At 50.2% G+C, this 57,671-nt stretch carries 53 protein-coding genes (2 of these 53 cut by a window edge); 21 read left to right on the top strand and 32 right to left on the bottom strand.

Annotated elements, in window-relative coordinates; translation table 11 throughout:
• From AB1757_02610 to AB1757_02560, 11 genes are all read right to left on the bottom strand, one after another.
• A protein-coding gene (locus AB1757_02610; protein ID MEW6125931.1) for a DUF362 domain-containing protein crosses the window boundary here: on the bottom strand, window positions 1–85 show its 5' end (the start). The gene continues 1,436 nt to the left of window position 1, outside the view; only the first 85 of its 1,521 coding nucleotides appear in the window; its start codon is at window positions 83–85; its stop codon lies off the left edge, out of view.
• 8 nt (window positions 86–93) lie between these two features.
• The gene (locus AB1757_02605) at window positions 94–1,374 is read right to left on the bottom strand and encodes a glycosyltransferase family 4 protein (GenBank protein MEW6125930.1); all 1,281 of its coding nucleotides are present in this window, start codon (window positions 1,372–1,374) and stop codon (window positions 94–96) included.
• The gene (locus AB1757_02600) at window positions 1,371–2,510 is read right to left on the bottom strand and encodes a glycosyltransferase (GenBank protein MEW6125929.1); all 1,140 of its coding nucleotides are present in this window, start codon (window positions 2,508–2,510) and stop codon (window positions 1,371–1,373) included. Before AB1757_02600 ends, AB1757_02605 begins: the two co-directional genes overlap by 4 nt.
• Window positions 2,511–2,550: 40 nt before the next feature.
• Window positions 2,551–3,960, bottom strand: coding sequence for an O-antigen polysaccharide polymerase Wzy (gene wzy / locus AB1757_02595; protein MEW6125928.1), 1,410 nt, complete (start codon window positions 3,958–3,960; stop codon window positions 2,551–2,553).
• 57 nt (window positions 3,961–4,017) lie between these two features.
• A complete protein-coding gene (locus AB1757_02590; GenBank protein ID MEW6125927.1) occupies window positions 4,018–4,722 on the bottom strand; it encodes a class I SAM-dependent methyltransferase in 705 nt (234 codons plus the stop codon).
• 63 nt (window positions 4,723–4,785) lie between these two features.
• The gene (locus AB1757_02585; GenBank protein MEW6125926.1) at window positions 4,786–6,024 is read right to left on the bottom strand and encodes a glycosyltransferase family 4 protein; all 1,239 of its coding nucleotides are present in this window, start codon (window positions 6,022–6,024) and stop codon (window positions 4,786–4,788) included.
• Window positions 6,025–6,106: 82 nt separating this feature from the next.
• The gene (locus AB1757_02580; GenBank protein MEW6125925.1) at window positions 6,107–6,742 is read right to left on the bottom strand and encodes a methyltransferase domain-containing protein; all 636 of its coding nucleotides are present in this window, start codon (window positions 6,740–6,742) and stop codon (window positions 6,107–6,109) included.
• A 63-nt stretch (window positions 6,743–6,805) separates the two neighbouring features.
• Window positions 6,806–7,846, bottom strand: a complete 1,041-nt coding sequence (locus AB1757_02575) for a glycosyltransferase (protein MEW6125924.1) — start codon at window positions 7,844–7,846, stop codon at window positions 6,806–6,808.
• Between the two features lie 6 nt (window positions 7,847–7,852).
• Window positions 7,853–8,800, bottom strand: a complete 948-nt coding sequence (locus AB1757_02570) for a WxcM-like domain-containing protein (protein MEW6125923.1) — start codon at window positions 8,798–8,800, stop codon at window positions 7,853–7,855.
• A 72-nt stretch (window positions 8,801–8,872) separates the two neighbouring features.
• Window positions 8,873–10,171, bottom strand: a complete 1,299-nt coding sequence (locus AB1757_02565; protein MEW6125922.1) for a polysaccharide biosynthesis C-terminal domain-containing protein — start codon at window positions 10,169–10,171, stop codon at window positions 8,873–8,875.
• Between the two features lie 503 nt (window positions 10,172–10,674).
• Entirely contained in the window at window positions 10,675–11,856 is a 1,182-nt protein-coding gene (locus AB1757_02560) for a DUF5009 domain-containing protein (GenBank protein ID MEW6125921.1), read from the bottom strand.
• 427 nt (window positions 11,857–12,283) lie between these two features.
• Between AB1757_02560 and AB1757_02555 the strand changes: the two genes are divergently transcribed.
• Complete coding sequence (locus tag AB1757_02555) at window positions 12,284–12,601, top strand: hypothetical protein (GenBank protein ID MEW6125920.1); 318 nt, start codon at window positions 12,284–12,286, stop codon at window positions 12,599–12,601.
• 109 nt (window positions 12,602–12,710) lie between these two features.
• Here the strand turns inward: AB1757_02555 and AB1757_02550 are convergent, their stop codons facing one another.
• The 7 genes from AB1757_02550 to AB1757_02520 form a co-directional block, all read right to left on the bottom strand.
• Window positions 12,711–13,487, bottom strand: coding sequence for a thiazole synthase (locus AB1757_02550; GenBank protein ID MEW6125919.1), 777 nt, complete (start codon window positions 13,485–13,487; stop codon window positions 12,711–12,713).
• A gap of 148 nt (window positions 13,488–13,635) precedes the next feature.
• Window positions 13,636–13,845 carry a sulfur carrier protein ThiS gene (gene thiS / locus AB1757_02545; protein MEW6125918.1) on the bottom strand — a complete coding sequence of 70 codons (210 nt, stop codon included), beginning with the start codon at window positions 13,843–13,845 and terminating at the stop codon, window positions 13,636–13,638.
• An 82-nt stretch (window positions 13,846–13,927) separates the two neighbouring features.
• Window positions 13,928–14,833: a hypothetical protein gene (locus AB1757_02540; GenBank protein ID MEW6125917.1), complete on the bottom strand. Its 906-nt coding sequence runs from the start codon at window positions 14,831–14,833 to the stop codon at window positions 13,928–13,930.
• 121 nt (window positions 14,834–14,954) lie between these two features.
• Entirely contained in the window at window positions 14,955–15,404 is a 450-nt protein-coding gene (gene dut, locus AB1757_02535) for a dUTP diphosphatase (GenBank protein MEW6125916.1), read from the bottom strand.
• Between the two features lie 37 nt (window positions 15,405–15,441).
• A complete protein-coding gene (locus AB1757_02530; GenBank protein MEW6125915.1) occupies window positions 15,442–16,065 on the bottom strand; it encodes a protocatechuate 3,4-dioxygenase in 624 nt (207 codons plus the stop codon).
• Between the two features lie 67 nt (window positions 16,066–16,132).
• Window positions 16,133–16,867, bottom strand: a complete 735-nt coding sequence (locus tag AB1757_02525) for an alpha/beta hydrolase (protein MEW6125914.1) — start codon at window positions 16,865–16,867, stop codon at window positions 16,133–16,135.
• Window positions 16,868–16,953: 86 nt separating this feature from the next.
• Window positions 16,954–19,497, bottom strand: a complete 2,544-nt coding sequence (locus AB1757_02520) for an FAD-dependent thymidylate synthase (protein ID MEW6125913.1) — start codon at window positions 19,495–19,497, stop codon at window positions 16,954–16,956.
• Window positions 19,498–19,715: 218 nt separating this feature from the next.
• On the opposite strand from AB1757_02520, the gene AB1757_02515 reads away from it, so the two are divergent.
• The 5 genes from AB1757_02515 to AB1757_02495 all read left to right on the top strand — a co-directional run bounded on the left by AB1757_02515 (window position 19,716) and on the right by AB1757_02495 (window position 24,512).
• Entirely contained in the window at window positions 19,716–20,069 is a 354-nt protein-coding gene (locus tag AB1757_02515; GenBank protein ID MEW6125912.1) for a PadR family transcriptional regulator, read from the top strand.
• Entirely contained in the window at window positions 20,066–20,827 is a 762-nt protein-coding gene (locus AB1757_02510) for a hemerythrin domain-containing protein (GenBank protein ID MEW6125911.1), read from the top strand. The genes AB1757_02515 and AB1757_02510 overlap by 4 nt, the downstream gene beginning before the upstream one ends.
• Window positions 20,828–20,867: 40 nt before the next feature.
• Window positions 20,868–21,311, top strand: a complete 444-nt coding sequence (locus AB1757_02505) for a DoxX family protein (protein MEW6125910.1) — start codon at window positions 20,868–20,870, stop codon at window positions 21,309–21,311.
• Window positions 21,308–22,513, top strand: coding sequence for a chromate transporter (locus AB1757_02500; protein MEW6125909.1), 1,206 nt, complete (start codon window positions 21,308–21,310; stop codon window positions 22,511–22,513). Before AB1757_02505 ends, AB1757_02500 begins: the two co-directional genes overlap by 4 nt.
• Window positions 22,514–23,096: 583 nt before the next feature.
• Window positions 23,097–24,512, top strand: a complete 1,416-nt coding sequence (locus AB1757_02495) for a 4Fe-4S binding protein (protein ID MEW6125908.1) — start codon at window positions 23,097–23,099, stop codon at window positions 24,510–24,512.
• Between the two features lie 160 nt (window positions 24,513–24,672).
• Here AB1757_02495 and AB1757_02490 read toward each other — a convergent pair whose 3' ends face one another.
• The 4 genes from AB1757_02490 to AB1757_02475 all read right to left on the bottom strand — a co-directional run bounded on the left by AB1757_02490 (window position 24,673) and on the right by AB1757_02475 (window position 27,168).
• Complete coding sequence (locus AB1757_02490; protein MEW6125907.1) at window positions 24,673–25,164, bottom strand: GNAT family N-acetyltransferase; 492 nt, start codon at window positions 25,162–25,164, stop codon at window positions 24,673–24,675.
• Window positions 25,165–25,168: 4 nt separating this feature from the next.
• Window positions 25,169–25,525 (bottom strand): hypothetical protein, encoded by a 357-nt coding sequence (locus tag AB1757_02485; protein ID MEW6125906.1) that lies wholly within the window; start codon window positions 25,523–25,525, stop codon window positions 25,169–25,171.
• A gap of 9 nt (window positions 25,526–25,534) precedes the next feature.
• Window positions 25,535–25,738: a hypothetical protein gene (locus tag AB1757_02480; GenBank protein ID MEW6125905.1), complete on the bottom strand. Its 204-nt coding sequence runs from the start codon at window positions 25,736–25,738 to the stop codon at window positions 25,535–25,537.
• Window positions 25,739–25,815: 77 nt separating this feature from the next.
• On the bottom strand, window positions 25,816–27,168 hold the full coding sequence (locus AB1757_02475) for a Gfo/Idh/MocA family oxidoreductase (protein MEW6125904.1): 1,353 nt from the start codon (window positions 27,166–27,168) through the stop codon (window positions 25,816–25,818).
• 375 nt (window positions 27,169–27,543) lie between these two features.
• Here AB1757_02475 and AB1757_02470 point away from each other — a divergent pair, with 375 nt between their 5' ends.
• Window positions 27,544–28,698, top strand: coding sequence for an acetyl-CoA acetyltransferase (locus AB1757_02470; GenBank protein ID MEW6125903.1), 1,155 nt, complete (start codon window positions 27,544–27,546; stop codon window positions 28,696–28,698).
• 93 nt (window positions 28,699–28,791) lie between these two features.
• Window positions 28,792–29,661, top strand: a complete 870-nt coding sequence (locus AB1757_02465; GenBank protein MEW6125902.1) for a zinc ribbon domain-containing protein — start codon at window positions 28,792–28,794, stop codon at window positions 29,659–29,661.
• 112 nt (window positions 29,662–29,773) lie between these two features.
• On the opposite strand, the gene AB1757_02460 is transcribed toward AB1757_02465, so the two are convergent.
• From AB1757_02460 to AB1757_02450, 3 genes are all read right to left on the bottom strand, one after another.
• A complete protein-coding gene (locus tag AB1757_02460; GenBank protein ID MEW6125901.1) occupies window positions 29,774–31,255 on the bottom strand; it encodes an alpha/beta hydrolase in 1,482 nt (493 codons plus the stop codon).
• 87 nt (window positions 31,256–31,342) lie between these two features.
• Window positions 31,343–32,518, bottom strand: a complete 1,176-nt coding sequence (locus tag AB1757_02455) for a serine hydrolase domain-containing protein (protein MEW6125900.1) — start codon at window positions 32,516–32,518, stop codon at window positions 31,343–31,345.
• A 121-nt stretch (window positions 32,519–32,639) separates the two neighbouring features.
• Window positions 32,640–33,458 (bottom strand): AraC family transcriptional regulator, encoded by an 819-nt coding sequence (locus tag AB1757_02450; GenBank protein ID MEW6125899.1) that lies wholly within the window; start codon window positions 33,456–33,458, stop codon window positions 32,640–32,642.
• 163 nt (window positions 33,459–33,621) lie between these two features.
• Here AB1757_02450 and AB1757_02445 point away from each other — a divergent pair, with 163 nt between their 5' ends.
• From AB1757_02445 to AB1757_02400, 10 genes are all read left to right on the top strand, one after another.
• Window positions 33,622–34,785: an acyl-CoA dehydrogenase family protein gene (locus AB1757_02445; protein MEW6125898.1), complete on the top strand. Its 1,164-nt coding sequence runs from the start codon at window positions 33,622–33,624 to the stop codon at window positions 34,783–34,785.
• Window positions 34,786–34,892: 107 nt separating this feature from the next.
• Complete coding sequence (locus tag AB1757_02440) at window positions 34,893–37,862, top strand: two-component regulator propeller domain-containing protein (protein ID MEW6125897.1); 2,970 nt, start codon at window positions 34,893–34,895, stop codon at window positions 37,860–37,862.
• Entirely contained in the window at window positions 37,849–38,505 is a 657-nt protein-coding gene (locus AB1757_02435) for a response regulator transcription factor (GenBank protein MEW6125896.1), read from the top strand. The genes AB1757_02440 and AB1757_02435 overlap by 14 nt, the downstream gene beginning before the upstream one ends.
• A 255-nt stretch (window positions 38,506–38,760) precedes the next feature.
• Window positions 38,761–39,111, top strand: a complete 351-nt coding sequence (locus tag AB1757_02430; protein MEW6125895.1) for a response regulator transcription factor — start codon at window positions 38,761–38,763, stop codon at window positions 39,109–39,111.
• 61 nt (window positions 39,112–39,172) lie between these two features.
• Window positions 39,173–40,858: a hypothetical protein gene (locus AB1757_02425; GenBank protein MEW6125894.1), complete on the top strand. Its 1,686-nt coding sequence runs from the start codon at window positions 39,173–39,175 to the stop codon at window positions 40,856–40,858.
• A 156-nt stretch (window positions 40,859–41,014) separates the two neighbouring features.
• The gene (locus AB1757_02420) at window positions 41,015–41,629 is read left to right on the top strand and encodes a hypothetical protein (protein ID MEW6125893.1); all 615 of its coding nucleotides are present in this window, start codon (window positions 41,015–41,017) and stop codon (window positions 41,627–41,629) included.
• Between the two features lie 63 nt (window positions 41,630–41,692).
• Window positions 41,693–42,805 carry a hypothetical protein gene (locus AB1757_02415; GenBank protein MEW6125892.1) on the top strand — a complete coding sequence of 371 codons (1,113 nt, stop codon included), beginning with the start codon at window positions 41,693–41,695 and terminating at the stop codon, window positions 42,803–42,805.
• Between the two features lie 368 nt (window positions 42,806–43,173).
• Entirely contained in the window at window positions 43,174–45,579 is a 2,406-nt protein-coding gene (locus AB1757_02410) for an O-antigen ligase family protein (protein ID MEW6125891.1), read from the top strand.
• 69 nt (window positions 45,580–45,648) lie between these two features.
• Entirely contained in the window at window positions 45,649–47,250 is a 1,602-nt protein-coding gene (locus AB1757_02405; protein MEW6125890.1) for a DolP-mannose mannosyltransferase, read from the top strand.
• Between the two features lie 201 nt (window positions 47,251–47,451).
• Entirely contained in the window at window positions 47,452–49,590 is a 2,139-nt protein-coding gene (locus AB1757_02400) for an alpha/beta fold hydrolase (protein ID MEW6125889.1), read from the top strand.
• A gap of 29 nt (window positions 49,591–49,619) precedes the next feature.
• On the opposite strand, the gene AB1757_02395 is transcribed toward AB1757_02400, so the two are convergent.
• The 7 genes from AB1757_02395 to AB1757_02365 all read right to left on the bottom strand — a co-directional run bounded on the left by AB1757_02395 (window position 49,620) and on the right by AB1757_02365 (window position 55,416).
• Complete coding sequence (locus AB1757_02395) at window positions 49,620–51,365, bottom strand: hypothetical protein (protein MEW6125888.1); 1,746 nt, start codon at window positions 51,363–51,365, stop codon at window positions 49,620–49,622.
• 5 nt (window positions 51,366–51,370) lie between these two features.
• The gene (locus AB1757_02390; protein MEW6125887.1) at window positions 51,371–52,429 is read right to left on the bottom strand and encodes a hypothetical protein; all 1,059 of its coding nucleotides are present in this window, start codon (window positions 52,427–52,429) and stop codon (window positions 51,371–51,373) included.
• Window positions 52,430–52,439: 10 nt separating this feature from the next.
• Window positions 52,440–53,360 (bottom strand): Druantia anti-phage system protein DruA, encoded by a 921-nt coding sequence (locus AB1757_02385; GenBank protein ID MEW6125886.1) that lies wholly within the window; start codon window positions 53,358–53,360, stop codon window positions 52,440–52,442.
• Between the two features lie 385 nt (window positions 53,361–53,745).
• Complete coding sequence (locus AB1757_02380; GenBank protein MEW6125885.1) at window positions 53,746–54,087, bottom strand: XisI protein; 342 nt, start codon at window positions 54,085–54,087, stop codon at window positions 53,746–53,748.
• Complete coding sequence (locus AB1757_02375; GenBank protein ID MEW6125884.1) at window positions 54,075–54,491, bottom strand: XisH family protein; 417 nt, start codon at window positions 54,489–54,491, stop codon at window positions 54,075–54,077. The genes AB1757_02380 and AB1757_02375 overlap by 13 nt, the downstream gene beginning before the upstream one ends.
• Window positions 54,492–54,599: 108 nt before the next feature.
• Window positions 54,600–54,854 carry a hypothetical protein gene (locus AB1757_02370; GenBank protein MEW6125883.1) on the bottom strand — a complete coding sequence of 85 codons (255 nt, stop codon included), beginning with the start codon at window positions 54,852–54,854 and terminating at the stop codon, window positions 54,600–54,602.
• A gap of 280 nt (window positions 54,855–55,134) precedes the next feature.
• Window positions 55,135–55,416, bottom strand: coding sequence for a hypothetical protein (locus AB1757_02365; protein ID MEW6125882.1), 282 nt, complete (start codon window positions 55,414–55,416; stop codon window positions 55,135–55,137).
• Window positions 55,417–55,643: 227 nt separating this feature from the next.
• Here AB1757_02365 and AB1757_02360 point away from each other — a divergent pair, with 227 nt between their 5' ends.
• The 3 genes from AB1757_02360 to AB1757_02350 all read left to right on the top strand — a co-directional run.
• Window positions 55,644–56,216 (top strand): sigma-70 family RNA polymerase sigma factor, encoded by a 573-nt coding sequence (locus AB1757_02360; GenBank protein MEW6125881.1) that lies wholly within the window; start codon window positions 55,644–55,646, stop codon window positions 56,214–56,216.
• Between the two features lie 118 nt (window positions 56,217–56,334).
• Window positions 56,335–57,066, top strand: a complete 732-nt coding sequence (locus AB1757_02355; protein MEW6125880.1) for a zf-HC2 domain-containing protein — start codon at window positions 56,335–56,337, stop codon at window positions 57,064–57,066.
• A 144-nt stretch (window positions 57,067–57,210) separates the two neighbouring features.
• On the top strand, window positions 57,211–57,671 hold the 5' end (the start) of the coding sequence (locus tag AB1757_02350; GenBank protein MEW6125879.1) for a TonB-dependent receptor. Its footprint extends 2,287 nt past the window's final position; 461 of the gene's 2,748 nt are visible here — the first part of the coding sequence; its start codon is at window positions 57,211–57,213; its stop codon lies off the right edge, out of view.

The following is a 57,671-nucleotide window of genomic DNA, read 5'->3' as shown; positions in this document are numbered from 1 at the left end:
GATAGTGCTGGTGCGGATGAAAGGGCGCAATTTGCGGATACGCAGTTGCGGTTGATGAATAGGCAATTACCGTTTTTTCATCCATTGCTATTTTCATTTGGCTTTGTGCTGGCGAATGAGGCTTTTGTAAAAATCTTCGGCTTGTTGCATCACCTGGTTGTAGTCGGCGCGCTCGCCAATGAGTTGTAAATTTTTCGCGCGCGCGCTGTCGCGCAACTCGGCGTCTCGCAAAGCGCGAATCAGTGCATCAGCCACAGACCGTTTATCATTCGCATCGCAAAGCAAGCCGTTTGCGCCGCTCACAATCCATTCGCGAACCGATGCAATATCGCCTGCCACCGGAAAGCACCCGCAAGCCATTGCTTCGAGCAGGGTATTCGGCGTGCCGTCGTGCAGGCTCGGTGACAGGACAATTTGCGAGAGGCGAAAGAGTTCCGCCAGGCGTTTAGAGGTCACCGTGGGCAGTAAGCGGACATTATTTTCAAGCCTGAGTTTCCGAACATAATTTTCCGCAAACGCATTGCCCTGCATGGCGACGCCGAGAAAAATCGTTTGCGGAAATTGCTCGAGCGCCAGAGGTATCGCTTCAAAAAATACATCGTTGCGAACATAACCGCGTATGCCTCGCGGATTCATCACCACCGGCGCATCTGCGCAAATGTTCAATTGCGCTTGCAGACTTTCATCAACCTCGCCTGCATAAAATAAATCGCTGCGAATGCCGCCTGCGCCCGGCAGAATGATTGCGGGCTTATGAGAAGCGAATTGCCAGTCGCGAATTGCCATCTGCAAATCGCGCTGACAATCGGTGTGCAAAGCGTCGGCGCGTTTGAGCGCGTCTACGGTTTGCCCGGCAATCAAAGGGTTGCGCGAAGCCCAGAGGGTGAAATCATTGCCCCAGACGGAAATCAGCAGCGGCACCTGTGCGGGCGCGGCTTTGGCTGCGAGTATCCCTTCAAACGGAATCCGCATAGCGTGAATGAGGTCAGGCGAAAGCTGTTCAAATAAGCGCGCGATTTTGCTGACGTGGCGTTCAACATCAAAAGGCAAAAGACAATGTTGCACGGCAAGCGAAAGTTTTGCCGTGAGGTTTGCCTGCCAGTTCGCAAGCCCCGGTTTCCTGGATTCGCTGATCGGCGGATTCGCTGACAGAGATTCATCGTTTACGATGGTTGCGGATAATTTTTTATTTTTTGAAGCGCGTGAAAAGTTGGCAAAAGCGACCGGCGTCTGGTGCAACGTCGCCGGTAAAAAATCATCCGTCGAACACGGGTAAGAAGAGATGATGTGCACCTCGTGGTCGCGTTCGACAAAGTAACCAATCCAATTGCGGGCAATCGGACTGCGCGCATCAACCAGAAAACAGATTTTCAAAATTTGCGGTTCTCGGCAAAAGAGATTTGCGCCCACGGCGGCATCGGCTTCACTTGCGAATTTCGCATCACCTGCTGCAAACAATCAATCAGGTAGGCGGCAGCAACTGCTGCGGAAATCGCTTCACCGGTGGCGCGGGCGGCGCGGCGCATTGAGGTTTGCGCTTCGCTCGAATTTAAAAACCGGCGACAGGCGCGGCGCAGACTATCAACATTTTCACTGCGAAAAATAAATCCGTTGACCCCTTGTTGAATCAAATCTGCCGCGCCGCAGCGGTCGGAAACGATTACCGGAACGCCTGCGGTCAACGCTTCGTTGACCACCAGTCCCCAGCCATCCCAGCGCGATGGCAGAACGAGCGCCCGGGCTTTTGCGAGGCGTTGCGGAATTTCATCCGAAGGCATCGCGCCAATAAAACCGACCCGCCCAGTGATACCTGAGTTTTCAGCCTGCTGTCGCAAAGCGGTTTCCGATTCGCCAACTCCGATAAGCGTCAATTTCAATTTCGGGTATTCACGGCAAAGCGGCGCAATGGCATCAAGCAAAATATCTATGCCTTTGCGTCGCGCGAGTTGCCCGACAAAAATAATTTCGATTGCGGAATCAGCGGATAAGCAGTCGTTAATTTTGAGGCTTTCACTAATCGCATCATCAAGCGCGCGAAAATAGCCAAACGGATAGATGCGGGTTTCATCAAAGCCGAGTTCGGCGTAAAACTGAGCGGCAAAATGCGACACCGCGAGAAGCCCGCTTGAGCGATGCGCGACCCATTTGCCGAAACCATTGCGCAATAATTTTTTGAGTCCGCTTGCGGGATGCGTCGGGTCTGGCGCTTCCGAATAAATCAGAAATTGGCTCTGCGATTTTGCCAGTACGCCAAGCGCCGCGGCGAAAGCCGGTTCCGCCCAGATGCCATTGACGATATGCAACCGCTCGCGTCCAGCGCGCGCAAGCCGCATGGCATCACCTAGCGCATAACGACTGCTGAGTGTGCGATGCGGATAATTTCTTGCCTGTGGTTTCCAGCCAAGCTGTGCTCTATCGGATGTTAAAGGATGGGCAAAGATAACTTGTAAATCAACCTCGTCGGATGCCGAGAGCACATTGAGCAAATCATCCTGATAAAAGGATGGCATATTCATCCAGAAAGTGATGGGCAACATGCGAATATGTCGTTTAGCGCCGAACCGGTGTAATGACTTGAATCAACGGACGAGATGATTTTTTGTGTAGTGGCTTGATCCAATGCAAAAAAACTATAATGCTGAGCGGCATCATATTCACCAGGGTAAAAATAAATAGAGAGATCAAGCCATCGCGGTAAACTTGAATGAGGTTACAGGCAATCAACAAATACGAGAATCGTAAAACCGAATAGTAATGGCTGCGATAGGCGCGGAAATAGATGCGCGCCAAGATGTAGGCCAGCAGATAGGCCAAAACAATAACCCCGATGAATCCGAAGTTAATATAAAATTCGCCGATATAAGATAACGCCATTCCCATTTCGCCCATGGGTCGCGTTGTGGTTGAAACATCAAAGAGATGCGCCGATTGTGTCGGTTTATCAGCCCACCATTGTCTCGGAACCGGCGCTACAAATAGCACCAAGTAGGTGCTGCCGTAATAGCGCCTGTCGGCATCATCAATCAGGGTTAAGTAAGCCGCAAATACGTCAAGCAACATCTGGTCATCATGCTGTCCAGCAGCCGCTTCACGAATCGCCGTAGAGGAAATCTCGGTGATCTGAGTAATGGAAGCGCCTTCCTGAACCATTCGACCGATAGATTTCAGCGGATAAAATAACAACATTCCGGCAACAATCGGAGCCAGGACATATGCGGGAGGCCATTTCTTCCCACGGCGATCAAGAAATATCTGGAGTAACAAAATCAGTGGAATGACGATACGAAATCGATGATAGCCCTGCACGCTCATAATCAGCAGATAAACGCTCATTGCGCCAAGCAACCACCAGCGGAACCCATACCAGTATATCAACGCCAGTAAAGATAGCCCTGCCCAAGTCATCGTCACAGCCAGCCAGCTCGATTCTTGCCATTCACCCAAATCCAACTGCGTTTTTTCAACACCGGGAATGTTGCCAAGCATAATTAAACTGACGACACCGATGGGAAAGGCAATCGCGACAACTCCCCAAATATATCTTGCAGACAAAGTGACAGGTTGTTTTTCTTCTTTAACAGTTGCCGACAACGGAGGAGTTGTAAACTTCTCTTTTAATAATTTGCGTTCCTGTGTTTTCAAGTCGGCGAATGATACCTGAATCCAGGCAATCGTCATCGCCACTAATGCGGCATCCGCAAAAAACACCGCTCGAAGAATCTCTTCCGGCGTGACCGAGTCAAAAAATGGACTCCATCGACTGAAAAGCGTTTCCGCGCCCACCAGAATAGCCGCGCTACGCGATGTGACAACGACGATATGAAAGACGAGATAAATCACCGCCGGATGCGAGTGCGTGAGACGGGCATACATCAGAAGAAGAATGGTGCAACTCGCTAATACGAACAAATCCGCAACCAATGCCCAGGTTAAATCTGTATAAGGAACAAAATCACTCAAGTTGTTTCACCGTTTAACGCTGCACTCAGCCAATCAAGCAGAAAATTTTTCAATGCATTATTGACCAGTCGCTACTGCGAACAGTTGCCGTTGTTTTCGCACCCTTGCCCAGATATACGCCGCGATATGGAAAAGCGAAGGGTGTGTCTTCCATAGCCATTCATCAAAAGGCGATGGCGGGCAGGCATGAACAATGGTCGTCACTGATTGCGGCACAAACCCGGCAGTTTTCAGCAAATTGCCTAAAAGCAAAGGCGTCCAAGTGTACAGGTGCATATCGTTGTCATTTAATGACCACATCTTTTGCGTTTTGTTTCGCCAATCGTCAATAGGAGCAAGCCAAAGCAATAATCCATCCGGTTTGAGAAGACCTTTGAGTTTAACCAGCGCTTCATAAGGGTTGGGAATATGCTCCAAGGCATGGCTGGTAATAATTTTATCGAAGGCGCGATGTTCTAATTCATCCAAAGTCGAATAAATTTCTATTCCTAATCGTGTCGCATAAGCTCTGGCTGTCGGGTTGATTTCCACTCCCACTTTGATTTTCGGGTTGAGGACATTCAACAAATTCCCGCCGCCACAACCGAAATCCAGCACTTCATCCGTGTTTTTAACAAACGGGCTGAAAAGAAATTTATTGTAATGAGCAATCGCATTTCCTGAAGTGTTTTGCTGGCGAAAATATTTTTCACCCTCGTCACCAAGATATTTATCGATTGCCCCGTAAGAGGGCAACGGCTGTTTCAGATCGCCTTCGCTCATCGTACGCCAGTCTATAAAAAGTTTTCAGGCTTCGCAAACATCAAGCCAACTGCCAATTATTCTTCAAATTCCGCCAATCATTTTTTTATAGGTATCTCGAATTCTCGCTCTGAAATTTTCCCAGCTAAGGGTTCGCGCACGCCTTGCGGCGGCTTCACCCATCGCCGCCGCCGCTTCGCGGTTCTCGATTGCCCAACTCAACTTGTCAGCTATCGCCTCGGCATTGCGAATCGGCACGATAAAGCCCTGTTGACCATCTTCAATTACATCCGGCCCACAGGTGTTCGAGGTGGTGATGACCGCCACACCGCAAGCCATCGCTTCGGGGATGACATGACCAAACCCTTCAATTAATGATGGCAAAACAAATAAATCACTTTGCTGGATTTGCTTCACCAGTTCGTCGCGTGGTAAGTCGAGCTTAATTTCGATTGGTAAATCTGCATAGCGTTTGAGTAATTCCCAATCCACTACGCCTCTGCCGCAGAGCAAAATGCGAAGCTTTTGCGTGCCAAGCAACCGCGCAGCATCAAGTAAGTATGAAAGTCCTTTGCGTTGAATTAAACTGCCGACATAAATCACCGTAAACGGGCTTTTTTTATCGGGTGGCGCAGCGCGTTTTACAAATACCTCACTGTTGACTCCGTAAGGCACGACGTGAATTTTTTCAAACGGAATGCCGTTTTCCGCAAGCGTTCTGGCAGTGAACGTGCTCGCCGTCACCCAACCGTTTGCCAGGTGCGGTTCTTCGGCAAGCGATTGAAACGCCTGTCCGGTCAACTTCATATCGGGTTCCGCCTGCAAAGACATTCGCGCAAAAGGGGTGCGGTCGAGTTCTTCGCTTAACAGGTTCCGAACCGATTGCGGATGCGGGTGCAGTTGAAAAATAATGCGGTAAGGTAATTGCTCTTTACCCTCTTTAAATGCCTCAGAGGCATAATAGCTATAGCAAAATAATGCAGACTCGGTCTGCAAAGCCAATCGCCGGGCTTCCCTGCTCAAGACCTGATCTTTATAGCGATTGAATCTGACGGTCTGCACAAGTTGCATAAGCGCCGCAGTGCCAAAGGCTCTGAGAGGGACACGAACTTTTCGTGAATCCAGCCCGGCACAAAATCTCGCGGCAAGCCAGCGGCGCGGCAATAGCGCCGCAAGCAAACCATCAAACCATTGCCGGTCAGCAGGCAAATACATATCTGTGACTAAGGTTTCCAACACATCACCTTCATATAGAGCAAGCGGCAGTTGATAATGGTCGCGATTGCTTGACATCGCCACAACGGCTTTGCGAAAGGGTTCCATGTCGAAATTAAAGCTGAACGCTTTAAAAATCTGCTATAAGCAATTTTGCAGATCATTGCGTTTCAACTGTAGTGCCAATTTTTCAACCGGGTTTTTCGGCTTCAAGGTAGAGCGATTCTTCGGGGCGGTTATCAAGAACCTCACAATCAGGCACTCGTCCTTTTTGGTATTTGCAAATCAATACATTCACCAACCCTACCTGGTTGAGCAGGGCAGTTAATGATGGCGCATCGTACATCCACAAATGCGGGTCACGGACATCTACACGAAGCAGTTGCATCCATTGTAAAAATTCCGCTGCCGCATTTGCATCATTGGGGTTGTGGTTTAAAGCTTCAACGTAGCGACGCGCGCCGCTTGCCAAATCGGGCACAACGATGCGCGCGATGCCGCCGGGTTTCAAAACGCGATGAACCTCGCATAATAATTTTCGCGCTGCTTGGCGCGTGTTATGCTCAAGAAAATGCGACGTATAAACATAATCAATCGAATTGTCACCAAACGGCAACGGCTTTCGCAGATCACGAATGATAATGGATTTCGACCAAGGAATGCGATACTGAGCCTCGGAAAGGATGCCGACTTTCCACAACAACCAGCGCAGCGCCGGAACTTTCGCCAACCGCGCATTGGGTGAGTTATCCAGGTTAATCCAGCCGGGCGCAATACTGGTGCCGCACCCCAGATTGATTGCCTTTATTCCTTCGGGAAAACTCATATAACGAACGCAATTTTTTCCATACGGCCAACGCCACCCATGCTTGACCAACTCATAAAAACTTTAATCCCTCATCCTGCTTTGACGACGGGTTTTGTTTCTCAATCGTTCCTGATAATACAGATAAAGTTGCGGAAAGAAGAAGGTGAGAATCCACCGAACGACAACCCTGAATCGGGTGCCCCGGATAATCGCTTTGGCGATAATCGCCAAGCGTTTGAATGGGTCATCGCTTAGTAATAAGGCTTGATGATTGCGTACCTCTTGAGAACCTTTCAAGGTATGCTGATGAACGCCTAATAAAGCTTGACGACGCTCAGGGAAAAGTCTTTGCGCGGTGTCAATATCCCTTAGCCGTGTGTTATAAACCGCTATCAGACTGTTCGTATGTTTTAACAAAGCCATTTGCAATTGCCCAGCGCCTTTTACTTGATTGACCTCTTTAAAGTGAATATTGCCTGTGTGTCGCCTGTACAAAACCAGGGGTTGACTTAGAAATTCCACTTTGCCAACCAGCGCGGCACGAAACGGAATCACCAGGTCTTCATGAATTACCGCTTCATCGATTTGCCCAAACAACTCGAAGACTTTTCTGTCCCAGGCTTGAGCGCAACCCAGCGCCCCGCCGCCGCGCTTTGCCATCCAGTCCAATGACAAGGCCTTCGGATCGGGAGGAATCAAATACAAGCTATCTTGATTGCCGCTTTCATCAATTACGATGGCATTGGAAAATAATGCCAAGGTTTTTCCTTTTGCGCTTTCATAAACTGTATAAAGTTTAGCAACACGCTCAGGCAATGAAACATCATCACCGGCGGCGGCAACAATCAGTTGCCCATTGACAATTTCCATCACCCGATTGATATGTGTTCCAAATCCTAAATTGCGCGCATTGCGGTTTATAATAATTTTATGTTGCCCGCGATAGTTTGAAACTTCCTGTTGAATGATTTCAAAGGTTCGGTCAGTGGAGCAATCGTCTGAAAAAAGGATTTCCAACGGTGAATAAGTTTGACTCAACGCGCCGCGCACCGCCTCTGCGATAAAACGCTCCTGGTTATAGGCAAAGACCACGAAGGTGACTAATTGATTGCGCTGCGTCATTTCATTTCAGGATTGCCCCACGGCTTTCAAGAATTCCGTGTATTCACGGATATAGTCAGCCGGGTCATAAATCTCAGAGGCAAGAACCAGCAACGCGGCATCTTCAGAATATTTGTAATGGGTGATCCAAATCATTGGCGGAATGTATAAACCGAGAGCCGGACTGTCGAGTAAAAACTCTTCGCGATGCGCGCCATTATCCACAACCACTGCACAGGAACCCTTCACGCAAATCAACACCTGCCGCAATGTTTGATGCGCTTGTTCGCCGCGCACCTCTTTTCCGGGCACTTCAGAAATGATGAAATAACGCTTGGGAAGAAACGGCAGGTGTTGCTCATATTCGCCATAAGTTAAGGTGCCGCGCAAGTCAATCACCGATGGCATCTCTAAAATACGCACTCCGGGAATTCGCGAATCTTTTAGTGATTGCCGGGTGGTGGAAACCTCAAGATGTCCTTTTACGATTGATGAAACATAACCGGTGATACGCGCTGGATTGCCTTTGACAATCGCATTGGGTGGCACGTCTCTGGTGACGACTGCGCCCGCGCCAATCATGGCGTTGGCACCGACGACAATGCCTGCAAGGATGGTGGCATTGGCGCCGATTGACGCGCCCCGACGAATAAGGGTTTTCGCATAACCGTCGGGATACTGTTTGCTGCGCGGAAAATTATCGTTGGTAAACGTTGCGTTTGGGCCAATGAAAACATCATCTTCGATAACGATTTCATCCCAGATTTGCACGCCCGATTTAACCGTCACTCGGTCGCCAAGCTTTACGCGATTCTCAATAAAAACGTGATCGCAGATGTTGCAATCTGTGCCGACCACTGCGCCGGGCAGAATGTGCGCAAAAGCCCAGATGCGCGTTCGCGCGCCAATCGTCGCTCCCGGCTCTACTATCGCGCGTTGATGAACAAAGTAATCCGGCACAAAATCATTTTCCATAGAGTGAATGTTAATTGTCCTTTATCGCGTCTGTCCGCAGCACATTATCAAAAATATTTTGGTGCGCGTCAGCTATGCAACCTTCTTCGCGCCAAAAAAATTGAACATCGAAGTGACTTCCTGCGATTTAATCCGAAAAAGTTCAACCGGCGAGATGCCGTGAATGCGGCGCAGGTCAGTAATAACTATAATGAATTGCGTCGTGTAAGCGGCTGCCGTAGCCGTTGCCGCGCCTACAATTCCCCATCTCGGCAGCAGAAAATAGAGGGCCACAACTGTGACGATAAGCGCGATCAATTGCGCTTTACTCCCCAACCAAGGGTTCCCTAAAGCCTGCGCACCACCGGCAAGCACATCTTTTGCACCGATAAAAAACATTCCGCATAAGAGAATTTCCGCAGACAGCACCGAGGCTTTGAAGCTTGCCCCAAAAACTAAAGGAATAGCAAGAGGCAGCAACATCGCAATCCCCATGCCCAGAAGCAGACTGAGTAACCAGTAGCGCCGGAATATTCCCTGCAACACGGCTGACTGTTCAGCAACCGACCCCTTCTGTGTGATACTCGGCGTTGAAACCATCTGCACTGCCTGAGAGAAAACCTGCATTAAACTTGCGGCACTCACCGCCACCACATACAACCCCAGAGCATTTGCCGGCAACCAGGCTGCCATCAGAGCCTGATCCAGATTCATATTCGCCACCGCCGATAAATTACCGACGTGAACCTTTGCGCCGTACTTTAATAACGGTTTTGCCTGTTCCAAATCAAGATGTAGCCGCAGGCGTACATGGCTTTGCGACAGCATTATTATGGTCGCCATCAAAGCAATCAGATTGAGCGCCAAATGAAGGAAGATGATGTGACGCAGATTCAATGCTCTGACACTCATTAAAATGAGGGTTCCAACCAGATACCCGACAGGCAAAATCAAGCGCAGCCAGTTAAACGCCGTTATTCGCATACACCCTTGCAATATGCTGGTTCCATATTGCGTCACCAGCGATAATAGAATGACCGGCAGATACCAACGGCTGGCGTTGACAACATCAGCGGTTTGACTACGCAATAAAAAAGGCATTGCCAGGAAACCGAAAGCGATTGCCAATGCGCCTTGTCCGAGCGCCAAGGTCGTCGCATTGGAAAAAAGCCGTTGCGTATCGGCTTCCGGTAGCGCCGAAAAATAGAGCAAGGCGGCAATGAGTCCAAAACTGCTCAAGTAAATGAGCATTGTCGGCCACAACATTGCCGCAGCAATTTCTCCGCGTCCGGTTGGACCGAGCCAACGCGATAGTAAAATCGAATTCACCAATCCCAGTGTCATCACCAGCACATTGGTTGTCAGGGTCCGAAAAATCAACGCGCGTAACATTAGCAGTCCTAATTTTGAAAATGTCGCCTCAGCGGCAAGCTTTTTGCAGATGGTAATCTTTACTTGAGCGCGACTCCCGCAAGCGCGATTCAGGCACACGGCTCCCGACGAGGGGTCAGCCCTTGCGGGAAACCGCGCGGCGCGGCGGCAAATCTCATTCTCAAAATCTCTCAGTGATTTTTTTCGGGGGGCGTCGGGAGGCTCAACTATAACAAAAAAGCGCTTTATAAACGACCAGACCAACTAAACGCGGGCTTACGGCTGATGCCAACCGCATACCGGCTCGTCAGGCTTTTCAATGGCTTTTGGATTTTATCAGCGCGTTAGCACCAGAGGCAGGATGCTCCCGAATAACCCTTCACTTTCACACATCAGCTTTAACCAACATCTCACTGACGCGCTCAACCTTAATGCGGGGTTCGCGCGGTTGTCAATAACCGCTCGCCAGGTTTTCTATCTTCTCGTCGCAGACCTCCCAGAAACAATTTGCTTATCAAAGCCCTTTAAACTTTTATGAAAATCTTTTTGCGATAAAGCACCGTCATGGGAATCAGCCAGAGCAAAATATAACAAACCGCAAAAATGAGCGAGCTATTCAACGGGTTGGTTATCCACGAAGCCAAAAGGGTTTTATAAATCCAGGTCTTTAAGTCCACTTGCGACCCATCGGCAGCGGTGAATTTTATCAACGCCATGATTCTCGCAAGTATCCCTGAACCGACAAACACCGCAATCGCATTCGAGCCGAAAATAATAAACGGACGCGCCCAACGCCGGTAACCTTTGATGTCAATCAACCAGTAAGCCACGCCTAAAAACAGCAACGCCGCACCGGTAGTAAACAGCACATAAGAACTCGTCCAGAGGTTTTTATTTATCGGAAACCACAAATCCGCGAACTTCCCCGCGCCAATCAAACCCATTCCGACAATCAATAAGCCATTCGCGCGCTCAGCCATGGTCACCGTTGATTTCAACCAGTAACCCGCCAGTATCCCTGTGAGCGTCGTGGCAATCGCCGGTAGCGTTGACAGCAGCCCTTCGGGGTCATAGGTCGGTTTATAAATATGCCCGCGCAGAAGCAGCACATCGATGTAACCTGTGAGACTCCCGTCGGCGGAATAATCGCCCGCCCCAAAACCGGGAACCGGAACCAGGCGCATCAACAGCCAGTAAACCACAAGCAGCGTAATCGTCCACGCCACAATGCCGCGCCAGTTGTTTTTCAAATAAAGCAAACTCGCGAATAGAAAACAGAGCGCGATGCGCTGCAATACGCCGGGTATGCGGATGTTGATTATTTTTTCCAACGGATAAAACGGAAAGCCATTTAAAAACAGCCCCAGCCCGAACAGAATCGCTGAACGGCGAACGATACCGAGGGTGATTTTTTTCGCCGGTTCGCCGCGTTCGCGCTTGCCGCCGATGGAATAGCTAATTGCCACGCCAACAATGAACAGAAAAAACGGAAAGACCAAATCCGTAGGCGTCCAGCCGTGCCAGTCTGCGTGTTTGAGCGGCGCATAAATCGCGCTCCAGGTGCCCGGATTGTTGACCAGTATCATTCCGGCGATGGTGATGCCGCGAAACACGTCTAAAGACAGCAAACGTTCGGTTGCAGGCGGCGCTTCGACGCCAGGCGACGGAATCGACGCATCGGGCAGTTCCATGACAGTTGCGCTCATAAAGTTCCCTCTTTGATTGGTGATGCCAGGTGTTTGAATTTTGCCGAAAGAGCATACGTCTGCCTGAGAATAGGCGCAAGATGTGAGTTGGCGGCTTCAAGCAAACCGATGCCGTTAAACCCGCTGTGAAATTCAAAGGTTCACTAATGACAGGTGAAATTTTGTCTGCGGATTTGGCGGAAGGGGCGGATCAGGCGGATTCATTTGAAAAGTTTTATCCGCTCAATCGGCTCAATTTGCAGCGTGATTTTTTACTGCGCGATGTGGGCGTTCATTGAAAACAAATTCTCGTGCGCTCAGGTCACAAAAAAATATTTTAAAAATTTCAAACTCTGGAAAACTTCATACACTCTAACCCCGCGTATGTCGAAGATGATTCGATGTACAAAAAAAATAAAAATGAATGTGTGAGAAGGAGAACACGAGTATGAAAAAGATAATGAGTTTTGTATTAACCATGAGCATAATGTCAGGCGTGAGCGTCGTCGCGATGGCGAAAACCCCTGTGGTCAACCACCGTCAACACGAACAGCAGAGCCGCATTCGTCAAGGCGCGCGTAGCGGTGAACTCACCGGTCGCGAAGCCTTCAAATTGCAGTCTCAGCAAGCGGCGATTCAGTTGTATGAATGGAAAGCTAAACGTGATGGTCACGTTTCCTGGAAAGAACGTTACCGTTTGGACAATATGCAGGACCGCGCCAGCCACAACATCTATAAACAAAAACATGACCGGCAAGACCGCTAATCTTGCTTCACCCAATTACCAAAACTATTTCAACTTTAAGAGTCCATCTTCCCTCAAGAATTGGTTGCCCCAGACCAACTCTTGAGCGGAAGATTTTACTTTTTAAGCGTCATTCAATCACGCCTTCCGTGGGACTCGAAGCCGTCGCATACAATTTCCTGGGAATTCTGCCTGCCTTAAAAGCCAACCGTCCGGCAATCACCGCGTGTTTCATGGCTTCTGCCATCGCTACCGCATCGCGCGCGCAGGCAACACCGGTGTTCATTAAAATGCCGTCAACCCCAAGTTCCATCGCCACCGTCGCGTCTGATGCCGTTCCGACGCCCGCATCAACGATGAGCGGCACTTCCGAAATCATCTCGCGCAAAATTTTCAGATTGGTGAAATTTTGAATGCCAAGCCCTGAGCCAATCGGCGCGGCAAGCGGCATAATCGCCGAGGCTCCCGCGTCAATCAATTTTTTGGCGACTATCAAATCGTCATTCAAATACGGCAATACGATGAACCCTTCTTTGACCAATGCTTTGGTCGCCTGAATCAACCCTTCATTATCGGGAAACAGCGTCCGCTCATCGCCGATGACTTCCAGCTTGATCCAGTTGGTGTCCAAAGCTTCACGCGCCAGCATCGCCGTGCGCACCGCGTCTTCGGACGAGTAACAACCTGCGGTGTTCGGCAACAGTTGATATTTTTTGGTATCAATGTAATCGAGAAAAGATTTTTGCGAACGGTCGGCGAGATTGACGCGGCGCACCGCAACCGTGACCATTTCCGTGCCCGATACTTCGTGAGCTTTGACCATCAGTTCATTGCTCGCAAATTTACCGGTGCCTAAAATCAATCGCGAATTGAATTCGCGTCCTGCAATAACCAGTTTGTCAGACATGATAGCTTCCTTTAGGTATTCGATTTCGATAATTCACTTTCATCGTTGAGAAACGCTTTAAACCTGTCGGGTCGTGAATTGTTTGAACCCGGTTTCTCAACGTGGGGATTGGCATGGAAGTAATCTATTAGACAGGATTCAAGCCTGATCAATCAAGCGACCCGCCGCCTACGAAATTGACAATTTCGATGCGGTCGCCGTCGTGAAGTTCGGTTTCCGCCCAGTTGGCGCGGCGCACGATCTGGCGATTGAGTTCAATTGCCAGGCGTTCGGGTTTGAGTTCCAGAATCGCGAGCAAACCGGAAACCGTCACACCGTCGTCTATCTGCTTCGCTTCTCCGTTGACCGTTACTCTCAAGCTTGTCTCCTGTAAACAAAAAATTCAGCGCGCCATCGCATTATAACGACTGCGCGCTGAATCCTGAATCCTGAATCCCGGTTTACGATTTACGAATCAGATGTTTCAATTCGCCGCGACCGAGCCGCGATTGAGCTTCGACGACGATGGCTGCGGTGCCCGACGTAAAAGCCGGCAGCGCGATATTAAAAGTTGCAATGCCGTCGGTGTTGGTGCGCCCGATATAGACCTGCGGTTTGAAGGCTGTGCCGATGACTTTGACAGTGACAATCGCTTCAGCTTCGAGGCGACCATTCTGTTTCACTTCGACGCGAAGACTGACGGCGCGACCGGCAACGAAAACATTGGGCGTGAGCACGCTCAGTTCCAGGCGGTCTTGTTCGGAACTGCGTTTGAGATAATCGGAAATCAAATCATCGAGGTTGAGGCTGCCGGTTTTCAACGGTCCCGTCCGTTTGCGTTGCACGGGTTGCGCCGGCGCAGTGTTCAAGGGCTGCGAATCGAGTTTGGCTGCAAGATTCGGCAGTTTGCCGGATTTTAGCGTGCCCGAGGTTTTACCAAGCGCGCCCGAAGATTTGCCGCTCGGAAGCGACGCGGGTTTCGGCAATTGTCCGGTGCGACTCGCAGACACTTTGGTCAGTCTCTCTTTTTCCGGTTCGGATTTTGGCAAGGGTCGCGGCAGCGGCTCTAAAACCTTCTCCAAATCCTGCGCCTGACCGTTTGAATGTTTGATTAAATCTTCAACCCGTCCGGCTTTGATGGCAGCGATAATGACTTGATGTTGTCGTTTGAGTAGCGATGCGATAGCCGAATCGGTTGCGCCATCTTTCAACATCTCCGCATAGGGTGTGAGTTTTTTGGCAATAATTGCGCCGTTGATATAAACCAATGATTCAAGGACAGGATTATCTTTCGTCCCACGGTCTTCGGTCTGCACATGATAAATTTGATTGTCGAAACGAACGTCTGTATTGAAACCTGTAATCATTGCTCTATGAAAACCCGCTATACTCAGGCATTGCAAACGAGTACACAAACTGAAAGACGAAGTTGCAGGAGCAGAGATGAATGGCGCAACACGCTCAACATAAACGCTTCGCCGACGAGATTCAAGACTCTTTTCCGGTGCTGCCAAAGCCGCCCGCGCCGCGCTGGGTGTCATCGAGTTCGTCAACCCGCAAAAGCTGCACGGCTTCGACGCGCTGAATCACCAGTTGCGCAATGCGGTCACCGCGTTTGATGTGAAACGGTTCGCGTTTATCGGTGTTCAAAATGATGACCGCAATCTCGCCGCGATAACCCGAATCAATCAGTCCAGGCGCGTTCACCAGAGCAATACCATGACGGGCGGCAAGCCCGCTACGCGGCAACACCAATCCCGCAAAACCCACGGGAATCGCCAGCGCAATTCCTGTGGGAATCACCGCGCGTTCGCCCGCATTCAAAACGAAATCAATGCGACTGTGCAAATCAAATCCGGCATCGCCTGCGCGTTGATAACGCGGCAACGGCATCGCTTCATCCAGTAGTTTAATCGGCAGTTCGAGCATCTCGTTCACGTCTCTTTTTTGCAGCCGTCACCCATCATCTTCAATATCAACTTGGCGGCGTAAACCCCAGCACCATATCAAAACGCGCGGCTAGTTCACCAATACGCGATTGTTTGAGCGGCGCGAAATCCACGATGACGGAGGCGCGCGCCTTCGCATCGCGAATGTTTCGGAGAATACCATCGCGTTCATTCTGGGGTTCGCCTTTGATATAGCATTGGGTGGTGAATTTTTCCTGCCCTTTCACTTTGACGGCAAAGTGTATATGCGGCGCGCGACCCGGATAAGCCACCGGTTTGATGGTGCGGAAATAATAATCGCCACTTGAGCCGGTCACGAATCGCCCGAACCCTTGAAAATTCGCGTCGCGTTTGTCGCGATTGACGCTGCCGGTGTGCAGGTATGCGCCGTGGTTATCGACTTGCCAGATTTCGACAACCGCGCCGCGAATGGGTTCGCCGCGCCGGTCAAGAATGCGCCCGCTCAGGTAAGTAATCGCGCCGACTGCCGGTGTGATGGCGTCATTAATCATTAACAAATCGTTATCGGTATCCAACGGCATACGGTCGGGATAAAACGGGCCTTCGGTTTGTCGCGGGGTCTGTGTCAACTGCTCTGCGAAAACACCCGGCACCCACAGAGCCGCCGTCCCCATTGCCCCGGCAACCATACTGCCAAAAAATTCCCGACGAGCAAATAAGTTTCGTTTTCCATTCATGGGTTACACTCTCCTTTCTCTATGATGATGAAGACAGGGTTGCCCAGAATTGTTGCAACCCGGCAGCGACTTCGTCGGGTCGTTCAAGTTGCCACCAATGTGAACAATTCGGAAATGAAATAAACCGGGCGTGGGTGCGTTCTGCCATACGCGCGCCGAAATCCGGCGTCACATAAGGGTCTTTCTCGCCCCATAAAACCAGTCCCGGCGCTTCGACATGCGCAAGCTCAGCTTGCCATTCGGCTCCGACTTGAATGGCTGAACGGTAGAGTTTAAGAATGCAATCTTTCATTGTAGCATCAATATACTGGGCAGCCTCGGCGGCATCGGCATCCGGCACACTGGCGCTTACGAGCGCCGCCTGAATGACTTCAGGTGTCATACCGCGCATCACCTGCTCACCGACGCCGGGGGTCTGCCAGAGTTGCGCCATCTGATGCCAGACATACCCGGCATCAATGGACGCGCCACCCAAAGCCCAACTGCGCGCAATGTCCGGTTGCACCGAAACCGCGCGCATCACCAGTAGCGCCCCCCAATCATGCCCGACAACATCGATGGGCTTAGGCAAGGCGCTCAATGCTTTTAACAACCATTCAAGATAAGCTTCTTTGCTGGCATCGAAGCCATCCGGCAAGGGGCTATCGAAACCCGGAAGCGACAAGGTCACGACATCACGGCGATGGAGGCGAGCAATCACCTGATGCCAGACGCGATGCGTATCAGGAACACCATGAACAAACACAACGGGCATAGCTTTCTCTCCCATACAAAACCAACTGCCTGAAATTAATTTAAAAGCGATGCAACTTAATGAAAACGAAATCCTGAATCCTGTCCTTACGCTCTCGCAAGCGCATATTCCTGCAAATCGACGCGAATGTATTTGGCAAGCAAGGGATGCACGCGGGCGATTTCCCGGTAAACCTGTTGCGCGATGTCGCGATAAGAGATATGTCCCTGCCTGGCTGAACGCAGACTGATGAAATGGTTGAGCGAACGCAGATTCCAGGTAAACATGGCGCGCTTGCGAAATGCCAGTGGCAACGCATATTGCGCCACATACGGAAAATCCTTGCTGATTTTTTCAAACGCCAGGCTTCCCCGCTCAACCAGTTCGGTATAAATTTTCGCGTAGCCGTATTCGTTAATTTCCGGCGGCGTTTCAAAACCATGCGCATTGGTGAGCAATTGATTGGTCTGCGTTGCCATGCGATGGCGTTGAATATCGCGAAACGCGCCGTAATCAACCAGAATGTCAAAGGTATAGTAAACCTGTTCCAGCGCCCGCAACGGTTCGTCCCATTTGCCGCGCCGCTTCAAGTATTCATCAATGACCTGCTCTTTGGCTTCGCGACTCATCTCGCTGACCCGCGCATTCACCGTCGCTAAATCGGTTTGCGAGTATTCATATAAAATCGCGGCAATCAATTTGTCTTCTGCTTGCTCATCATAATGCACCAGCGTCGCGCGATTAGCGGTCGGCGTCGCTTCGGTTGTTGAACCCGGGTCTTTTGCTTTCATCAAATCACTGACCATCAGTTGCATCTCACGATTGGTTTCATCGATGAAGGCGTTGTAATCGGCATATTTCAACAGCGTCGGAATGATGGTTTCGGCTTCGCGTTTAAGCGACGCGCCGAATTCGCGCGCTTCTCGTAAAGGGTGCGACAGCATTTTGGTAATCATATGTTCAAGCGCGCGACCGTTGATGGTGAGTCCAATATTGGTAAAGGTCGCCGCCGGTAAAATGTAGCGCAGAATGTCGCAGGCTTTGGCTTTGCAGGCGGTGTTGTAACCGGCATTGGTCTGGGTCTCTTTTTTCGGCACGCGCTTTTTGATTTCTTCAATACATTGCGGCGTCAACTTCGCATAAGCTTTCATCATGGCGCTGACGGTTTCACGATAAAGCTCCGCATAAGCGGTGCCCGCAAGTTCCGGCGCTTTGTAATATTTCTCTTCGTCAAACACCACGTAGCGCGTCGATTTTTCGGTGTAACTGGCGAGGCGATTGTCTTCAATGATTTTGCTGGTGACAATCGAAACGTCTTCGATGGCGATGTGCGCGATGGCATGTTCGGCAACTGAATTGCCTGACCAAACCGCTCGTCCATTGCGTCGTACATAGAGCGTATGGTGACGCGGCAACTCGGCGCAATAAACCATGCCTTTATAATCATCCCAAGTATCTTGCTTTCGATAAGCAACTTTGTTTACTTCCGGCTTGAGTCGCGTACGATTAAGGTGAATCGTATAAACCTTCGTTGAAGAATCCGGGGGATTGATGAATGCCGCCCAGCCGAGTTTCAGAGCTAATTCATAAAACTGTTCCTGCAAAGGTTTGCTGGTTGTTGAGTATAAAAGATGTCCGCCATCATCTTCGTGACCATCCGAATTGACCAATCCTTCCATTAAACCGTGGAGCAGGTTTGTGCTATAACTCAAAATATGTTTCGGGATAATTTTTCTGCCTTGCTCGTCATAACACTGCTGTAGGAAATCTCCCAGTTCTGCATGCTTCACATAATATTTGTCGTTTTTATGCTCAGCAATTTCAAAGCCACACTGAGCGCAAACCTGTTTTAGAAACTCAATTTTTCTTGGCTTACGAATATGAAACTGCACGGCATCGTGGTAGCGCACATCATGATAGCCGTCACCAATAAAAAAACCTGTGAATTTTAGCAAGGCGCGAGCCTTTACTTCGCGCTCGCCCAAATAGATGGTCTCCGGTTCACTACCTTGCCACTTGGCAGAGAGTTGATAGGCACAGGGAACCCCATCTAAATCCTTAGCCTCAATCAACTCATAATGTTGTTTCTTCCTCCCTTCTCTTGTGCGTGTCGTACAAACCCACATTTTATGGTTGGGGGTAACACATAAATCAACCGATTTGCTAGATACGCGATACATGGGTCCGACATGCGGTTCAGCAATAATTTTTGTCGGCGACAGGTACTCAAGAAAACCTGTCTCAGGATTCAATGAAGCTAAACGGAAAGGTTTACCCTGATTCCAACTGGCAGCAACTTCCTTCCACGCGCACCACCCGTCTTCGGTCAACACATCGGTGGCTTCGTCATAACAGGCATGCCCATAACCGACCACCCATTTTTCGTGAAATTGTTTAGCCTTTTCTTTGGCAAGCGATAATTTTTCGCCGTCATCTTCTTCGACGACAACCTGGGTTGTCATATCGAGGTCTTTATCAACCAGGAGTTTTAACAGGTTGCGGCGGAGCGATTCTTTGCTGCGACTGTAATAAGCAAAGAGGACGGCGACGACTTCTTCGGGAAGGTTCTGGACAACGAAAACCGGGCGTTCGGTATTACTGACATAAGGTTTAAGGGCGACGAGTTCTTCGTGTGTGAATGTTTCGGTCATTGCATGTGGCTTTCTTGAAATTGATTTTATCGGTCGCGGGAATTGTATGGAAGGTTGTGATATTGGACAAGGCGCAGAGATATTTAATCTCGAAAGATTGCTTGGTCAACCTTTCAACCCATTATGCCCCTTATCTCACGCCCTTGATTTCTTCGGGCAATGAGATTAGTTTTTACAATATCGGATTTCGATAACGAAAAGCGGTACTTGAAAAACTCATGAAAGATAAGGAACTTTATTCGGGATTTATACGCCTGCATATTCTTCATCATGCCTGTGAAGAAGCAATCTATGGGGTCGGGATTATCAGGGAGTTAGGGCGTCATGGCTATACGCTGAGTCCGGGGACGCTCTATCCGATACTCCATGCGATGGAAAAGAAGGGCTATCTCAAATCCTATGAGGCGCGTGAAGGAAAAGAAGCGCGCCGTTTTTACCGGGCTACATCCAAGGGGCAAAAGGTAATCAAAACGGCGAAAATCAAAGTAAAAGAGTTGTTCGGAGAACTTTTTGAGACCGACTCTCCGACCACAGCAAGGAATAAGAAAACCAGAAAAGGGGTAACAAAATGACCTGCAAAACGGACGCTAGTAAACGCAATTTTCTTCGCCTGACAACGACCGTAAGTATGGGCGTCATCTTAACCGGTTGTCAAAACGCGGGAAATTCAAATGCATCGGCGCAACTCGGCAAGCCATCGTCCTCTAAAACAGCCGAAAGCGAAAAACCGGGAGAAGTTACGGCAACTGAGGATTTGATGCGCGAGCATGGCATCCTGCGCCGGGCATTACTGGTTTATTCGGAAGCCGCCGCGAAACTACGCAGTAACCCGGCAACCGTTCCTCCTGAAGCGTTGCAAAAAACCGCAAAGTTATTTCGCGCTTTTGGTGAAGACTACCACGAGAAGAAATTGGAAGAAACCTTCATCTTCCCCGCCGTTAAAAAAGCTGGCGCAGAAGCGGGGAGCCTTGCAGACATTCTCATCACGCAGCATCAGCGTGGACGCGAAATCACCGATTACATTCTTTCGCTAACTCAAAGCGCCAAGCTGGGCATTGCAAATGCCGGACAACTGGCGCAGGCAATGGATGCATTGGTGCGTATGTATCGCGCGCACGCTGCCAGAGAAGATACGCTTGTATTTCCGGCGTGGAAGCAGACCTTGTCAGCCGCTCAACTTGATGAGATGAGTGAGAAGTTTGAAGACATCGAACATGAACAATTTGGCGAAGACGGGTTTGATGATGCAGTAAAACAAATCCGCGAAATCGAAACCGCGCTCGGGCTTGCCGATCTCTCGCAATTTACTGCGCCGCTGCCATCGCGCTAACAATTTCCAATGATTGATGAACGGCTCGAAAGGTATAGCGATGTCTCTTTATCAAAAAATCATTAACACCGATGCGCCTGCTGCCGTGATAATCATCCGGCTGATGGTTGGCGCAGTTTTTCTCTCGGAAGGCATACAGAAATTTCTCTTCGCCAGTGAACTTGGAGTGGGGCGGTTTGCAAAAATCGGCATCCCCAATCCAGATTTTTTTGGACCTCTGGTTGGCACCTTTGAAATTCTTTGCGGCACGCTGGTTCTTTTAGGACTGTTTACTCGCCTGGCACTGGTTCCCTTGTTGATCATCATCTCGGTTGCCATTGCCACAACCAAACTGGCGATGTTGCCGGAAAAGGGATTCTGGACAACCGCCCACGAAGGACGCACCGATTATGCAATGTTCCTCAGCATCATCTTCCTGCTCATTGTTGGTGCGGGCGTGTGGTCTCTGGATGCTCGCCTTGCAAAGCGGCGCGATAACTCATGACCGAAGCCAAAAAATCGGAAGCGACAACTTCCACGCCCAAACGGACATCGCTTACAGAACTCGCCAGGCTTTTTCTCAAATTGGGAACTATCGCCTTTGGCGGCCCGGCGGCGCACATTGCCATGATGGAAGACGAAGTGGTGCGGCGGCGGCGCTGGCTGACGCGCGAAGAATTTGTTGACCTGCTCGGCGCGACCAATTTGATTCCCGGACCTAATTCAACCGAGATGGCAATTCACATCGGGCACAGGCAAGCGGGTTGGCCCGGGCTTGTGATTGCGGGCAGTTGTTTCATTCTTCCGGCGGCGTTGATCGTTACGGCGTTTGCCTGGAGCTATGTGCGCTACGGTTCGCTGCCGCAAGTTTCCGGCATTCTCTACGGCGTCAAGCCGGTGATTATCGCAGTGGTTTTGCAGGCGCTCTGGAGACTGGGGCGCAGCGCGATTAAAACCCCGTGGCTTGCGATTATCGCTTTGGTGGTTGCGGTCTTGAATTTTTTCGGCGTCAATGAATTGCTGCTTTTACTTGCTGCCGGAATGGTTGTCGGCTTTGGCAAAAAATTTATTGAACGAATCAAAGAAGCAACCCACAATTTGTCTGCCTTTTTTTCTGCGATTCCTTTGGCGGTGGTCGGGCAAACTGCTACGTCCTCAGACCTGACCAACGGCGCAGCATTCGGGTTATGGCATCTGTTTCTCTTCTTTCTCAAGGTCGGCGCGGTGCTCTATGGCAGCGGCTATGTGTTGCTGGCGTTCATTCGCGCTGATCTGGTCGAGCGTTGGCGCTGGTTAAGCGAATCTCAGCTTTTGGATGCCGTCGCCGTCGGACAGGTGACACCGGGACCGGTGTTCACAACGGCGACGTTTATTGGTTATGTACTCGGCGGCGGCATGGGCGCGTTGATTGCCACGGTAGGGATTTTTCTTCCGGCGTTTTTCTTTGTGGCAGTGAGCGGCCCGTTGGTGCCACGCCTACGTCAATCGAAAATCGCCAGCGCCTTTTTAGACGGCGTCAACGCGGCATCTCTGGCATTGATGGTGGTCGTAACCTATCAACTCGGAGGCGCGGCGCTGGTGGATATTCCGACCCTTGCTCTGGCAATTTTAAGCGCCGGTTTACTTTTGCGTTTTCGTGTGAACTCTGCCTGGCTGGTTCTCGGCGGCACCATCATCGGCTGGTTACTTTACGGGCGACTGGGATAGCCAACGAACTGAATAAATTGTCCTGACCGTAGACGCGAAGAAAAAACCGACTGAAGCGCAAATTATTTCTGCTTCACATATTGCTTTGTGGAATCAGGGTTGCCATTGAAGTCGATTCGCACCTGACGGTCTCGCCAATGCAAAACAATATTCCGCCATTCATATAGCCGCGGAGGTTCCGGCAATCTCAGTTCGTCTAAACCAGAAATCAAGACATTGGCACACTCGATGTTGAAAAAATGCCGATAAACCGGGCTTATTCTTAATGTATCGTGTACCAAGCTGCTGGATTCCGGTTTAGCGTCATTCAGTAGCAAACTCCCGGAAATAACCCGACCGGCGCACTTGATCGTCACAGAGAGGTTTAAGCGATTTTTCACACAGTCAGTGGGGGATTTTTCTCCCTCCCCATCATTTGCCTGCCCGTTTATTGTCTGCTGAGGGTTAAACCGGCTGGCACACCCTTTGCTAAATCTTGCCTATAATTTTTTTTGCAAATCTATAAAGGGGTGGCTTGATGTCCACAGTAACCGAAAAAATTAAACTGCAAAACAAAACGCTTCTTTGCGGAGCTAGTGGTTCGATGTCCACAGTAACCGAAAAAAAGACCGCAGGCTTTGACCTTTTGCGCCTCTTAGGAATTCGCCAGTTGATTTTATGGCGCGGGTTTCCCTACATCTTTCAGGCAGCAATGCTATTGGTTTTTGCAAGCCTTATCATTTTAGGTTGGGAACGGTTTGCTCCTGCGGGAGTCAATGAAAAGCTATTTGCTAAAACGCATCTTGTCACCTTGCTGGTTTGGGGGTTATGGTGGCCCGCAATGGTTTGGGTGGCAGTGATTTTCGGACGTGTCTGGTGCTCAATCTGTCCGCTCGAATTGGTAAGCAATTTCAGTGAAAGACTGGGGCGACGAATTGGCATCAGGCAGCGACCGCTGCGCCGCTGGGTTACTTCGGGCGCGGTAATTGTCGCTTTGTATGCCCTCATCCAATTATTGGTAGCCGGGGCTGACATCCATCGCGTCCCCGCTTACACCGCATTGTTTCTGCTTGGGCTGCTGGTCATGGCTTTTATTACCAGCTTGTTCTTTAGAGACAGAGCCTTTTGTCGCGGCTTTTGTCCGGTTGGGCAATTGCTGTCGGTTTACGGGCAAGGCGGTATGCTTGCGGTTCGTGCCGATTCTGAGACCTGTCGAACCTGTACAAGCAAAGGTTGCCTCATCGCTTCCAACCGCAATAATCTTGATGCGCGCAGTTGCCCAAGTCTGCTCAATCCACCAAAACTAAATAGCAATCGCGAGTGCCTCATTTGCACACAATGTATCAAGTCCTGCGAGCCGGACAATATGCGATTGTTGCTGCGCTGGCCGTTTCATTCGGCTGACACGCGCGAGCCTTTAGCAAATTTGCCGACGACGGTTTTTGTGATGCTGGTATCCGGCTTTGTCATCTGGGAACTATTTACTGAATGGCCTGCGGCTGAAAAAGTCTTTTTAACCGCTCCGCACTGGTTGAGTCAGCAAATCGGTGTGGAATGGCTTACGGGTTATCTGGAAGGTTTCTGGGCGCTCGGTGTTGTTCCTCTGGCGCTGTGGCTGGTAACGGGTTCGATAGTGAAAGTTTTTGACAACCGTACGTCTCTTCGTTTGGCTTGGCGCAAACTCGCTTTGCCGATGGCGGTCGTGGTATCGGCTGGACATATGGCTAAAGGATTGGCGAAGTTCGTTTCCTGGGCAGGTTTTCTACCTTATGCCGTGAAAGACCCCAACGGTTTAGACACGCTCCAGGGGTTGGCAAACAAAACCATTGCGATGCCTGCGTCCCTCTTATCACCGTTGACAAGTGTAGTGGTGGCAGTCTGTTTGTTGGGCATCGCGCTGGGTCTCTCGCTTAGGGAGATGAAATTAAGCCATCCGCAAACTCGTTACATTTACTTTGTGCCGCCCGTGGCAATAGCCGTCGGCTTTCTCTTCATTGTCGTTGGCTGGACATTCAAATAAGCTGAAAAAATTTTCCGACGTTGCGCCTGCGCTGTTTCATTCATCAATGCGCCGCGTCATTGTCTCTCGACCAAAATTTTGTAATCCGAATTTTTGAAAACATCACGCAATATGGCTGTCGGCAGTGTGACCTATGGTAAAAATCCCGATGGCGCATTTCTCAAAGCAATTTTTCCATATACAGTTTCGCCGGGCTTTCTCTGTAGGGCGGAATTTCGCGAAAGCCCAGTCGTTCATAAAATTCAACGGCGCGTTGCTGCACGGGCGGGTCATAAACTTCAAGCCAGATGCGCTCGTAGCCTGCGGCTTCGGCAAACTGCAACAGGGCATCGGCAATTTGCTTGCCCCAGCCTTGGGCGCGATAAGCTTTTAAAATCCACATGCGTTTAAGTTCGCAAATATCTTCGCTGAGGCGCTTGATTGCTCCGGTGCCGACGACTTCATCATCATCAACGATGGCTAAAAATATTCCGCCGTTATCATAGTAATAAGTTTCGAGTTCATTGATGTCTATGAATTCATCCATCGCCTCGAATTCTTCTTCCATCTCCTCGGCGGTTTGATGAAACTGCCAGATTTCATTGCAGACCTCAGCCATCACGCGACGCGCGGCGCGGCTTTCACTGGGATGTAACGGGCGGATTTCAATCATTGATTTATTGAATCAGCGAACCATCAAGTTGTCGTTTCATTCTTCGCTTTAAAATTTTTGGCGCGGTATCCGAAGCATCCGTGCAGCCGCGAATGATCAGGCAATCTGACGGAATTTCAATGCTGTCTTCGTTGACCTGATCCCAATTTTCAAAATCATCGGGCGGCGTATCATCACGAACTTCAACGGTGACGGGAAGTGTCATATTGCGCGCCGTTCCCATCGTCATCATTCGCTCGCCAACGGCAAAAAGATTTTCAATCGCTTTGTTATTCCAATCAATTATATCCCTGGCAAACCGCTCATCTTTCAGGTTGATTTGAAAGTCATCGGCAAAGATGTGGAATTGATAAGCAGGCATGGGGATTATTTATTTTTCCCAAAATTTATATCGAGGGGTTTCAAAGCGATCAACATAGTCTTTCGAGACTTTCAAACCTGCGCCAGTTAACTCCATCACCCGACGCATGGCTTCGATTTTATTTCCGCTTCTAACCAAATCGCGAATCTCTTTTTCAGCCTCAGGCGGTAAGGTAATGTCGTCAGTCTTTTTATTGTATGGATAAAGTGGCATTGGCTTTTTCAACAGATTAATTATGTAGTGTGAAAGTCAGAGAATAATTTCACACTACATAATTCTTATAAATACATTTACGCTCGCGGCGCGTTTTTGACGACTTTCTGTTTCTTCTCGTCGAAATACAGGACGCGACCTTGCCGATATGACTCAACGCTCATGGCGATTGCCGTCATGGTCTTGTAGCCGGTGAGCGCATCGAGTCTGGGCGTTTCGCGACTCTTGACGCAGCGCAGGAAATTCGCCATGTGCGATTCGCTGTTTTCGCATTCCCAGACCACTTCGTTCTGCCCGTATTTCTCGGCAAACTGTTTTTGAAAAGCGCGTTGCGGGGTGATGGTGATTTTACTGACGCGCGCTTCAAACTGCCCGTTCGGATTAATCAAAATCGTGCCTTCGTGCCCGCGCAGTAGCCCCGGTATATGCGTGTCATTTGCCATCGATGAACTAATCACCACGCAGTGACCTTGCGCGTAATCGGCAGTCATCGTGAAGGTATCGGGCACTTCGCGTTCATCTTTGAAAACATAGATGCCGCCGCTGCCGGTGACGCGATAAGGAAATTGCGGTTCGCCCCAGCAAATCTGCATCGGAGCCATTACGTGATAGAACAGGTCGGTTGCAATGCCGCCCGAATAGTCCCAGTATTTTCTGAAACGAAAGAAGCGGTCGGCATCAAAGGGGCGTTTCGGCGCATCGCCAAGCCACATCTTCCAATCAATAAAATCATCGCCCGATTTATCGGGTCCCGCGTTTTTATCAATCGGCCAGTTCCATTCGCCATTCGTTGAATTGCGATGGAAAGAGCCTTGGCTCATGATGAGTTTGCCAATCATGCCGTCTTTAATCGCTTTGCGAACTTTCCACCACTGGTCTGAACTGGTGGTTTGTGAACCGACCTGCAAGACTCGTTTAGTCTCTTGAACCTTCTCATAAATCTTGCGCGCTTCATCGACGGTTTTGGTCATGGGTTTTTCAAGGTAAACATCTTTACCGCGTTCGAGCGCGTCAATTGCCATCCTGGCATGCCAGTGGTCAGGCGTCGCGATTAACACCGCATCAATATCTTTGCGCTCCAACAACTCGCGATAATCCATGTAGGTGTCGCAGGCGCTGCCTTCGCCGTACTCTTTCATCACGAATTCCTTGGCGAGTCTGAGGCGTTTGGCGTAGACATCCGACACCGCCAAAGCGCGTGCAGGGGTTGCGGCGTCTTTGCCGGTATCCATCGCCCATTTCAAAATGTCGCGCCCGCGTCCGCCGCTGCCAATCAAGCCGAATTGAATATGCCCATTGGCAGGGGTGCCATAAACCGAACGGGCATCTTTTAAAATCGTCATCGCCGCGCTCGCAGCCACAGCGGTTTTGACGAAATCCCGGCGATTGACTTTGGTTTGCGGATTTTCTGGTTTCAATTCAGACATCATTACTCTCCCATCGTTTATATTGGTTTAATTGCCCACTGTTTCGTGAGGCGAATACTAAGGCAGGCAGGCGCGAAACTTCAAGCAGGCGGAAAGAAATGATGAACCACAGAGACACCGAGGCACAGAGAAAAATGAATAGGAACAGGCGAGAGGAATCGGGCGGTGCAAATTCTCCCTTTCTCCCCTTCTCCCTTTCTCCCCTTCTCCCTTTCTCCCTTTCTTCTTCTCTGTGCCTCGGTGTCTCTGTGGTTATTTTATGACTATGCGCGTTTCGCAATTCATCAGCAACGACAGACTGAACCAGAGGCGCTAGACTTATGAATGATGATTTGTTATCACTTGGTTACCTGAACCTTGCAAAGCAAAGGAGCGTTTATGAAAAACCTCAATGACCGCGTAGCCATCATCGGCATGGGCTGCACGAAATTCGGCGAACACTGGGACAAAGCCGCCGACGATTTAATTGTTGAAGCGGCATTTGAAGCCTTTGCAGATGCAGGCATTGCCCCCCCGCAAATCGAAGCCGCATGGGTTGGCACGCTGACTTCGGGCGTGAGCGGACAAACCCTTTCAAAACCTTTAAAGCTGCAATACATTCCTGTCACCCGCGTTGAAAATATGTGCGCCACAGGTCAAGACGCGCTTCGTAACGCCGCCTTTGCCGTCGCCGCCGGGGCGTATGATTTGGTTCTCGTCGTTGGTTTTGAAAAGCTGAAAGATTCCGGTTATTCGGGACTTCCGGGCGCGCCGTCAAGCGTGATTGGCGCGGGCAACACCGCGCCCGGAGCATTTGCGCTTTCCGCCAATCGCTACTTTCACGACTATGGCGCGGACAAAGAGACGCTTGCAAAAATTTCCGTCAAAAATCATTACAACGGAGCGCGCAATAAAAAAGCCCATTTTCAAAAAGAGGTTTCGCTTGAACAGGTGATGCGCGCGCCGATGATTGCTTCGCCGCTCGGTCTGTTTGACTGTTGCCCGACCACGGATGGCGCAGCCGCAGCGATTATTACCCGCACGGAGCTTGCGTCGCGCTTCAAAAAAGATTTTGTGACCATTAAAGCGATGGGACTTGCGGTCGGTCCCGGCACCGGAAAACTCGATACCGCTTTCAACTTCACCAGTTTTCCTGAAACCAAAGCGGCAGCCCGTCAAGTCTATGACCAACTCGGTATCCGCGACCCGCGTAAAGAAATCAGCATGGCAGAAGTCCACGATTGTTTTTCCATAACCGAGTTAATCATCTACGAAGATTTGGGACTTGCGGAACCCGGCAAAGCCAAAGCCGAGGTTGATGCCGGAGCCTTCACCTTGCAAGGCGACACCCCGATTAATACCGATGGCGGGTTGAAATCATTCGGTCATCCGATTGGCGCAAGCGGACTGCGGATGCTGTATGAAATTTACCATCAACTGTTAGGTAAAGCCGGTGAACGACAAGTGAAAGATATGAAACTCGGGCTGGCGCATAACCTCGGCGGCAATCCCGGCTCCTTCACCTGCTCAATCATCGCACTCGGTCATCCCTAATTTGCGTTCGTCCGTTCTTCTTGCGTGCGAAGAAACAAACTGCGACTTTCAGGCGTAGTTGAATAGGAATTCATCAATCAAGCTGAGGTCAAGATGAGCACCGGCACAGGGGCATACGCAGAACACCATTTCAGGAAGGTCATCCCGGGCAATATTGAAACGGTGCGACAAAGGCTTTCGGATGTTCTGGAAGATTTCAACTATATTGTCATCAGCGACAATCCGCTACAAGCGAAACGTCCCGAACAAAAAAATATGTGGATTGCCAACATCCTCGAATATGATGCCCGTTTAACCATTGCCTTGAAAGCCATCAGCCCAGCCTCGACGCTGGCGACCTTTGACTATGAAGTGGCATACATCTTCAACAAAGGCGATATGCTGGCGCTTGAACGCGAAGCCGATGCGATCATCGCCCTCGCCACTGCGCCGATTAACAAAACCATCTGTCCGGCTTGCGAAACCGAAAACCTTGGCGCGGTGCGATTCTGTCGCGCCTGCGGCACCCCCATCGCCCTTACCAAACTTCCTGCCGAACTTGAAGTGATGCGGCTTACGGCGGGACTGAGCGCCTCGCAAATTGAAATTGTCATGGGGCTTTTATTTGTATTTTTGACCTTGCTGGTTGCCTTACCGTTAATCTTTCTCGGCAGTCTCAAAGCGTTAGCAGTTGGCTGGATTCTCTTTGGCGCCGGTGAATTGTTGGGTGCGGTGATTTTGGCTTATGGATTGCGCCGCCTGCATAAAACCATCAACCAGACGATACCGCAGGAGATTCAACCCGGATTGCAACGAGTCACGCAGATGCAAGAGCCTGTTGTTTTGCCGCCGCCGCCAGACCAATTGGCGCTCGCGCCGCAACCGCCATCGGTTACCGAAGGCACCACCGAATTAATTAATCAACCCGAGAAGACTCCCGTCGCTCTCAAACAAGCGAAAAACACGGATGCGATGGATAGTTGAAATCTCTGCATTCTCGGTGAAGTCCTTCCCCACTTTGCCTGAACCGCTTTTCCGATAACCGGTCTCGCAAAGTATCTTTGCTAACCGACAGGCTGCTCAAATACAACGGCGTTCATTTTTTTACTTCAAGCGGCGCGAATTTGAGTGGCGCAAGCTGGATGCGCGTGGTCGAAAGTTTTTGCCCTTTCATAAATTCCAGCATCACCTCTTTAATTTGTGGCGACGATAAAAACAGCGGGTCACTATGCACTGCGCCTTCGATAATCAAATGCTGACTGTTGGGAAAACCGCGACGCGCTTCTTCGGCATTGCCGACAGGCGTTCGCGCGTCAAACGTGCCGCTGATAAACAGAACAGGAATTTTCGCTTGCGGATTTTGGCGAAACCTTTCGCCCAAATCGGGACTGCCCCAGGCATCGCAAACATAAGGGTGCGGCAAATCAATCACCTCTTCAAGCAAAGCCTTTTTCGCTTCGCGTTTGATTTGCTGGCGGCGTTGCGGTGAGACGCCCGAATAACAATCCATCATATAACTCATCGCCGAACCGATGCTCGATAAGCTCCTGATAAATCGCCACCAGCCTTGCGCTGCCAGTGAATAATCGCCTTTCGACATCGCATAGAACCGTTGCGGCAATAAATGTTCTTCGCCGCCAAATGAGTTGGTCGTCAGAATCTGTAAAACGAATTTATTAATCGTCACTTTAGTTTTTTGCCCGGTGCGCGGGTCGGTGACTTCAACCGTTACCGGTTCGCGTTCAACGTGCGCCAAGACCTCTTTCATCAAACCAAGAAAATCGGGAATCTCTTTACTTAAACTCGTATCCGCTTTAACCAGGCGGTCAATGTGTTCGAGATGTTTTTGAATGTTGCCCGGCAATTTAATCGTTTGATTGAGCGCCTCTGTGCCCGCCAGCATCACCCGGTCAAGGCGCTTTTCGTGGCGTTTAATCGTGGCAAGCGAAAGATGTGTGCCGTAACTGATTGCCCACAAACTGATTTTTTTTGCGCCTAAAGCTTTACGCAAATCTTCGAGATCATCGGCGCTCTCCAGAGTGTTATAACCTGCCAGATCAACGCCCGTTTTGCGCAACCGTTCGGCGCATTCTCTTGAAGCCTTTCTAAAAACGCTTAACAAACCCTCGCGATTTGTCGTCTGTTCAAGCGATAAATCAACGGTTTCGCGACAACCCAGGTTTGGCTTGGACATGCCGACGCCGCGCTGGTCAAGCGCGATGACATCGGCAATTTCGCGCAGCGCCATAAACAACGGAAACCTTGTGCCACGCGCCGCACCGATGCCTGAGCCACCGGGTCCGCCTGCCAGGTACACAATCGGCGAACCGGGATTGGCGTTGGTGCTTTTGAAGCGCACAAAAGCGAGTTCAATCAAACGACTTTGAGGATTGCGGCGATTTTCCGGGACGTATAACCTGCCAAGTTCCGCATCAACTTTCTGTTGGCTCGCGGATTCAAAAACATAAGGTTCAAGTTTTACATCCCCGGCTTTCTGCGCGTTCGCGTAAACGCCGAGACTGGCGACCACCAGCAAAGCAAAACCGATTCGCACCCCGATTGCATACACCCTCATCATTTCACCTCAAGTTGTTATTCACGCTCAGCTTTATGCAAGCGATAATCGATACCCGAACTTCGATAGCTCAAATGCGCCATCTCGCCTTTATTGCTGAGTTGCAAAACCGAGCAATAGATCTTGAATGTTTTTGAGCATATCCCTCAAATTGGAATCCGAAAGATTGGTCATGACTGCAATGACCACGCCTTTATCGGGAAAGAGCCAGAGTTCGCATTTGGCTCCGGCTTGATTGCCGTTATTCAGCACCAGACGCAGATTGCCCGTTTCCGCAATACTCCAGCCGAAACCATAGCCGGTCGGTTTTTCGTCTTTGGCGCGGTATGCCTTCCACATCTGTTCACGGGTGGCGCGTTTCATCAATTTGTCGGTGTTTACAGCGATAGCGAATTTCGCTAAATCCATTGCGGTTGAAAGCTGTCCGCCGCCGGCAATCTTGACGCTGGTGTCGAGCAGATTGGCATTCAAAATCATCCCGGCTTTCGCCTGCGTCTTGATGTCATCCGGCAACAGGGGAATCGTTGAAGGTTGCGCTTTGATATAACCCCGCGCGCGGTCTGCAATGATGACAAAATGATTGTCAACCCGCGTGTGCTGCATACCGGCGGGTTGAAACACAAACCTGTTCATATAGTCTTCGTATTTCATTCCCGATGCGCCTTCAATCGCACAGCCGAGAACGCTATAGCCATAAGTCGTATAGCTGTACTTCGCGCCCGGTTCAAATAACAATGGCTCATCTTTGAAAGCATTCAATGATTCAGTGATGGACGAATAATGGGTCGTGCTTGCCGATTCCAAACGATTTTTGTAATGACGGATGCCGCTTTGATGGGTAAGCAAAAGGCGCGCGGTGATGGGCTGATTTTTTTCGGGAAACGCCGGGCAATATTTTTGAATCGGCGCGTCAAGGTCGATTTTGCCCTGTTCGACGAGTTGCATCACCGCCGTCGCCGTAAACGTTTTGGCGATAGATGCGGTGCGAAAAGCCGTGGTGTTTTTCACCGGAACCTGATTTTCAATATCTGCCAAACCGAAACTTCCGGCGTATTGAATGCGGTTATCGACGGCAATCGCGATGGCAAGACCGGGAATGCCAAGCTTTGCCTTTTCGCTTTCAACAATCGTTTCAAGCTTTTTTATGGTGTCGGGAGGAAGTGATGTCGAGGTTTGCGCGTCGCCGTTTGTCGGGATACCTGACATCAGAACGAAGACCACTGCCAGACATTGCGCCCGCGCAACCAATCTGTTCGAGCAACTCATGAATCGTTTCATGCAAATGAATCCTTTCAGAAAAAGAGATGCCTGAATTCAGGCATTCGGCTCAACCATAACATGTGTGCTCTTTGCTGTCTTGAAGGTGATTAACCTTTTTGGAAGGCGATTAACCGAGGCGGAAGGTATTGCGATAGGCTTTCGGCAACATCCCGGTTTGGCGTTTAAACAGGCGCGAAAAATGGCTCTGGTCGGCAAACCCCGCCAGTGCGGCAATCTCTGCAAGCGGCTTATCGGTGTATGAAAGTTGTCGTGAAGCATATTCAATACGCAGTTCGCGCACATAATCGCCTATGGTGCAGTGATGAAATTTCCGAAAGCTGCGCGCCAGATGAACCGCGTGAACCCCCGCAGACCCAGCCAGTTCATCAAGCGATAAATTCTCCTGAAAGCGTTCGTGCAGTTCTTCCTTGACTTGCGTCAACCAGCGTGGCGGTTTGCAAGTTGTCTCATTCGATAAACGCCGCGAGGTTTCCGCCAGCAGTTCAAGCATCAAGCCTTGAACCGCGAGCGGTGAAACTTTATCGAGGTGGTGAAATTCATTATAAAGTTGCGTGGCAATGCGCACCGGGGGAGCATTTGTTGCTTCGACCGGCGAGTCAAGCATCGCGCTGTATTCACGCGCGTAATCAAGCCAGCGCCGGTCAATTTCCACGAGGAAATGATGACCGTTGGTGTTATGGGCTTCGGCGTGCGTGGTATCGGGCGGGTGAAAGGTAAGCGTCAAGGGGCGGCGCGTGTGTGTATACCGACCGATGGTTTCAAGGTAATTGCCGGAAATCACAAAGCAGAACTTTGCCAGTTCGTGCGAATGCTGAGGCAATTTCAACCCTGATGAATAACGGCTTTCCGTCAGGCGAAAACCCATCACCTCGAAAGCTGGCGATTGCTGACCGAAAAATTCACCTGCGGGTAAACGATGATTCATTGTGTGCTCCATTGATATAAACGGGTAATCCAGGTAGGCCGGGTGCAAAAAAGTTCCCACTCATTATGGGAATCAATGACGCATATTTTCAAGAGAAGTTGTTACACTTCTTTCAAACTTCAAAGCCATGCTATGATTGCGCCCGTTCAAGGAGAGAATCAAAATGGCTTATCTGTTGAACGAAGAAGAACAACTCATCATCGCCACGGTTAAAAAATTTTTAGAGAACGAAGTCGCGCCGGTTGCCACCGAAATGGAACATCGCAACCAGTACCCGGAGGCAATCGTCGAAGGCATGAAACAACTCGGACTCTTTGGCGCAAACATTCCCGAAGCTTATGGCGGCTTGGATTTGAGTTACACCGTATTTGCCATGATTTTTGAAGAAATCTCCCGCGTGTGGATGGGACTTGCAGGGATACTTGGCACCCATACGGTGATGGCTGATGTAATTGCGCGATTTGGCACCGAGGAGCAGAAACAAAAATATTTGCCGGTGATGGCGCGCGGCGATAAACGCGGCGCGATTTGTCTATCGGAGCCGCACGCCGGAACCGATTTACAAGCCATCAAGACCACCGCCGAACGACGCGGCAATGATTATTTCATCAACGGCTCGAAGATGTGGATTACCAACGGGCGACGCGCCGAACTCCTGTTGATTCTTGCGAAAACCGATAAGGACGTTGAACCGGCTTATGCAGGAATGAGCGCCTTTATCGGTGAAAAAGGTGAAGCCGGACTTACGGTGAGTCGCGACATCGATAAACTCGGCTATAAAAGTCTGGAGACCTGCGAATTGCTCTTTGAAGATTTTCGCGTGCCGCAAGCAAATTTAATCGGCGGCAAGGAGGGTCAAGGATTTAAGCAGGTAATGACCGGACTTGAAGCCGAACGGTTGAATGTCGCGGCGCGCGGGCTTGGCGTGGCGCGCGCCGCCTTTGAAGAGGCGATTAAATATGCCCAACAGCGGCGCACTTTCGGTAAAGCGATTTGCGAACATCAAACCATTCAAATCAAACTCGCGGACATGGCAACCCGGATTGAAGCCTCGAGACTGTTGATTTATTCGGCGGCAGAAAAAAAGGACAAAGGCGAACGGTGCGACCTTGAAGCCGGAATGGCAAAACTCTTTGCCACAGAAACCGCGCAGGAATGTTCTCTTGAAGCCATGCGCATTTTAGGCGGCAACGGTTATGCGAAAGATTTTCCGGTTGAACGTTACTACCGCGACGCGCCGCTTTTAATTATCGGTGGCGGCACCAATGAATTGCAGCGGCTGATCATTGCCCGCAATCTGTTGAAGAAATATTCATTGCACGATTGAAAGTCGAATATCGTGCTCCTTTGTAAATTGCATTTCACGCCCCTTTGGTAAGTCTGCGTCCTTCTCTGACAAAGAGACGCCAGGTTGAAGACCCCTGATAGAAAGCGATGAGGGCTTATTTTCGGTTACAGCGCATTCTACGCCTCGCATTGGTGTGCGGTGTGCTGACGCTGTTCTCAAGCCTGACCTTGGGGCAATATCGCTTTGATTCGTGGACGACCGATTCCGGCTTGCCGCAAAATTCCGTCAACGCCATCGCGCAAACTACAGACGGGTATTTATGGTTTACCACGCTTGACGGCGTGGTGCGTTACGACGGGGTGCGTTTTACGATTTTCGATAAGGGCAACACGCCCGGCATCCTCAGCAATCGCTTCGTCGGTTTACTCGAAGACCGCGAGGGCGCGTTGTGGCTGGCTACCGAAGACAGTGGCGTGACGCGCTACAAAGACGGATGGTTCACCACCTACACAACCCGCGAGGGCTTGAGTTCAGACCTGGCGCGCGCGCTCTGGCTTGATGCCAATCAGCACTTGCTGGTGCGCACTGTCGAAGGACTGAGCCGTTGGAATGGCGAACGCTTTGTTGCCGATTCGCTGTCTGCGCAGGTCTCACCGGTCAACCCCATCTATGCTGCGCCTTCCGGCGCGCTGTGGTTTTGCGATTCATCCAAGTTGCATCAACTCAAAGATGGCAAGACGGTATCTGTTACGGGTGATTTCAAAGATGTGTCTTCGATAATCGAAAGCCGCGACGGTCGTTTATGGCTGGGCACAACGACCGGACAGTTGACGCAGTTTGCAGCCGGACAGTTTACCACGTTGCCGATACCTTCCTCATTGCCTAAAGCAAACCTCAGAACTCTGCTCGAAGACCGTGAAGGGACGCTGTGGATTGGCACGGCGGGCGCGGGGTTGTGGCGTTATCGCGATGGTCAATTCAAGGTTTACACCACCGCCGACGGGCTTTCCGACAATGTCATCTTGTCGCTTTACCAGGACCGCGAAGGGACGCTGTGGATTGGCACAGGCAATCGCGGCATCAATCGCTTGAGCCGCCGGATGATTTCGGTTTACTCAACCAAAGACGGTTTGAATGCCGACAGCGTCTATCCGATTTACGAAGACCGCGCAGGCGCGATATGGCTTGGCGGATTGGGTCTCAATCGTTTTTATGAAGGCAAGTTCACCGTTTATACCGACAAAAACGGACTTCAGAATTACAACGTCACATCGTTGTATGAAGACCGCGAGGGGCGTTTGTGGATAGGCGCGGTTGCCGGTCTGAGTTTTATGCAGAATGGGCGCTTCACCAGCCTTACCAATCGCTTGCCGCTGCCGCCGCATAACTACAGCGTCTGGGCAATTCATCAGGACAGACAGGGCGCGCTGTGGTTCGGCTCCGACAAAGGGTTGCTGCGTTATGCGAACCAAAGTTTCACCCACTACACGACGAAAGACGGTCTACCGAGCGATGATGTGAAATGGATTCACGAAGACCGCAACGGGCAGTTGTGGTTTGCCACTTATGGCGGTTTAAGTCGCTTGCAGGATGGCAAATTTATCTCGCTAACGGAAGCCGATGGATTATCGAGCAATCGCGTGCGAACGATTTACGAAGACCGCGAAGGGGTGATGTGGATTGGCACTTATGATGGCGGCTTGAATCGTTTCAAAGACGGGCGCTTGACGCGCTACACCACCGCCGATGGACTGTTTAGCAACGGCGCATTCCAGATACTGGATGACGAGCGCGGCAATTTCTGGATTGGCTCGAATCGCGGCATCTATCGTGTCGGTCGCGCCCAACTCAACGATTTCGCCGATGGAAAAATTCACGCGCTCACCTGTGTTTCCTATGGCAAAGAGGACGGTCTGCTCAATACCGAATGCAACGGCGGGCGGCAACCATCAGGCATACGCGACCGGCAAGGCAGATTGTGGATAGCGACGCAGGGCGGGGCTGCGGTGATTGATGTTGCCCATCTTTCGCTCAACCCGTTGCCGCCTTCGGTGATGATTGAAGCGGTGAGAGTTGACCGCGAGAGCGCAAGTTTCAACGGGGATGTGAATATCGCGCCGGGCAAAGAGAATCTGGAGATTCATTACACCGGACTCAGTTTTATCAAGCCTGAGTTCATGCATTTTCGTTACAAGATGGAAGGGCTTGACCGCGACTGGGTGGAAGCCGGAAACCGGCGCGCGGCGTATTATCCGTATCTGCCGCCCGGCAGTTATAGCTTCGCGGTGATGGCGGCAAACAGCGATGGCGTGTGGAGCGAAGAAGCTGTGCGTCTGCACATCACGGTCTTGCCGCCGTTCTGGCGCACCTGGCGATTCACTTTGTTGATGCTTGCGGTGCTTGCGGCGCTCACGTTTTTCATTTATCGCTGGCGCGTCCTGACGCTCAAGCGGGCGCACGCCGCGCAGGAAGCTTTTTCGCGGCAACTCATCGCTTCGCAGGAGCAGGAGCGCAAACGCATTGCCGCAGAGTTGCATGATTCACTGGGGCAAAATCTTCTGGTGATTAAAAACTGGGCGATGCTTGGATTGAATGCCGCGCAGAAAAAAGAAAGCGGACGCGAAGAGTTTGAAGAGATTGCCACGGCAGCAACGCAGGCGATAGGCGAAGTCCGCGAAATTGCTTATAATCTCCGCCCGCATCTGTTGGATGAAGTGGGACTCACGGAAGCCTTGAAAGCGATGGTCAAGCGCATGGCGGCGGCTTCGACAATAGCTTTTGAAAGCGAGATCGACCCGATTGATCATCTCTTTTCCAAAGAAGCGGAAATCGGCATCTATCGCATCGTGCAGGAAGCCATCAACAACATCGCGCGCCATTCCGAAGCCACTCGCGCCTTTGTCATTATCCGCCGCGATATTGACAATGTGTTGTTGGAGATTCGCGATGACGGCAAAGGCATAGAGTCTGCGCTCAGCGGCAAAGGGTTTGGGTTGACGGGAATGCAGGAGCGCGCCCGTATGCTTGGCGGCAGATTCGCGGTGCATTCAATGGTGGGTCAAGGGACGACCATCGAAGTTCGATTAAGCGTAGAGAAAAGCCATGACGAAAGCTAACATTCGCATATTGATTGCCGACGACCACCCGGTCTTTCGCAAAGGGTTGCGGCAGGTAATCGAAGCCGAAAGCGATTTGCTGGTTATCGGCGAAGCCACGGACGGCGACGCGGCACTGGCATTTGTGCGCCAGGAAAAGCCGGATGTCGCCGTTGTTGATGTCCATATGCCGGGCAGTGGGGGCTTTGATTTTCTGCGCGCCATCAAAAAAGAAAAACTTGCGGTCGCAGTGATTTTTCTGACCATGTTCAACGATGAAACCATGTTTAACACGGCGATGGATTTGGGCGCGAAGGGTTACGTTTTGAAAGAGAGCGCCGCGAGCGACATCACCGCAAGCATACGGTCGGTTGCCGCCGGTCGTCCTTACATCAGCCCGCAGCTTTCCGGGTTTCTCTTAAATCGCAGCCAGCATGCCGCGCAATTGGTCGAGCAGCATCCGGGATTGAACAGCCTGACGCCTACCGAGAGAAGAATTCTCAAACTGATTGCCGATTACCAGAGCAGCAAAGAGATTGCCGCAGAACTCCACATACATTACCGCACGGTGGATAATCACCGCTCCAACATCTGCCAGAAACTCAATCTTCACGGCAGCAACGCGCTGCTCAAATTCGCGGTTGAAAACAGATCGAAAATTTAGATGAGATAGTAGGCAGTAGGCAGTGGTACAGACTTACAATAGCTATTACTTGCTTTTCAGTTTCTCAACTATAAATCTGCCTGCTCGCTGATTCCTCTGTCCTTCAAACTGCCTACTATCTACTGCCTACTGCTAACCACCCGTGAGAAATCACACAGAAAAAAGTGTGTCTTCTCACAGCAAAATCGTGTAACGCCCTCTATTCATTTTTGCCCGCCGATCACCGATACTGCCAGCTGTCAAAGTTGAGACAGGATGGCAAATATGATGCTGCTGATCGTGGAAGACAATGCCAATATGCGCCGGGTGATTCGCAGCATCGTCAAAGACCTTGCAGAGATTCGCGAGTGCGAGGACGGCGCGCGCGCGCTTGCTGCCTATCGTCAACATCAGCCCGATTGGGTATTGATGGACATCAAGATGGCGGCAGTCGGCGGCATTCAAGCGACGCGCGAAATCAAAGCTGCCTTTCCTGAAGCGCGAATCATTATGGTCACCAATTACGACGATGCGGAGTTGCGCGAAGCCGCCCGCCTCGCCGGAGCCAGCCGCTATGTGCTGAAAGAGAATCTCCTGGAAATCCGCGACATCCTTGCGGCTTCCTGAAGAGGTCTTGCCCCCAACCCTCAGCAAAACGGCACTTCAATTATCTCTAAGGAGAACGCTTATGAATCCCCAATTGAAGAACACGAGTCTCGCTCTGCTGCTCACCTGCATGATTGTCTGGTCGCCGCTTGCCATAACGGCGCAAACCAATACCAACATCACGCCTGTGGTTACGGTGCTGCCCGCGACCTTTCCGATTAATGAAACCGGTTATGCGATAATCAGCATCACCAACGGCAATCCGGCTTCCGCTAAAAGCCTGCAAAGCGGACAGTCGTTCAAAATTACTTTTGATTTTGTCAGCAATCTACAAATTGAAAGCCCTGTACTGGTCAACTCGACAACCTTCACACCGGGCGATTTCGGATTGACGATTAACCACGAGAATAATCAACTGACGATTACCTATGTGGGAGCCGGTAAACTGTTCAAACCCGGCGACAGTTTCGGCGTAAAGGTTTCGTTCTTTACGCCGAGCCAAATCGGCAACGGTCGCATCACGGTTGAAGGCAGCAATCTCAAACCGGCTTTCAACGATATGGTTCCGGCGTATACGCAAATCTCTTTTGTTGACTTCGCCACCGGACCCAAAGGCGATAAAGGCGATAAAGGCGACAAGGGCGACCAAGGCGATAAAGGCGATAAGGGCGACACCGGCGCACAAGGCGTCAAAGGCGATAAAGGGGACAAGGGTGATAAAGGCGATAAGGGTGATAAAGGCGACAAGGGCGATAAGGGCGATATGGGGCTACAGGGATTTAAAGGTGACAAAGGCGACAAGGGAGACCAAGGCGATAAAGGCGACCAAGGCGCACCGGGTGCGCCGGGCACAAACGGCGCACCCGGTGCGTCCTTAAATCCTTTGCAAATCGCGATGCTGCGCTGGTACGAAGCCAATCAACTCGGCTCCTCGTTCATAACAGGAAACCAACCGCAATCGCTGGTCTTTGACGGCGCGAACCTCTGGGTGGCGAACTTTGGCAGCAACAATGTAATGAAGTTCAGAGCCAGCGACGGCGCGCTTTTGAATACCTTTACAGACATCGGTCAACCCGCCTCCAACACCTCTCCGGATACCTTGGCATTCGATGGCATCAATATCTGGGTAGCGAATTACTGGACGAATACGGTAACCAAATTGCGGGCGAGCGACGGCGCGAAACTCGGCACTTACAATGCCGGGAGCAGTCCGACAGGGCTGGCTTTTGACGGGGCAAACATCTGGGTGGCAAACGCCTCCGGCTCGGTCACGAAACTGCGAGCCAGCGATGGCGTCAATCTCGGCGCTTTCAGTTTAGGCGGACAGCCGGAAGCGCTGGCTTTTGATGGGGCAAACATCTGGGTTGCCAACAGCACAGCTCGCACTGTGACCAAGTTAAGAGCAAGCGATGGTACAAACCTCGGCAGTTTCAGCACCGGAATTGTCAGCGCGCCTGTGGCGCTGGCTTTCGACGGCGCGAACCTCTGGGTGGCGAATTATATTGGTAACAAGGTGATCAAATTCCGCGCCAGCGACGGCGTCAATCTCGGAAGTTTTAATGCCATCAATGGCCCATCTGCTGTGGTTTTTGATGGCGTCAGCATCTGGGTTAGCAATCTTGGCAGCGATAACCTGACCAAATTGCGCGCCAGCGATGGCGCTAATCTCGGCACCTTTGCGACGGGCGACGGGCCGACGGCGCTGGTCTTTGATGGCGTGAATGTGTGGGCGGCAAATATGTTCGGCAACACCCTCACCCGCCATTGATGCGCGCCGGTGCAGGCTTTCTACGCTGCAAGCCTGCGCCGATGAGTTTGCCCGGCGAGAGCTTTACCAGCGCACAGGTTCCCGAAAAAATCTTGAGCCAGCAAGCCTTTTTGAATAGTTCAACGCTATCTCACGGAATTTTATTCAGGAGAGTTTATGAAAAGAAACCGACGAATCCTTGCCTTTCTTCTCAGTATCACCCTTGGGCTTTCGTGCCTCGTAATGGCACAAACTTCGACGACCATTTTGCCTGTGGTGAGCATTGCGCCGCCCCTGTTTCCCATCGGACAACCATCGTCCTTCTGCATCACGGTTACTAATGGCAATCCGCTTTCGACGGCAAGCATTATCAACGGCGATAGCTTTACGTTTACCTTTGGTCAGGCTTCGGGAAGCGACCTTACGATTGACAGTCCGGCACTGGTCAATTCGACATCCCTGAGTGCCGGTGACTTCGCCGTGGTGTTGACGGCAACCAATCAGTTGACCATCACCTATCAAGGAGCGACCAAGCCGTTTCGAGCAGGCGAAAGTTTTGCCATCAAACTCAGGCTCACAGCGCCGGCGACCATAGGGTCAGGAAGAATCGTCGCCCAAGGACCGGCGGCAAAAGGCGGCGGGCGTTATAGTGATATGAATCCAGCCATCAGCGCCATCTCTTTTGTTGATTTCGCCACCGGACCCAAAGGCGACAAAGGCGATAAAGGCGACCCAGGGGTGCAAGGCGTCAAGGGCGATAAAGGCGATAAAGGCGATCCGGGGGTGCAATGACCAAAAGGCGACAAGGGCGACAAAGGGGACACCGGCGCACAAGGACTCAAAGGCGATAAAGGCTTGAACTGGCGCGGCGCGTGGAATGCGGCGACCAATTACCTTACGGATGATGCGGTTTCATTCAACGGCTCGGCATGGATTGCCAGACAAGCAAACCTCAATATCCCGCCGATTGAAGGCGCGGACTGGGCGCTGTTGGCTCAGAAAGGCGATACCGGCGCACAGGGCATTCAAGGGCTGAAAGGCGACAAGGGAGATAAAGGCGATACCGGACTACAGGGACCAATTGGGTTGACGGGGGCGCAAGGCACGAAAGGCGACAAAGGCGATAAAGGCGACACGGGTCCAGCGGGACCTGCCGGTACGGTAACTTTGCCGTTTACCGCCAGCGCCAACACCCTCGCCACACTTTTTTCGATAACCAACAGTGATTTCGGCACCGTCATATCCGCAACCGGCGCGGGCGATGCCATCGAAGGTAAGGTTACTGCCAGCGGCACTGGTGTTAAGGGTAGTTCTACAACGAATGGTACGGGTGTTCAGGGCACCAGCAGCACCGGCATCGGCGTGGTTGGCACCACCAATACCATCAACGCGCCTGCGATTCGCGGCGTCAATAACGCCAGCGGCGGACTCGCAGGTCAATTCATCGGCGGGGTATTAGTGACGACATCCATCAGCGCCGCCCAGAAGAATTTCAAAATTGATCATCCGCTCGACCCCGAAAACAAATACCTCTACCACACCTCTGTGGAATCGCCCGATATGAAAAATATTTATGATGGTGTGGCGGCGCTTGATACCAACGGCGAAGCCATTGTGACCTTGCCCGAATGGTTTGAGGCGCTCAACAAAGACTTTCGTTATCAACTGACCGGCATCGGCGGTTTTGCGCCGCTCTATATCGCTGAAGAGGTGACCAACAACCGCTTCAAAATCGCGGGCGGCACGCCGGGCATGAAAGTTTCCTGGCAAGTCACCGGCATTCGGCGCGATGCTTATGCCAATAAATATCGCAGTCCTGTTGAAGCGGATAAGGCAGAAAGCGAACGCGGGCACTTTCTTCATCCTGAAGCTTTCGGACAACCGGAAGAAAAAAGCATCGACTGGGCGAAAGACCCTGAATCGATGCGCCGCTTGAAAGCCCTCCGGGAAAAACCCGAACAGCAGTAATACGCCGTCAGGTTGGCAGCGCAAAATTGACTGCCGGCGCGCCTTGCGAGATGGCTCAGCACGGCGATGGCATCGGTCGGCTGACTCGCCCAGACCGGCGATAAAATGTTTACGGCGCACCATGCCCTGCGATTGGCGGACATCGCTTTGAGTCAGGAGTTGATCATAACTCCTGACTCAAAGCGATAAATCATCTTCCCTCCATCTGAAACGATTAAACTTGCGCGCGCCTCACTTGACACCACCTCGCGCAACGCATATAACCAGCCAATCCAATATTCAATCGGTGGTTGACGTTGGTTTAGTCAGGTTAGCGTGGTTCTCTCTTCATTGCATAAATCGAAATTTTTAAATCAAGGCGAGGGCGCATGAAAGAAAAATCCAGGCGGGGTAATGCGAAGAAAATTTCTTACGACAATCCTTTGCACAAAGCCATCTTTTGGACAGTTATGGCGCTGTTATTTTTAATTCCCCTCGCCTTCAGCACCGCTATTCAAGCGATTTATGCTTTACCCAAATTCGTTCTCTTAATCGTCGGCGCAGCGGCAATTCTCTTATGCCTCGCCCTTCCGCAAACCTCCACTGCTCACCCCATTCACAGCTATTTACCGTTGCTGAAATCAAGGCAAATGAAATTGCTGGCGCTCTATTTCCTGGTGATGATGGTGTCCTCGACCTTAGGGGTTGCGCCGCTGGTGGCGTGGTTTGGCACCAGCAGCAATTTTCTCGGTGTGCTCACCCAACTCGGTTTTTTGGTTGTCGCTGTCGGGGTGATGATCGCCATCAATGAAAGTGAAAAACGCCTGCTTGTCTGTCTATGGACAATGATGAGCAGCGGCAGTCTGGTTGCTCTCTATGCAACCCTGCAGTTTTTCGGCTTGGAGCCATTCGTGCCGACAAGCGTTTACACCTTTGCGTCGGCAATGGGTGAAGTCACGCGGGTGTGCGCGACGCTGGGGCATTCCAATTACCTGGGGAACTTTCTGCTCTACACGCTGCCGCTCGCTGTTGCGTTTGGTATTGCCACAAACGGCAAAGCGCGATGGCTGGCGCTTGCGGGCGCGATGCTTTCACTGGTGGCGATTATTGCCAGCGGCACCAGAGGCGCGTGGGTTGGTTTACTGATGGGCACAGCGATCTTTCTCTTTCTGGAATTTCAAGAGATTATCCAAACCAAAATTTTCGTTGACCGCAAACTTTTGCTGCGAACCCTTGCGGGCGTTTCGGCAAGCCTCATCGTAGTTGCCGTTGTCGTGGTGTTCAGTCCCGCGGCGCGCAGCGTCGCCGAACGGGTGCAGGCTTTGCGGCAAGAAGGCTTTTCGTCAAGCGGGCGACTACTGTTGTGGCGCGATTCAATAAAAATGATTCCTGCCCATGCGCTCATCGGCTGCGGCAGCGAAGGCTTTCGCAAAGCCTTTCTGGCATACAAATCGAAAGAACTGGCGCAACTGTCGCCCAAACAAAATAATGAAAACCCTCATAATGCCTATATCGAAAACGCTGTGGCGTATGGCATCGCCGGTTTTATTTTGTATCTAACGCTCATCATCTCGACGTTGATATATTTTGCGCGGGCGCGACGGCAAAGCAATTCGCCCAGGTGGCGAACCATTACTACAGGGTTGCTGGCGGCTTTCGCCAGCGTGTTGACGCATAATATTTTTATCTTCAATCAAATTTCTACGGGCTTATATTTTTTCACCTTCATTGCGCTCGCTGTGGTTATTGAAAATTTCACCAGGCGACCTGCGCGTGACCGCCAAGCCGCAGCCCCGGCGCATCAAGCCGAGCCGGTAAAAGATAAAAACCCGCCGGTTGAAAAGATGAATGCGTTTGGAGTTCGCGGTCTGGCGGCTTATACAATGACCGGCGTGGCAAGCCTGCTGTTTATCGCGGCGCTCTGGTACAGCGCGGGTTTGATTGATGCGGAGGTCGCTTTCAAAGGATTGTTTGCGCCTGCGGTTTCCGGCAACTTTCAAACGCTGACCAAACAGGGCGAACGGGTAACCAGTAGCCCTATGCCTACGGGCGCTTACGATTTTCTCTATGCCCGTACCCTTGATAGTTACGCGAGACAGTTGGCAAGCGCCCAGCCAACCGGCGGCAATCTTGAAGCGGTGAGAAAAGAGGCGCTCAATCAAGCGATTCTCCACACGGAAAAATCGCTCAGGCATACCAACACCCCGGATTTGAATTATTCACTGCTGGCGCTGCTGGCATTGACGGCGGGCGACCCAGACAGGTTGTACTCAGCGGCAAGCGAAGCGGTCAAATGGGACCCGAACAATTTTCAAACCCGCTGGTTGATGGCGGAAGCCTATTTAGCTCGCGGCGAAAAAGCGCAGGCGCAGCAGGAAGCAGAGATCGCCCTGGAGTTGTATCACACGTCACCGGAAGTGGCGTCAGTTCTGGCGCGGGCGCGTGGGGAAAGCGACCCGCAAGCGGCTTCGTTTAAAATCATGGCTGATCTGCGAATGCTTAATCCGAAAGCGAAACGCAGCGCCGATGAATTGATTGACATTGCCCGCGCGCTTTCGCAAAAAGGCAAATTGCGCAAAGCGCGACTCAAGCTTTTAACCGCGATTGCCCGAGCGGGCGGCAATTGTGCTGACTGTCATCGCGAACTCGCCGTGGTTTATGAAAAAATGGCGAACCTGTCGGAGGCGATTGCCGAATGGCAACTATTTATCGGGCAATCGCCTGAACCCGGCGCCATTGAACAGGCAAAAGCGCGTATCGAAATTTTGAAACAGAAAAAAGCGACACCACAATGAAGCGGTGTTTTCGTAGTAAACCATCGGTTGTCCAACAACCCCACACACCAGAATCCGGCAATGAAAAAAATGACAGTTACACAAGTCGAAGAAGCCACGCCCGACACCGGCGGCGCAACGCAAACCTCAAGCACAAGTTTTGCGACTGAGGAAAATCTTGACGATACGAAGCGACGGCTGTGGTTTTGGATAATCTTTGCGATAGCCTTCGTGTTCTATTTGCAGTTTCAATTCTGGCAACAATCGAGCGGCGGCGACCGCGCCAACTGGGATTATTTCGCTCAAGTGATTGCGCGCGGCGGCGTCCCTTACAAAGATGTGGTCAATATCAAAAGCCCGCTGTCGGCATACATCGGCGCGGCGGCAATTCTACTCGGCAAGCTGTTCGGACTGCGCGACATTCTGGCGATTCGTCTGGTGTTTATGCTGCTTGCGGCGCTTACCGTCGCCTTCGCTTTTCTGGTGGCGCTTGATTTTTTCCGCAACCGCAAAGTCGCCTGGCTTGCCGCAAGCATCCTGCTCGGTTTCACGCCGTTGGCAACCCTCAATGTGGGTGGGATTCAACCGAAAACCCCTATGGTGTTGTTCGGGTTGATTAGTTTGTGGGCGATGAAAAAAGACCGTCCGTTTGCCGCAGGCGTCTGGGGCATGTTATCGGCGTTGTGCTGGCAACCGGGACTTTTATTTGTCGGCGCGGCAGGGCTGGCATTTTCAGGGTATTTAACCAACTGGCGCGATAGGAAAATTCTGAAAGTAATCGGCGGCGCCATGCTGCCTTTAGCCATCCTGCTGGTTTACTTTTTATTGGCGGGAGCACTCAAAGATTTTTACCTGTGGAATATTCATTTCAATGCGACCATCTATGCGGCGGAGGAGATACGCGCCACGGGAAATTTTTTCAAGCACTTTGGCAAACTGTTGAATCAATATTTCAAAATCGTCAACCTCTTCTTTTACCTCGCCGCCGCGGGATTGCTCTTTTTCATCGGGCGCGAAGTGCGACGCAGCCTTCAAGGCGGGCGCGGCTACTGGCTTGATGCCGCGAAAATTCATGCGTTGTTGATTGTGCCACTGGTCTATTTCGCATTTTGCATGATTAATATTCAAAGCGTCCCAGACCTCATTCCGCTGTTGCCGTTTGTGGCTATCCTTGCGGCGCTGACTATGGTTTACGCAATTGAAGGGCTTTTCACCGGTCTTTTGAATGACCGCCTGGTCACGATGCGTCGGCGTCTGGTGAATTGGGCAAGCTTTGCGGTCATCGCTTTTTGTTTAGTTCAAAGCCTGAGTCAGGCGCTTGTTTACAAAGTAACTTCACCAATCCTGCAAGACCAGGATGCGGCAGTTGCCGACATCGTTTCGCAATTGCAACCGGGCGATAAAATTTTTGTATACGGACGCACGGATGTGCTCGCGCTTTCCGGTTTAACCAACGCCAGCAAATATTTTCTGCTTGATAGAGGCAAAGACCGCTACCTCGACCAGATCGAAGCCGGGGGGTTTCAAGGTTGGTTTGAACGCCTGAAAGCCGAACGTCCGAAAATTGTCGTCTATGACCGGTTACGGAGCACTCCCGATCTGGATCGGCTGGTCATCTGGACAGCGGTTGATTATGAACCACGCACCAATGCGGTCTATACCTATTTCATCAGAAAACAACGACCCGATTAGCTTGAGGAATTTAGTGACGCGCAGTATTTGGTCGTCGGTTTGCGGCTGTGCCGCTTTGCTGTGCGGAAAGTCTCTGACATTCCGAGCGCCTTGCCACCTAACGCTTGCATCTGCATTCGCCTCGCTTGACAGTCATTCCTGCAAAGCATATAACCAAGCCCATTCCACAGTGGTTAATTTCAAAATTGATTCGGAGGATTTATGAACCGGCTTCGTCGTCTGCAATTGGTCTTTTTATGGCTCGCGCTGCTTGCGCTCATCACCTCATCATTCAACCGGCAAACGCAAGCATCAACTGCAAATGGTTTCACGCTTGAACAGGTGATGAGTTCGCCCTTCCCTTCCGATTTGATTGCCTCGCCCGACGGCAACAAAATCGCCTGGGTGTTTGACGCTGAGGGCAAACGTAACATCTGGATTGCCGAAGCGCCCGCTTTCAAAGGCAGACAACTGACACGCTATACCGAAGACGACGGACAGGAAATCACCGAACCGGTTTTTTCACCCGATGGCAACACCATCGCTTATGTGCGCGGCGGCGACCCGAACAGTGAAGGCGATATACCCAATCCCACCAGCGACCCGCGCGGCGCAACCCAGGAGGTCTATACCGTCAACACCCGCAACGGACAGGTGGCGCGTTACGGAGCTGGCTCCGCGCCGATGTTTTCCCCGAAAAGCGACCGGGTGATTTTCGCTTATGAAAACCACCTGTGGTCAGCGCCGATTGCCACAAACCCCGCCAGAAAAATTCTCGATACCATCACCAACAAAGACGAGCCGAAAAAGATGTTTGAGATTCGCGGGCAAGTTTCTTCACCTCAGTGGTCGCCAGACGGCACGCAACTCGCGTTTGTCTCTTCGCGCGGCGACCATAGTTTCATCGCCATCTTTGACCCGCGTGCCGAGCGCATACGATTTTTAGAACCCAGTGTAGACCGCGACATCGAACCGCGCTGGTCTACGGATGGCAAACGCATTGCCTATATTCGACTCTTTAATGTCATCGACACCTTTTCAAAAGACAGTGAACGGCTCGTGCCCTGGTCGATTCGCGTGGTTGACTTAGCGAGCGGCAAAGGACGGGAGATTTGGCAATCGGGCACGACCGAGCTTGATTCATTTTCGCGCTTGCCGATGGGCAACAATCAATTTCAATGGGCAGCAAATGACCGCCTTGTCTTTGCTTCGGAGATGGACGGCTGGGCGCATCTTTATTCCATCTCTTCGCAAGGCGGCGAAGCGGTAAAACTCACGCCCGGCGATTATGAAGTTGAAAATGTGGCGTTCTCACCCGACCGCGCGTTTATGGTAGTTGCGGCGAATGCCGGTGACATTGACCGTCGTCATTTGTGGCGCGTGAGTACCAGCGATGGTAAACCGCAAGCCATCACCAGAGGCGAAAGCATAGAGATGTATCCGGCGATGGTTGACGGCGGGCGGCGCATCGCCTGTTTACGTTCGACGGCGCGCGACCCGTTTTTGCCTAATATCGCAAACCTTGACGGCGCGAATATGCAGCCGGTTGCGCCCGATGCCTTGCCGAAAGATTTTCCGTCGGCGGCATTGGTGATTTCCGAACCGGTCATCGTCAAAGCCGCCGATGGCGTCGATGTACATTGTCAGTTGTTCAAAGCGAAAGGCGCGACGGGCAAAACGCCGGGCGTCGTCTTCATGCATGGCGGACCCATGCGACAGATGCTGCTCGGTTGGCATTACGGTTATTACTATCACAATTCCTATGCGATGAATCAGTATTTGGCGAGTCGCGGCTACACGGTGATTTCGGTGAACTACCGGGCTGGAATCGGCTATGGTCGCCGGTTTCGTGAGGCTAAGGGTCGCGGGCAGCGCGGCGCTACCGAGTATCAGGATGTGGTGGCGGCGGCAAAATATCTGCAATCGCGCCCGGATGTGGATGCGCGACGCATAGGGCTTTGGGGCGGCTCGTATGGCGGATTTTTAACGGCGATGGGGCTGGCGCGCAATTCCGATATTTTCGCGGCAGGCGTAGACATTCACGGCGTGCATGATTGGACAGCGCGCGTCGGTCGGTCGCCCTGGGCAACGGGGAATGCCGAAGCCTTGAGAATCGGCAAAGAGTCGTCGCCGATTTCATCTGTCGATAAATGGAAATCGCCGGTGCTGTTGATTCACGGCGATGATGACCGCAATGTGGCTTTTTCACAAACGGTGGAGTTGGCGCGCCGCCTGCGCGAACGCAATATCGAATTCGAGCAAATCGTTTTCCCCGACGATGTGCATGATTTCCTGCGCCACGAAAACTGGCTGCGGGTCTATCACGCCTCGGCAGACTTTTTTGACCGGAAGTTGAAGTGATAAAACTGAATGTCAATCAAATTAACTTTTCACTGTCCTCTATTATATTGATCTCCAGGTAGACAAGGAGGGAATGGAAATTTCACAAAAATTGGTTGTGGAAACTTTGCAAACTTCACTAACAACTGTCCTTGAGGAAGCATCGTTAGTTTGGTTTTCACCTCATTACTAAACGCGCTGTAATTTGGTGTGCGTAGCTCATTGTTTTCTGTTCTTCCAAAGAAATAAGTAGAACTGTTTTCAATAATTTCTTTATCTACGGATGAAGCAAACTGTTCGGCTCCAAATAAGATCAGACCAAGGCTGCGACCACGCGCAGTTATATCTATAAGGCGATCCTTCAATGGTGTCCGCACCTGACCTGATGGAGCAAATTTATTTAATTCATCAACAAAGACAACCACTGCATCTAAATTATCTTCCCCTGCTTCGAGTAAATCACTAATAGCTCTCATTGAACGCCCGAAAACAAGCTTCTGTCCACGATCATTTAACATCTGAATGTCCACAACGTAAATGCTGCCTTCTCTCAAATCATTCCAAGGTATATCAAGCCCTTGCCCTGCTGATGCAATCAGACCTCCATAAGTTCTAGGGAAGCGTTGAAGGTGAGAGCGCATTTTGTTCCAAGTTGCAATATGATTGCCGCGAATCCACTGTTGTTGACCGGCTTGGGCGATTTGTCTATCAATCCAAGTCAACATCTGAGCATAAGTTAAAAGATTTCCTCGTTCAATTTCATCTTGAATTACAAACCAAACACCCTCCATTTTGTCATCCCAATCAAATGAATTAAATAAAGTTGGAATATCTCTGTACATCATAGTCAAATCCCACTGAAAGCGCTGCGTAGCAAGTTCTCTTAGGCTTTGTGTACCATTAGGGTTTTGCGGATTTGATGGTGCAAAAAAACGAGTACCAATAAAAGGTTGAACAGGGATGTTCAGCGAATGATAAATTTTTTGAGACAGTTCATCTTGTTCACTCCTTGGATTAGGTTGGTCTATATAAAGCAAATCCTTACTCTTTACATTGAACATTACTATAGCCAATCTCTTTGAGGTATTTGTAAGAAGTGACTTAATAGCAAATTCAATGGCAGATGTTTTTGATGCCAACCCAGAGATACCAGAAACATTCAAATGCGCTCCTTCAGGTCCCACGAGAAAATCTTCATCAACACTTATTGGTGCCACTGTTCCATCGCCATTTTCAAAAACTCCTATTGGAATAGGTGCCCCGCTAAAAATATTTTCTCCTCTCTCATTCAATATTCCATAAGCAAGCTGGATTCCTAACTTACTGGGGAAGTAAACTCGTGAGCGACCTACAGGTTTAGTTGTTGAAGAAACATTTCGCATGACATCACAAATTACGACAACTACTTCCGAAATATCAGTTGGAACTTCCACTGTTGCTTCGCCAAAATTATGACTCAAATAATCAGCGATAAAGCTATCAATATCACTGTATGATCGCATTTCGGTCACTGTACCAAAGGTAATGTCATTCCGATCATCGGAAAAAGCAGCGACGATATTACCAATTTCTATTCTGCCTATCGCCTCTTCTCTATCAGCAACCCAAAAGTGAAATTTGCTCGAAGTGTTGGGTTCTGATTTGGTTGATACAGTGCGTCCAATAACCCCATAACTTACATTTAAGAAATTCTCTATATTAATCGGATCAGCAGATTCAACATTTTCCTCTTGAGCATTTTCTTCGGGAACCCCTCCCTTCTCTATTTCTACTTCTCTTTCTAATGAATCGGGCATAGGTCTTATCCTTTCATAGCAGCATTGATAGTTGATATTGAAGGCATAATGCTTGCAAGATAGTTCTCACAGGCACAAACCGGGTAAAGATGTTTATCCCATCTTGGTGCAGGATATGATGTAGGTAAGCGATCTGAGAGCAAAGAGCGAGAAAATCTTTCAGCGTATTCAGATGCTCTCTCTGCATGCCTCTGGCTAATTTCAACTCGTACAAGTCCAAATTCAGGATCAGCATTTTGCTTGTCTCTTAAACGAAGATACCAGCTTATTCTTTCTCTTCTGCCCTGCCGAAGATCATCCGCTTCATTCTCTGGAGAGTGAAAGCGAAACGTCCAGGAACGCTCAAATTCGGTCATTCGCATTATTCGGTTATGATCGCTCACCTCAAAATACCGTGAGCCGAAAGACTTACTAACGCCAACACATTTCTCAACATTTTCTTCATTACGAAAATTCATTAAAGTACCATCAACTACGAGAAAACTATTTTGGGCTTCATCACTCAGCCTCCACACAGCAATCAAACGATCTTCTATTTCAAGTCGCCTTTTCTTCGCCTCTTGTAATGCCCGTCTTTTTAAATCATAGTAGTCCCCACCTTGTGCAGGTATTCCGACTACATTAAGTCCCATACGTTCAAATTCTTGTAACCTTTGTTGATCAGGTACTAGCGACCTTTCCACAAATATACCCTGCTCGATCTCTGGACGATTCCAAACTTTGAGTTCATGGTTTTCTCTTCGTAAGATTACGGAAGCCACAACAAAGAAATGCACCGGAAGTAATACTTGGTTGTTACCAATAATTGTGGGGATGAAGCCTATCTGTACAGTTCTCTGCTTCCCATCTTCAAAAAAAGAAAATTCACTACAAGTAGAATCCTCTGGATAATTGAAATTAACTCGATAACACGACTCCATAGATTCCAAGGGATAGGCTTGAAATGATAAATCATCCTGCCCAGTTGGGTTCAATTCTTCCTCTGAAATATTCAATGGGGCAATAACACCATTCTGTGCAGATATAAATTGTCTCGCTCGTTGAAGCGCGTCTTGAGAACTCATTTATTCCTCTCTATGATCCCTTGTCCTCTTGGTCGTTTATAATTTGATGGATTTTACGTCGTACTTTTTTACTAAGCCCATATATAAAAATCTTCTTAGGCTCTTGGCTATTATGGTAAGAGGTGCCCGCTTTTGCATACCCCTTCGTCATTCCAATTTGCAGCCAATTGGCTGCTTTATAACAAGTACCATTGTATAAAGATGGCTGAACAAAAGTTTCTACGATTAGCGGCGTAATAGAGTAATAATCCTTCCAATCATTCACGATTTTTTGGGTAGATACAGACAAAACAGTAGATGCCAGGTTTGGAACATTTACATTAGGAAGTATAAGGAAGCGGCTATTATTGATAACTAAATCACGTATATCTCCTAGGGGAACTTCTAACTTTTGGAGGATTGCATCTCTAGGTTCTAACTGCCAGGCAGGAGAAGAAAAGGACACAGCCCCTAAAATTGTTTCACCTGTTTTAACTAAATATTTCATACATCTTCCAACTAGCACTTTGTGACCCAGATAATGATATTCCTTAACCATTTCATTCCAGATTTTTTCAGCTTTATTTCCCTTAGCAAGTTCCAAATCAATTTTATCTGGGTAATCAATTATAGGTGACGCTACATCAATATTATGCCAAACTCTTTTTTCTTGTTGTAACACACACCTTTTTTTTAACCTTGTGCGAGCAGGAGGCAGCTCAATTACTCCTTTTTCATTTAATTGCAGTAATACATCTCTACATGCTCGATCCTTTAACCACCCATTAGGTTGCTTCCAGTTTAATTTCTCACAAATCACCTTTGAGATGTATGTACGCCCTTTATCAAAATATTTTTGAACACATCGATTTATGACTTTCAAATCCCTTGCCGAAAAATGCCTACCTCTGAGGAATAAAGGAACTTCCTTCTTCTTATTTTTCTTAATCACGCAGTCAATTTCCTTTGGGCTTTAACTATTAGAGTGCTTATTACTTTGGAATCCTATATTACATTCCAACTTTAATATTTATTGATGAAAACTGTTAGTACATTGGAACCTAAGTAAGTTGATATTTTTCAGAGTTCAGAGTAACGCCTTCAGGCGTGAGAGAAGAGCGATTCACGCATAAATGCGTAACTCTCAACCTCAAGAAATTTAGGTTCCACTGTATTAGAAGTATTGCAAATAAAATTTGGCTTGCGCAGATTATCGCATTAACAGCTAAACAGCAACTCAATTGAAATTCCGCCAACTAATGCTTACCGCAATTTTTAAATTTCATTTTCGTTCATTCCATCTTAAAAACAAGACATCTAAAAATCCAATTTCCGCGTCAAGCAGCGGCGAAGTCTGTGTGTTTGCGGGTTTCGGGGTCGTGGAAGGCTAAAACAATATCTTCTTTGGGGACGCCTTCGCGCAGCAGGTCGGCGGCGATGCCGTCTTCTGTCCAATCTTCTTCTATCCAGAATTTTTCATCGTGCAGGCGCACATAGACGCGCATATTCAACACACGCTGGTTGTTTACCCAGCCGACGGTCATCAGGACATAATGGTTGCGCTCATCATCGGCAATCAAAACGGTCTCTTCGCCGGGTGTCGGTTGGCGTTTGTCCCATTCGACAAATTGACCAAGAATCGTTTTTATCAGGTTGCGGTAATGATTCAATTTATCCATGTAACAATCTCCTCTGTATCTATATCCACAACGATAAGCGGAAGCCTATGTCGGTTGATTATAAGCTGTATCGCTTTACGATTGAAGAAATCTTTGTAGGCTGTTTCGCTGACCGCAACATAGAGTTTGCGCTCCGGTTCGGTCTCTTGCATCAGGTAAAAGTAAATATCGTATTGCCCAAGTGCTTCCTTCAAATCCTGTAATTTCGATAGTCCGACAAGGCTCTTCACTTCAACCAGTATCTTTTGCCCGCTGCGCATGGCGACAATCGGTTTTTCTGCTGCTAAATCTGCATAAAGCGTTATTTCTTCATATCTAATTTTGTACGGGTCGGCAGTAATCAGCCAGCCATCTTTTACCAATGCATTTTTTACAGCACTATGAATACTATCGAGTCTTGGCATATTACGATTTTAAGTTCTGAGATTTCCAGAAATGGTATTTCAAAAATCATCGAATGTTCGGGCAGGGTGAGTTCCCTGCCCTTTTAGTTACACTGACAGTTAAAAAAATCAGCCGCGTCCGACCGCGTCGCTGCCTTTCAGTAAATCGCCTTTTAATTTGTCGAGGGCTTTCGCCTGTGCGGTCATCGCTTCAACGATTGACGAAGCGAAGATGTATTCGGCAGGCGTCGTCCAACCCGGTCTTCTGAGTATCAAAATCAACTTTTTGAAATCCTCTTTGCTACTGAGTTTTGCCAGCGCGTCACTTAAATCCGTGACCTTCTTTTCCAGGCGTTTTATATCAATTCGGTGTCCGTTTGGCATAATCGTGTCTCCTTAAATTTTGCCGTTGCAAACGATGCGGGTGAGGTGCAAAGCAAAAGCGAACGCTTTGACAATATCGTCATCACCGGCGGGCAGGAGCGGCATTTAAAATCTAAACGCCTGCTCGTACAGCTTTTCATAGTGACAGATGGTCACTACATAATTTGATGAAGCGGGACTTCATCAACTCAAACAGACGCAAGCGGTGAAAAAAAGAATGCAAATCGCCGGAAAAATATTTCGGGTGGTGATTGGTCACCAAACGGATAAGGCGCGCAAATCATTTATCAAACAGCGCGCCCTGAGCAGCGGAAGCCTTGGCTTTCTTTGCCGGCTTAGTCTTTTTTTCGGCGGGCAGATTATCACTGGTGCCGACCTGGCTGAAAAACAGTTTGGCAGATTTGATATGTTTGCCGCGCACATGCGGGCGGCGGCTGATTTCATCGCAGGCGAGTTTGATGGCAGTTGTCCAACTGGTGGTTTCAACTCTCACTTCCTGCTCGGCATGAGCGGCGGCTAAATCCGGCAGGGTCAAGGTCACTTTATAAACTTTACTGGTCATTTATGGGACTCTTTCAGGCACGATTGCCAAATTTCGTTCGACGCAAGCCAACACTACTATTGCCCGCCGACGTCGTCAACCACTTAACCCACCGCAGCAATAATTTCGGGGTGTCGTCAATAAACCGGTTTGCTTCCCGGCGCTTTTGCTCTCATGATTTTTATTAAACCAGGGAAGAAAATATTTTCGCCGGTGTCTAATATATTCGAGGTTGCTTTTTTATCTCCATGAATTTGAGCGATACGCAACTATCAGAACGTGAACTGGTCACGGCGGCGCAAGCAGGCGACCGCGCGGCGGAGCGCGCCATTTATAAACGCTATAACGAACGGGTTTTTAATCTGGTCGCTTATTCCATCGGCGATACGGTCTTTGCCGAAGATTTAACTCAGACCATATTTTTAAAAATCTTTCGCGCCCTCGCGGGTTTTCGTTTTGAATCGGCGCTTTCGACCTGGATTTACCGCATCGCCCTCAATGAATGTTTGAACCATTCGCGACGCAGCAACCCGGAATATGTGCCGCTTGATGCCATACTGGGAAGCGGTCAGGAATTGGACTGGCATTTACCCCCGGACGTTGAACACCAACGCAACGAGCGGCAGGAAATCATTACCCAAGCGGTAATGGAGCTTTCCCCGAAACTGCGCGCCGTGGTGGTCTTGAAATATATCGAAGGGCTTTCTTACGAAGCGATTGCCGAGGTGCTTGAGTGTTCTGCGGGAACCGTCGCCTCGCGCCTCAGTCGCGCCCTAAGCCATCTCGAATCGCGGCTCAGACCGCTTAGAAAAATTTTATAAAGTGGAGAACGCTGCCTCTCTCGTTTGAGAAAACGAATGGTAAAGAAGCTAAGGATGTGCAGGTTGAACAACTCATTTGGCGGGTTGTTTCATTCAAGCATCGAAGGAGTTATCCAATATGAGATGCTTACGTTTTGATATACATAAAAATTTTCCGTTTTACATAGACGACGAGTTGAATCCGGCAAAAACCAAACAACTCGAAGACCATCTGCTGGATTGCAACTGGTGTCGCGCGCAGGTGGCGCGACTGCGTGACGGGCAACGCTTCGCCGCAAAACTCGCCCGCCGCCAACCGCCGCGCGATAACTGGGCAGCGATTGCCGCAGCCCTCGACAATCAATCCGCCGGGACGCCTGCGGGTTTACCTAAACGCCGGTTCACCATCCGCCGCGAATTTTTTCTTTCACCCTGGTTTGCCGTCATCATCCTTGCGCTGATGGTTGTCGGACTGAGTCTCGCTTTAATCATTCAAGCCCGCGAACCGCAAGAAATTTATGCCGCGCGCATTTTCGGACAGTTTGACCGCGATGAATATCACCCGGTCAATATCAGCGAGATGGAAAGCAACAAAGCGTCGCACGTGGTCGCCGAAGGCTACGTCAGTGAAGTGAAAATCAGTCCCGAAGACGGTGATTTGGTATTCAAGCTGGTCGAAGACATCGAGCGTCCGTCGCCGTTTATCGTTTGCGAAATCATCAGCCCGATTCACCTTGAACCGCCAACTGTCGGTTCGCGCGTGCGGGTCTATGGCGTCAGTCGTTACGATGCCGAAGAAGGCCGCGAATGGTACGAAGTTCATCCGGTGCTCAACATCGAAGCCCTGGATACCCATAAACGTAAATTTTGAATTTTGATGAAGTTGTTTTCGATGTCCTCCACTATTCGGTTGCCGTATTCAATGCTGCAACAAGAAACATTGAATACGGCTTTTTTTCAGCAGTCATAAGATTCAGGAAATTAGCAACAATAATATCAATCTTAGGAGAAGAGCATGAGTAAATCCCTGATGAGCGCTTTGCATAAAACTTTCGCGGCGCTTTCAATCCTACTGCTCACTTTCGTCACTTTGGTGAATCCCACCTTCGCCACCACAATTACAAAATTAACCGGCAGCGTAAAAGATTCCCGCGGCGATGCCATTGTTGATGCCAACGTCGTGTTGCTCACTGCGCAGCAGGCAACCGTCGCTTCCACAAAAACCGACACTCAGGGTCGTTTCAATTTCGATGATATTCCCGAAGGCAATTATTTGCTCATCGTCAGCGCCAAAGGTTTCGCAGACCGTCGCGAAGCCATCAACACGCGACTGTCAACCGCCGAAGTATCGGTGACGCTCGAACCGCGAATCGATGCCGAAACCGTCACCGTAACCGCTAACACCGGACTCGTCGAAAGCGTCGAAAACACCACCCAACAGGTCAACGTCATCAACGAAGAGGTGATTGCCGAACG

The sequence above is a fragment of the Acidobacteriota bacterium genome (assembly GCA_040754075.1).
In the GTDB taxonomy this organism is placed as follows: domain Bacteria; phylum Acidobacteriota; class Blastocatellia; order UBA7656; family UBA7656; genus JBFMDH01.
This window is presented reverse-complemented; position numbering and strand designations above follow the sequence as displayed.

Bases quoted from the DNA above. Each gene is read 5' to 3' on its own strand.
- AB1757_02440 (MEW6125897.1), top strand. From the start codon at position 34,893: ATGAGGGCTTATTTTCGGTTACAGCGCATTCTACGCCTCGCATTGGTG.
- AB1757_02455 (MEW6125900.1), bottom strand. From the start codon at position 32,518: ATGAGTTGCTCGAACAGATTGGTTGCGCGGGCGCAATGTCTGGCAGTG.
- AB1757_02390 (MEW6125887.1), bottom strand. From the start codon at position 52,429: ATGAGTTCTCAAGACGCGCTTCAACGAGCGAGACAATTTATATCTGCA.
- AB1757_02520 (MEW6125913.1), bottom strand. From the start codon at position 19,497: ATGACCGAAACATTCACACACGAAGAACTCGTCGCCCTTAAACCTTAT.
- AB1757_02585 (MEW6125926.1), bottom strand. From the start codon at position 6,024: ATGGAACCCTTTCGCAAAGCCGTTGTGGCGATGTCAAGCAATCGCGAC.
- AB1757_02530 (MEW6125915.1), bottom strand. From the start codon at position 16,065: ATGGTTGCCGGGGCAATGGGGACGGCGGCTCTGTGGGTGCCGGGTGTT.
- AB1757_02405 (MEW6125890.1), top strand. From the start codon at position 45,649: ATGACAGTTACACAAGTCGAAGAAGCCACGCCCGACACCGGCGGCGCA.
- AB1757_02600 (MEW6125929.1), bottom strand. From the start codon at position 2,510: ATGCCATCCTTTTATCAGGATGATTTGCTCAATGTGCTCTCGGCATCC.
- AB1757_02460 (MEW6125901.1), bottom strand. From the start codon at position 31,255: ATGATGAGGGTGTATGCAATCGGGGTGCGAATCGGTTTTGCTTTGCTG.
- AB1757_02480 (MEW6125905.1), bottom strand. From the start codon at position 25,738: ATGCCACTTTATCCATACAATAAAAAGACTGACGACATTACCTTACCG.
- AB1757_02395 (MEW6125888.1), bottom strand. From the start codon at position 51,365: ATGCCCGATTCATTAGAAAGAGAAGTAGAAATAGAGAAGGGAGGGGTT.
- AB1757_02510 (MEW6125911.1), top strand. From the start codon at position 20,066: ATGACCTGCAAAACGGACGCTAGTAAACGCAATTTTCTTCGCCTGACA.
- AB1757_02450 (MEW6125899.1), bottom strand. From the start codon at position 33,458: ATGAATCATCGTTTACCCGCAGGTGAATTTTTCGGTCAGCAATCGCCA.
- AB1757_02375 (MEW6125884.1), bottom strand. From the start codon at position 54,491: ATGCCAAGACTCGATAGTATTCATAGTGCTGTAAAAAATGCATTGGTA.
- AB1757_02525 (MEW6125914.1), bottom strand. From the start codon at position 16,867: ATGCCCGTTGTGTTTGTTCATGGTGTTCCTGATACGCATCGCGTCTGG.
- AB1757_02570 (MEW6125923.1), bottom strand. From the start codon at position 8,800: ATGGAAAATGATTTTGTGCCGGATTACTTTGTTCATCAACGCGCGATA.
- AB1757_02355 (MEW6125880.1), top strand. From the start codon at position 56,335: ATGAGATGCTTACGTTTTGATATACATAAAAATTTTCCGTTTTACATA.
- AB1757_02515 (MEW6125912.1), top strand. From the start codon at position 19,716: ATGAAAGATAAGGAACTTTATTCGGGATTTATACGCCTGCATATTCTT.
- AB1757_02560 (MEW6125921.1), bottom strand. From the start codon at position 11,856: ATGAGCGCAACTGTCATGGAACTGCCCGATGCGTCGATTCCGTCGCCT.
- AB1757_02565 (MEW6125922.1), bottom strand. From the start codon at position 10,171: ATGTTACGCGCGTTGATTTTTCGGACCCTGACAACCAATGTGCTGGTG.
- AB1757_02370 (MEW6125883.1), bottom strand. From the start codon at position 54,854: ATGCCAAACGGACACCGAATTGATATAAAACGCCTGGAAAAGAAGGTC.
- AB1757_02500 (MEW6125909.1), top strand. From the start codon at position 21,308: ATGACCGAAGCCAAAAAATCGGAAGCGACAACTTCCACGCCCAAACGG.
- AB1757_02430 (MEW6125895.1), top strand. From the start codon at position 38,761: ATGGCAAATATGATGCTGCTGATCGTGGAAGACAATGCCAATATGCGC.
- AB1757_02485 (MEW6125906.1), bottom strand. From the start codon at position 25,525: ATGCCTGCTTATCAATTCCACATCTTTGCCGATGACTTTCAAATCAAC.
- AB1757_02575 (MEW6125924.1), bottom strand. From the start codon at position 7,846: ATGACGCAGCGCAATCAATTAGTCACCTTCGTGGTCTTTGCCTATAAC.
- AB1757_02555 (MEW6125920.1), top strand. From the start codon at position 12,284: ATGAAAAAGATAATGAGTTTTGTATTAACCATGAGCATAATGTCAGGC.
- AB1757_02400 (MEW6125889.1), top strand. From the start codon at position 47,452: ATGAACCGGCTTCGTCGTCTGCAATTGGTCTTTTTATGGCTCGCGCTG.
- AB1757_02360 (MEW6125881.1), top strand. From the start codon at position 55,644: ATGAATTTGAGCGATACGCAACTATCAGAACGTGAACTGGTCACGGCG.
- AB1757_02490 (MEW6125907.1), bottom strand. From the start codon at position 25,164: ATGATTGAAATCCGCCCGTTACATCCCAGTGAAAGCCGCGCCGCGCGT.
- AB1757_02495 (MEW6125908.1), top strand. From the start codon at position 23,097: ATGTCCACAGTAACCGAAAAAAAGACCGCAGGCTTTGACCTTTTGCGC.
- AB1757_02445 (MEW6125898.1), top strand. From the start codon at position 33,622: ATGGCTTATCTGTTGAACGAAGAAGAACAACTCATCATCGCCACGGTT.
- AB1757_02435 (MEW6125896.1), top strand. From the start codon at position 37,849: ATGACGAAAGCTAACATTCGCATATTGATTGCCGACGACCACCCGGTC.
- AB1757_02410 (MEW6125891.1), top strand. From the start codon at position 43,174: ATGAAAGAAAAATCCAGGCGGGGTAATGCGAAGAAAATTTCTTACGAC.
- AB1757_02420 (MEW6125893.1), top strand. From the start codon at position 41,015: ATGAAAAGAAACCGACGAATCCTTGCCTTTCTTCTCAGTATCACCCTT.
- AB1757_02505 (MEW6125910.1), top strand. From the start codon at position 20,868: ATGTCTCTTTATCAAAAAATCATTAACACCGATGCGCCTGCTGCCGTG.
- AB1757_02540 (MEW6125917.1), bottom strand. From the start codon at position 14,833: ATGATTACAGGTTTCAATACAGACGTTCGTTTCGACAATCAAATTTAT.
- AB1757_02550 (MEW6125919.1), bottom strand. From the start codon at position 13,487: ATGTCTGACAAACTGGTTATTGCAGGACGCGAATTCAATTCGCGATTG.
- AB1757_02380 (MEW6125885.1), bottom strand. From the start codon at position 54,087: ATGGATAAATTGAATCATTACCGCAACCTGATAAAAACGATTCTTGGT.
- AB1757_02425 (MEW6125894.1), top strand. From the start codon at position 39,173: ATGAATCCCCAATTGAAGAACACGAGTCTCGCTCTGCTGCTCACCTGC.
- AB1757_02580 (MEW6125925.1), bottom strand. From the start codon at position 6,742: ATGAGTTTTCCCGAAGGAATAAAGGCAATCAATCTGGGGTGCGGCACC.
- AB1757_02465 (MEW6125902.1), top strand. From the start codon at position 28,792: ATGAGCACCGGCACAGGGGCATACGCAGAACACCATTTCAGGAAGGTC.
- AB1757_02590 (MEW6125927.1), bottom strand. From the start codon at position 4,722: ATGAGCGAAGGCGATCTGAAACAGCCGTTGCCCTCTTACGGGGCAATC.
- AB1757_02475 (MEW6125904.1), bottom strand. From the start codon at position 27,168: ATGATGTCTGAATTGAAACCAGAAAATCCGCAAACCAAAGTCAATCGC.
- AB1757_02365 (MEW6125882.1), bottom strand. From the start codon at position 55,416: ATGACCAGTAAAGTTTATAAAGTGACCTTGACCCTGCCGGATTTAGCC.
- AB1757_02470 (MEW6125903.1), top strand. From the start codon at position 27,544: ATGAAAAACCTCAATGACCGCGTAGCCATCATCGGCATGGGCTGCACG.